This is a genomic window from Anaerolineales bacterium (assembly GCA_037382465.1).
In the GTDB taxonomy this organism is placed as follows: Bacteria; Chloroflexota; Anaerolineae; order Anaerolineales; family E44-bin32; genus WVZH01.
Genome location: JARRPX010000013.1, coordinates 1 through 57,671 on the forward strand (window position 1 = coordinate 1; position 57,671 = coordinate 57,671).

The 57,671-nt window shown below is 55.3% G+C and carries 49 protein-coding genes (1 of these 49 running past the window's edge); 30 read left to right on the plus strand and 19 right to left on the minus strand.

Annotated elements, in window-relative coordinates:
- From P8Z34_05095 to rsmG, 7 genes are all read left to right on the plus strand, one after another.
- On the plus strand, positions 1-358 hold a 358-nt coding region (locus P8Z34_05095), incomplete at its 5' end, for a hypothetical protein (protein ID MEJ2550039.1).
- An 84-nt stretch (positions 359-442) separates the two neighbouring features.
- Positions 443-814: a hypothetical protein gene (locus tag P8Z34_05100; protein MEJ2550040.1), complete on the plus strand. Its 372-nt coding sequence runs from the start codon at positions 443-445 to the stop codon at positions 812-814.
- Between the two features lie 87 nt (positions 815-901).
- Positions 902-1,306 carry a phage holin family protein gene (locus tag P8Z34_05105; protein ID MEJ2550041.1) on the plus strand — a complete coding sequence of 135 codons (405 nt, stop codon included), beginning with the start codon at positions 902-904 and terminating at the stop codon, positions 1,304-1,306.
- Positions 1,307-1,610: 304 nt separating this feature from the next.
- Positions 1,611-4,190 carry a GAF domain-containing protein gene (locus P8Z34_05110; protein MEJ2550042.1) on the plus strand — a complete coding sequence of 860 codons (2,580 nt, stop codon included), beginning with the start codon at positions 1,611-1,613 and terminating at the stop codon, positions 4,188-4,190.
- Between the two features lie 33 nt (positions 4,191-4,223).
- Positions 4,224-5,063, plus strand: a complete 840-nt coding sequence (locus tag P8Z34_05115) for a hypothetical protein (GenBank protein ID MEJ2550043.1) — start codon at positions 4,224-4,226, stop codon at positions 5,061-5,063.
- A 58-nt stretch (positions 5,064-5,121) separates the two neighbouring features.
- On the plus strand, positions 5,122-6,162 hold the full coding sequence (locus tag P8Z34_05120; protein MEJ2550044.1) for an asparaginase: 1,041 nt from the start codon (positions 5,122-5,124) through the stop codon (positions 6,160-6,162).
- A 5-nt stretch (positions 6,163-6,167) separates the two neighbouring features.
- Positions 6,168-6,890 carry a 16S rRNA (guanine(527)-N(7))-methyltransferase RsmG gene (rsmG, locus tag P8Z34_05125; protein ID MEJ2550045.1) on the plus strand — a complete coding sequence of 241 codons (723 nt, stop codon included), beginning with the start codon at positions 6,168-6,170 and terminating at the stop codon, positions 6,888-6,890.
- A 24-nt stretch (positions 6,891-6,914) separates the two neighbouring features.
- On the opposite strand, the gene recF is transcribed toward rsmG, so the two are convergent.
- The 3 genes from recF to P8Z34_05140 all read right to left on the minus strand — a co-directional run bounded on the left by recF (position 6,915) and on the right by P8Z34_05140 (position 10,432).
- Positions 6,915-8,168, minus strand: coding sequence for a DNA replication/repair protein RecF (recF, locus tag P8Z34_05130; protein ID MEJ2550046.1), 1,254 nt, complete (start codon positions 8,166-8,168; stop codon positions 6,915-6,917).
- Positions 8,169-8,253: 85 nt separating this feature from the next.
- On the minus strand, positions 8,254-8,778 hold the full coding sequence (gene def / locus P8Z34_05135; protein MEJ2550047.1) for a peptide deformylase: 525 nt from the start codon (positions 8,776-8,778) through the stop codon (positions 8,254-8,256).
- Positions 8,765-10,432, minus strand: coding sequence for a cyclic nucleotide-binding domain-containing protein (locus tag P8Z34_05140; GenBank protein ID MEJ2550048.1), 1,668 nt, complete (start codon positions 10,430-10,432; stop codon positions 8,765-8,767). Before P8Z34_05140 ends, def begins: the two co-directional genes overlap by 14 nt.
- A 70-nt stretch (positions 10,433-10,502) precedes the next feature.
- On the opposite strand from P8Z34_05140, the gene P8Z34_05145 reads away from it, so the two are divergent.
- The 7 genes from P8Z34_05145 (at position 10,503) to P8Z34_05175 (ending at position 20,343) form a co-directional block, all read left to right on the plus strand.
- Positions 10,503-12,782, plus strand: coding sequence for a DNA translocase FtsK (locus tag P8Z34_05145; GenBank protein ID MEJ2550049.1), 2,280 nt, complete (start codon positions 10,503-10,505; stop codon positions 12,780-12,782).
- A 239-nt stretch (positions 12,783-13,021) separates the two neighbouring features.
- Positions 13,022-14,221 carry a BMP family ABC transporter substrate-binding protein gene (locus tag P8Z34_05150; GenBank protein MEJ2550050.1) on the plus strand — a complete coding sequence of 400 codons (1,200 nt, stop codon included), beginning with the start codon at positions 13,022-13,024 and terminating at the stop codon, positions 14,219-14,221.
- A 148-nt stretch (positions 14,222-14,369) separates the two neighbouring features.
- Positions 14,370-15,917: an ABC transporter ATP-binding protein gene (locus P8Z34_05155; GenBank protein MEJ2550051.1), complete on the plus strand. Its 1,548-nt coding sequence runs from the start codon at positions 14,370-14,372 to the stop codon at positions 15,915-15,917.
- 32 nt (positions 15,918-15,949) lie between these two features.
- A complete protein-coding gene (locus P8Z34_05160; GenBank protein MEJ2550052.1) occupies positions 15,950-17,221 on the plus strand; it encodes an ABC transporter permease in 1,272 nt (423 codons plus the stop codon).
- A gap of 8 nt (positions 17,222-17,229) precedes the next feature.
- A complete protein-coding gene (locus P8Z34_05165) occupies positions 17,230-18,492 on the plus strand; it encodes an ABC transporter permease (protein MEJ2550053.1) in 1,263 nt (420 codons plus the stop codon).
- Between the two features lie 279 nt (positions 18,493-18,771).
- Positions 18,772-19,431, plus strand: a complete 660-nt coding sequence (locus P8Z34_05170; GenBank protein MEJ2550054.1) for a PASTA domain-containing protein — start codon at positions 18,772-18,774, stop codon at positions 19,429-19,431.
- A 60-nt stretch (positions 19,432-19,491) separates the two neighbouring features.
- Positions 19,492-20,343 (plus strand): hypothetical protein, encoded by an 852-nt coding sequence (locus P8Z34_05175; protein MEJ2550055.1) that lies wholly within the window; start codon positions 19,492-19,494, stop codon positions 20,341-20,343.
- 122 nt (positions 20,344-20,465) lie between these two features.
- Here P8Z34_05175 and P8Z34_05180 read toward each other — a convergent pair whose 3' ends face one another.
- Positions 20,466-21,623, minus strand: a complete 1,158-nt coding sequence (locus P8Z34_05180; GenBank protein MEJ2550056.1) for a lipid II flippase MurJ — start codon at positions 21,621-21,623, stop codon at positions 20,466-20,468.
- Positions 21,624-21,745: 122 nt separating this feature from the next.
- Between P8Z34_05180 and P8Z34_05185 the strand changes: the two genes are divergently transcribed.
- A complete protein-coding gene (locus P8Z34_05185; GenBank protein ID MEJ2550057.1) occupies positions 21,746-21,928 on the plus strand; it encodes a hypothetical protein in 183 nt (60 codons plus the stop codon).
- Here P8Z34_05185 and P8Z34_05190 read toward each other — a convergent pair.
- A complete protein-coding gene (locus tag P8Z34_05190) occupies positions 21,895-23,160 on the minus strand; it encodes a C39 family peptidase (protein MEJ2550058.1) in 1,266 nt (421 codons plus the stop codon). The genes P8Z34_05185 and P8Z34_05190 overlap by 34 nt on opposite strands.
- A 23-nt stretch (positions 23,161-23,183) precedes the next feature.
- Positions 23,184-24,488, minus strand: coding sequence for an adenylosuccinate synthase (locus P8Z34_05195; GenBank protein MEJ2550059.1), 1,305 nt, complete (start codon positions 24,486-24,488; stop codon positions 23,184-23,186).
- A 179-nt stretch (positions 24,489-24,667) separates the two neighbouring features.
- Between P8Z34_05195 and P8Z34_05200 the strand changes: the two genes are divergently transcribed.
- The 5 genes from P8Z34_05200 to P8Z34_05220 all read left to right on the plus strand — a co-directional run bounded on the left by P8Z34_05200 (position 24,668) and on the right by P8Z34_05220 (position 28,443).
- Complete coding sequence (locus P8Z34_05200) at positions 24,668-25,504, plus strand: LysM peptidoglycan-binding domain-containing protein (GenBank protein ID MEJ2550060.1); 837 nt, start codon at positions 24,668-24,670, stop codon at positions 25,502-25,504.
- Between the two features lie 438 nt (positions 25,505-25,942).
- Positions 25,943-26,488: a helix-turn-helix domain-containing protein gene (locus tag P8Z34_05205; GenBank protein MEJ2550061.1), complete on the plus strand. Its 546-nt coding sequence runs from the start codon at positions 25,943-25,945 to the stop codon at positions 26,486-26,488.
- A gap of 219 nt (positions 26,489-26,707) precedes the next feature.
- On the plus strand, positions 26,708-26,953 hold the full coding sequence (locus P8Z34_05210) for a hypothetical protein (GenBank protein MEJ2550062.1): 246 nt from the start codon (positions 26,708-26,710) through the stop codon (positions 26,951-26,953).
- 158 nt (positions 26,954-27,111) lie between these two features.
- Positions 27,112-27,915 (plus strand): hypothetical protein, encoded by an 804-nt coding sequence (locus P8Z34_05215; GenBank protein MEJ2550063.1) that lies wholly within the window; start codon positions 27,112-27,114, stop codon positions 27,913-27,915.
- 66 nt (positions 27,916-27,981) lie between these two features.
- Positions 27,982-28,443, plus strand: coding sequence for a hypothetical protein (locus tag P8Z34_05220; GenBank protein ID MEJ2550064.1), 462 nt, complete (start codon positions 27,982-27,984; stop codon positions 28,441-28,443).
- Between the two features lie 136 nt (positions 28,444-28,579).
- Here the strand turns inward: P8Z34_05220 and acnA are convergent, their stop codons facing one another.
- Positions 28,580-31,294: an aconitate hydratase AcnA gene (acnA, locus tag P8Z34_05225; protein MEJ2550065.1), complete on the minus strand. Its 2,715-nt coding sequence runs from the start codon at positions 31,292-31,294 to the stop codon at positions 28,580-28,582.
- 123 nt (positions 31,295-31,417) lie between these two features.
- On the opposite strand from acnA, the gene P8Z34_05230 reads away from it, so the two are divergent.
- Positions 31,418-35,020, plus strand: coding sequence for a GAF domain-containing protein (locus P8Z34_05230; protein MEJ2550066.1), 3,603 nt, complete (start codon positions 31,418-31,420; stop codon positions 35,018-35,020).
- 11 nt (positions 35,021-35,031) lie between these two features.
- Here P8Z34_05230 and P8Z34_05235 read toward each other — a convergent pair whose 3' ends face one another.
- Both P8Z34_05235 and P8Z34_05240 read right to left on the minus strand, forming a co-directional pair.
- Positions 35,032-36,105 carry a phosphotransacetylase family protein gene (locus P8Z34_05235; protein MEJ2550067.1) on the minus strand — a complete coding sequence of 358 codons (1,074 nt, stop codon included), beginning with the start codon at positions 36,103-36,105 and terminating at the stop codon, positions 35,032-35,034.
- A 46-nt stretch (positions 36,106-36,151) separates the two neighbouring features.
- Positions 36,152-38,167, minus strand: coding sequence for an acetate--CoA ligase family protein (locus P8Z34_05240; protein MEJ2550068.1), 2,016 nt, complete (start codon positions 38,165-38,167; stop codon positions 36,152-36,154).
- Positions 38,168-38,427: 260 nt separating this feature from the next.
- Here P8Z34_05240 and P8Z34_05245 point away from each other — a divergent pair, with 260 nt between their 5' ends.
- Positions 38,428-39,717, plus strand: coding sequence for an NAD(P)/FAD-dependent oxidoreductase (locus P8Z34_05245; GenBank protein ID MEJ2550069.1), 1,290 nt, complete (start codon positions 38,428-38,430; stop codon positions 39,715-39,717).
- Between the two features lie 9 nt (positions 39,718-39,726).
- Here the strand turns inward: P8Z34_05245 and P8Z34_05250 are convergent, their stop codons facing one another.
- The 3 genes from P8Z34_05250 to P8Z34_05260 all read right to left on the minus strand — a co-directional run bounded on the left by P8Z34_05250 (position 39,727) and on the right by P8Z34_05260 (position 41,631).
- A complete protein-coding gene (locus tag P8Z34_05250) occupies positions 39,727-40,596 on the minus strand; it encodes a hypothetical protein (protein MEJ2550070.1) in 870 nt (289 codons plus the stop codon).
- A gap of 114 nt (positions 40,597-40,710) precedes the next feature.
- Positions 40,711-41,307, minus strand: a complete 597-nt coding sequence (locus P8Z34_05255; GenBank protein ID MEJ2550071.1) for a VIT1/CCC1 transporter family protein — start codon at positions 41,305-41,307, stop codon at positions 40,711-40,713.
- A gap of 36 nt (positions 41,308-41,343) precedes the next feature.
- On the minus strand, positions 41,344-41,631 hold the full coding sequence (locus P8Z34_05260) for a DUF211 domain-containing protein (protein ID MEJ2550072.1): 288 nt from the start codon (positions 41,629-41,631) through the stop codon (positions 41,344-41,346).
- Positions 41,632-41,850: 219 nt separating this feature from the next.
- Here P8Z34_05260 and P8Z34_05265 point away from each other — a divergent pair, with 219 nt between their 5' ends.
- From P8Z34_05265 to P8Z34_05275, 3 genes are all read left to right on the plus strand, one after another.
- Entirely contained in the window at positions 41,851-43,011 is a 1,161-nt protein-coding gene (locus P8Z34_05265) for a membrane dipeptidase (GenBank protein ID MEJ2550073.1), read from the plus strand.
- 324 nt (positions 43,012-43,335) lie between these two features.
- On the plus strand, positions 43,336-45,525 hold the full coding sequence (locus P8Z34_05270) for a histidine kinase N-terminal 7TM domain-containing protein (protein ID MEJ2550074.1): 2,190 nt from the start codon (positions 43,336-43,338) through the stop codon (positions 45,523-45,525).
- A 57-nt stretch (positions 45,526-45,582) separates the two neighbouring features.
- Positions 45,583-45,753: a hypothetical protein gene (locus P8Z34_05275; GenBank protein MEJ2550075.1), complete on the plus strand. Its 171-nt coding sequence runs from the start codon at positions 45,583-45,585 to the stop codon at positions 45,751-45,753.
- Between the two features lie 155 nt (positions 45,754-45,908).
- On the opposite strand, the gene P8Z34_05280 is transcribed toward P8Z34_05275, so the two are convergent.
- Positions 45,909-46,343 carry a DUF3597 domain-containing protein gene (locus tag P8Z34_05280; protein MEJ2550076.1) on the minus strand — a complete coding sequence of 145 codons (435 nt, stop codon included), beginning with the start codon at positions 46,341-46,343 and terminating at the stop codon, positions 45,909-45,911.
- 183 nt (positions 46,344-46,526) lie between these two features.
- A complete protein-coding gene (locus tag P8Z34_05285) occupies positions 46,527-47,123 on the minus strand; it encodes a DUF937 domain-containing protein (GenBank protein MEJ2550077.1) in 597 nt (198 codons plus the stop codon).
- Positions 47,124-47,586: 463 nt separating this feature from the next.
- On the opposite strand from P8Z34_05285, the gene P8Z34_05290 reads away from it, so the two are divergent.
- Positions 47,587-47,757, plus strand: a complete 171-nt coding sequence (locus P8Z34_05290; GenBank protein MEJ2550078.1) for a hypothetical protein — start codon at positions 47,587-47,589, stop codon at positions 47,755-47,757.
- A gap of 114 nt (positions 47,758-47,871) precedes the next feature.
- On the opposite strand, the gene P8Z34_05295 is transcribed toward P8Z34_05290, so the two are convergent.
- Genes P8Z34_05295 through P8Z34_05305 form a run of 3 tightly spaced genes read right to left on the minus strand, consistent with a single transcriptional unit; the run spans position 47,872 to position 50,183 of the window.
- Positions 47,872-48,525, minus strand: a complete 654-nt coding sequence (locus tag P8Z34_05295; GenBank protein MEJ2550079.1) for a ribonuclease HII — start codon at positions 48,523-48,525, stop codon at positions 47,872-47,874.
- Positions 48,512-49,237, minus strand: coding sequence for a glycosyltransferase family 2 protein (locus tag P8Z34_05300; GenBank protein MEJ2550080.1), 726 nt, complete (start codon positions 49,235-49,237; stop codon positions 48,512-48,514). Before P8Z34_05300 ends, P8Z34_05295 begins: the two co-directional genes overlap by 14 nt.
- Positions 49,238-49,268: 31 nt before the next feature.
- Complete coding sequence (locus tag P8Z34_05305) at positions 49,269-50,183, minus strand: hypothetical protein (protein MEJ2550081.1); 915 nt, start codon at positions 50,181-50,183, stop codon at positions 49,269-49,271.
- Between the two features lie 208 nt (positions 50,184-50,391).
- Here P8Z34_05305 and P8Z34_05310 point away from each other — a divergent pair, with 208 nt between their 5' ends.
- The 4 genes from P8Z34_05310 to P8Z34_05325 all read left to right on the plus strand — a co-directional run bounded on the left by P8Z34_05310 (position 50,392) and on the right by P8Z34_05325 (position 53,795).
- Complete coding sequence (locus tag P8Z34_05310) at positions 50,392-51,711, plus strand: nodulation protein NfeD (protein MEJ2550082.1); 1,320 nt, start codon at positions 50,392-50,394, stop codon at positions 51,709-51,711.
- Between the two features lie 58 nt (positions 51,712-51,769).
- A complete protein-coding gene (locus P8Z34_05315) occupies positions 51,770-52,393 on the plus strand; it encodes an FHA domain-containing protein (GenBank protein ID MEJ2550083.1) in 624 nt (207 codons plus the stop codon).
- Between the two features lie 148 nt (positions 52,394-52,541).
- Positions 52,542-52,952, plus strand: coding sequence for an OsmC family protein (locus P8Z34_05320; protein ID MEJ2550084.1), 411 nt, complete (start codon positions 52,542-52,544; stop codon positions 52,950-52,952).
- 36 nt (positions 52,953-52,988) lie between these two features.
- Positions 52,989-53,795 carry a protein-L-isoaspartate(D-aspartate) O-methyltransferase gene (locus tag P8Z34_05325; GenBank protein MEJ2550085.1) on the plus strand — a complete coding sequence of 269 codons (807 nt, stop codon included), beginning with the start codon at positions 52,989-52,991 and terminating at the stop codon, positions 53,793-53,795.
- Positions 53,796-53,878: 83 nt separating this feature from the next.
- On the opposite strand, the gene P8Z34_05330 is transcribed toward P8Z34_05325, so the two are convergent.
- Positions 53,879-56,269: a hypothetical protein gene (locus tag P8Z34_05330; protein MEJ2550086.1), complete on the minus strand. Its 2,391-nt coding sequence runs from the start codon at positions 56,267-56,269 to the stop codon at positions 53,879-53,881.
- A 99-nt stretch (positions 56,270-56,368) separates the two neighbouring features.
- Positions 56,369-57,671: the 3' end of an ATP-dependent chaperone ClpB gene (gene clpB / locus P8Z34_05335; protein MEJ2550087.1), read on the minus strand. 1,304 nt of this gene lie beyond the right edge of the window; the window shows 1,303 of its 2,607 coding nt (coding positions 1,305-2,607); the start codon falls outside the window, past its right edge; the stop codon is at positions 56,369-56,371.

Below are 57,671 nucleotides of genomic sequence, written 5' to 3' on the forward strand. Positions count from 1 at the left end.
CGTGGCCACGTTGGGGGGCTGGTGGAGGCTGAGTGCTGGACCGCTGTTGCTGTTGGGTGCCGAACTTGCAATACTGGGTGTGTGCACGATGCATTCCCATTGGGTGCATCTACGGATATTCGAAAGCAAGGGAAGACGTTCGCACAAATTCAGCGTTCGCCTGCCTATTCCAACCCGATTCGCGGCATGGGGACTGAGAAATTTCGGTCATTACGCGACGGGACTCGATCGAACCGGAGTAGATGAAATCCTGCTTGCCTTGGATGAGTTGGAAAACAACCTGGCGCAGGGACCGCCAATCCTCATCGACATCACGGATGGCGATAAGGGAGAGCGAGTCGAAGTCACGTTGGGTTGATCTTTTGAGGCGGGAGGTAATCGCGGTGCAGTATTGTAGACAAGTGAAATTGATCCCAATGAATTACTGGGCAAGGAGTCAGTTATGGCTACGACAGATGAACGGATGAAAATCCTGAAGATGGTCGAGGAGGGGAAGATCTCCGCGGATGAAGGCGCTCGCCTTCTTTCTGCGCTGGCGAAACAAAAATTGCAGCAGACGATCCAGAGCGGCGACGCGCGCTGGCTGCGTGTCCGGGTGACCGATTTGCGAACGGGGAAGGAATCCGTCAAGGTAAACCTGCCGATCGATTTGGTGAACGTCGGCCTGCGTATGGGGGCGCGTTTCGTGCCCTCCATCGAGCAAGAAGTCGCCATGGAGGAAATGATCGATGCCTTGAATCAAGGCCTGACGGGGAAGGTTGTGGACATCGTGGACGAGGAAGAGGGTCACCACGTCGAATTGTTCATCGAGTGAAGCATTCCGAACGGGTGCAATTCCAATACAGTACAATGTATCTGTGATGGGAGCTCAAGCTCGAGTTTTGCAGCAGAGGAGAAAGGGATGAATCGTTTCGCACTGCGGTGGATCATAAACATGATCGCACTTTATGTTACGGTCGGCACCGGATGGATTTCGGGAATTCATGCCGAAAACACCACAGGTCTGGCGATTTTGGCAATGGCGTTGGTCTTTACATTGGTACACAACGTATTGAGTCCATTGTTGAAGCTGCTCAGTTGTTCACTAATCGTGCTGACGATGGGGTTGTTCGTCCTCATCATCAATACTTTTCTGTTCTGGCTTACGGGTTGGATCGGAAATTCTTTCACGCCGGGTTTCGGATACACCGTCGACTCGGTGTGGGCTGCGTTTCTGGGCTCCCTTGTCGTTGGGGTCGTCAACATCGTATTGTCCTTCGTTTTTCGGGAGGAATTGAAAAGCAAGCGCGAGCGCAGCAGGGATTGAGCCGTTTTCTTTCAATTTTCTTGATGCCATCTACGATCTTCACAGCGCATGAATCAAGGCCATGAGCCGCTGATTTTAGACGCTTGAAGGGCGAAAATCGGGGGAAAAGTCTGCAGGAAGGCCTTTCGAACGGCTTGTTTTTATGCCTTTTTTACTATATGAATCGGGCATGAATATTGTTTGCCCGCACATGCCCCTATGCTATACTCGCACCAGTACACAAATCCTTCTCGACGGTGTATGCTCGATCGAGTAAGCGTCGATGGCGATATCCGAAACCGCCGCCGAAGGGTAAGTGGCCTCAATGACATCTGATTTGCCTGCAACGGAGCGTGCACGCGCCTCTCTTGAGCTTCTGTATTCGATTAGTCGCGAGTTGACCTCGGAGCTGGATCTCAACGAACTCCTGCAGCGTATTTTAAAGTTGACGAGCGAGAAAGTCGCCGCGATCAGCGGCAGCATCATCGTTCTCGATGAAAATGGCCACTTGACGGAAGGGGCGGTTTTCTATGATGGTAAGGTCATCGATCATACCACCGAGAAATTGGAGGATCCCTTCGATCGGGGCCTGGCCGGCTGGGTATTTGAGAACCGAAAGCCGGCTTTCGTTTCCAGTACGCTCGATGACGAACGTTGGCTGCAGCAAAGCGCAGATGAAGCAGATGAAGGCAGCCGCTCGGCGATCAGCGTCCCCCTGCTCCTCCGCGAGCGTGTTGTGGGCGTGCTTACCATGGTCCACTCCCAGACGAGTTATTTCAGTGAAGATGACCTGACGTTACTGCAAGCCATCGCGGATCAGGCGAGCGTGGCGGTCGAGAACGCACGCCTTTTCACCGCCGAGCAGGAGCGGCGCCGTTTCGCGTCGACTCTACAGGAAATTGCACGCACGATCAACGCGACGCTCGATCCAACGCAGGTTTTCTCACAGATTCTCGATCAACTCGCGCGCTTGATCACTTACGACAGTGCCAGCATCTTCGTAGTAGAAGGTGAAAATCTCACGCTTGTCGCAGCGCGGGGATTAAAAGACGAAGCTGCTATTCTTGGTATGAAAGTACCCATTGGATTAAACACGTTGACCGGAGCGGTAATAAAAAATGCCGAACCGCTGTGTGTGGAAAACGTGCAATTGGATGATCGTTGGATCAAATGGGAAAAACATCCCGAATCGGAAACCATCCGCAGTTGGATCGGAGCTCCGCTGATCGTACGTGATCGGGCAGTGGGGGTTTTAAACGTCGATAACAACAGCGCGGGTGTATTCGGCCCCGCTGAGGTGGAATTGGTCACGGCTTTTGCGGAGCAGGCGGCAACGGCGGTGGCGAACACGCAGTTGTTCGCCGAAAGCCAACGCAGAGTACAGGCGCTTTCCGCCTTGGCACACACTGCCCAGGTGGTCACCGAAAGCATCAACATCGACGAAGTAATCAAGCGCATTCTGAAACGAACCTTGTCCAGCCTGGATGCGGAAGCCGCCTCTGTGGCCTTGCTCGACGAGACGACAGACACGCTCGAATTCAAATTCGTGAGTGGCAAATCGGCCGATCATCTGGTCGGTTTGCGATTGAAGCGGGGTCAGGGAATCGCCGGTTGGGTCGTCGAAAACAGCGAACCAGTCGTGATCCCCGACGTACAAAAGGACTCGCGTTTCTTTCCAAAAATCGACGAACAGACCGGCTTCATCACCAATTCCATCGTGGCAGCTCCGATCATGGCCGAATCCAGGACGATCGGCGTGCTGGAAGCGATCAACCATCGGGGAGACACCTTTCGCGAAGAACAGATCGAACTTTTGATGGGCATTGCCTACCTGGCGGGGTCGGCGATCATTCGCGCCAGACTCTTCTCGGAAACCCGGTCCGCCCAGATGCGCTACGCCAGCTTGTTCGAGGACAGCATCGATCCATTACTCATAACGGATTTAAATGGGTCGATCAAAGACGCAAACCGTCATGCGGAACGCTTCCTGGGTCAATCTCGAGAGAGCCTGCGCGAGCGTTCGGTCTTCGAGTTGGGCATTCCGTATGCGGACAAGGTGGAGCAGGAATTGGCGCAACTCGATCCCGGTGAGACTTTCTCGTCGGAACCTCCGATGCCGCAGAGTGAAGATCAAAGCTTGCCGATCGAGATTCATGTCAAACGGATCGACATCGATCAACAACCGGTGTTTCAATGGATTTTGCGGGATGTATCCGAACGCATCGAATTGGAACAACTGCGTTCGGATCTGACGTCGATGATTTTCCATGATTTGCGTGCGCCCATCGGTAACATCATTTCGAGTCTCGAGGTCCTGGAGACGTCGACGGTGAAGGAGGATGAGGCTTTTCAATCCGTGCTATCCATCGCACAGCGTTCCAGCCGACGCGCATCGCGATTGATCGAGTCGCTGCTCGATCTCGATCGCCTCGAGGCAGGAAATGCGGTCATCGATAAACAAAAAACATCGATCACCGCGCTCATTAAAGAAGCGGTCGAAGAAGTTCGACCCATGGCCGAGGCGAAAGAGCATACGCTGGAAATCGAGCCCATGCCGGAACTACCCGAGGTGGATATCGATTTCGATTTAATCCTGCGCGTTATGACGAATCTGCTGGAGAACGCGATCAAATACACGCGGACGGGTGGGGAAATCCGTGTGTCTGCACAAAAAGCAAAAGGGGTTCTCGATGTCAGCGTCAGAGACAGCGGCAGCGGAATTCCTCCTGCAGATCGAAAACGCATCTTCGAGAAATATGCACGCATTCACCGCAAGGGGAAGCCAAAAGGTAGGGGGCTCGGGCTTGCATTCTGCCGTCTCGCTGTGGAAGCGCATGGCGGAAGAATCTGGGTCGAGAGTGCAGAAGGCGAAGGTTCCACTTTTCATTTTACCCTTCCATTATAATTAGATCGTTGAATCCAAATCTTGGAGAACGGTATGCGCAAGATCGCTTCCGGCGTTTTCATCGAGGACGAATTCCCTGCCGTCTTGCTCGGCGCGGTCGTCACACAGGAAAGTGTAATTGCAGTGGACTGCCCGCTGCGGGTGGAAGATACACGTACCTGGATCGGCACGTTGTCCGATCTCGGCAATGTACGCTACATGGTGCTGCTTGATTCCCACGTGGATCGCGTACTGGGTGCCCGTGTGGTCAACTTCCCAACCCTCGGGCACGATCGCACGCGAATCACCATGAGTACCTGGTCGGACAGTTACAAGGGGAGGGCGAATCCGATCGGAGCAGAAGCAGATCGATTGAAGCGCATTACCGGTGTGCGTCGAGCGGTTCCCCAATTGACGTTTTCAGACGAAATGCAGGTCCATATCGGAGATCGTACGGTGCATTTCCTCCATCGTCCAGGGCCGACTCCGGGTGCGATTTGGATGGTGCTGCCGGAAGCGAAAGTCATATTTATTGGGGATGCGGTCACGGTCAAAGAGCCCCCTTATCTTGGAAACGCAAACATCGATCAATGGCTGGAGAGTCTCGACGATTTGAGGGGCGCGCATTTTCGTACGTACAAGTTCGTATCGGGGAGGGACGGATTGGTCAAGCGCAGCGATATCAACGACATGGCGCGCTTCTTACGGCGTGTTCCGAATCGAATCCAGGATTTTGCGAAACGAGGCGGCTCTCCCGAACTTGCCGATGACTATGCAAAGGAATTGATCACGAGTTTTCCAAAGGTTCAGTCTGCCAGGGCTGATACATGTATGCTCAGGCTAAGAGCGAGTGTGATACACCTTCATTCCAGAATGTACCCTTCCGATAATTAAGACATTAGAAGTGGTTTCGTTCATCTAACTCTTTCGCATAAAACGAGGTCATTTTTCGATGGAATATGCAGTGGTTTTGGAGGTCACGCGGGGTGAAATCGTAGAATCCCTGCATCACGGCGCCGTGGCGATCTCAGATTCAAGTGGGGCGTTGGAAGCATGGTGTGGAGATCCGGGAATCGTGACCTACATGCGCTCTTCGGCGAAGCCGCTTCAAGCGTTGTGCCTGCTCGAATCGGGTGCGGCAGAGCACTTCGATTTCACTTCGGAGCAACTCGCCATCGTCTGTGCCTCCCACGATGGAACGGATGACCACGTAGCAGCGGTTGTATCGATTCTGGATCGGATCGGCCTGGAGGAGAGCGCCCTTCACTGTGGCGTCCATCGTCCTTTCGACAGAGAAACGGCCCAGCGCTTACGGAAAGAAGGTCGAGCGTTTTCCCCACTGCGTAATAATTGCTCCGGCAAGCATGCCGGGATGCTGGCTTCGGCGACTTTCCTGCAGGAGTCCACCGGCGACTACGAGCAGCCCGATCACCCGGTGCAGCGGCGAATCCGGAAGATCGTCGCCGAGATGTGTGGACTCGAAGAGGCTGATATTGCCATCGGTGTTGACGGCTGTACCGTGCCCACGTTTGGCGTTTCGCTGTGTGCGGCCTCCACGGCCTTTGCCCGACTGGTGGATCCGAATGGATTGCCCTCGATACGAGTTCAAGCCTGTGATGCCGTGGTGGCCGCGATGACGGAACACCCTTTTTTGGTGGCTGGATCCGGCCGCTTCGACACGCGTTTGATACGGGCAACGAACGGGCGTATCGTGAGTAAGGCAGGAGCGGAGGGTTTTCAGGCACTGGGGATACGCCCTGGAAGCCTGGGGCCCAATTCGCCCGGTTTGGGTGTGGCGATCAAGATCGCCGATGGTGACTATGCACGGCGAGCCCGCTCGTTGATCAGCCTGGAAGTCCTGCGTTTGCTGGAAGTATTATCTCCGGAAGAGTACGCCGAACTCGTACAGGATGCTACGAGTATCAGCAACAATCGGGGGCACGTCGTCGGTGAACTTCGTCCAACGATCCGTCTCATGCGAGGAGTGCTGTAGAATTCGTGAGCACGTATGTAGGGCTGCAAGACGCAGCCCGGGGGCTTCTACGCATCGATTTGTCACCGGAGCAGATGGCGGCATTCGAACGCTACGCCGCCGAGTTAATCTCCTGGAATCAACGTATCAATCTGACCGCAATCACCGATCCGGTGAACATCGAGATCAAGCATTTCCTGGATTCGATGACCTGCATTCTGGTGATGGGTGCACCCAGATATGAACGCGTGGTGGATGTGGGGAGCGGTGCGGGGTTCCCCGGATTGCCGTTGAAGATACTGCGTCCCAAGATGAAATTAACCCTGGTCGAATCGATCGGCAAGAAAGTCGAATTTTGCCGGCACGTGATCGAAAGGCTCGGTTTGAACGGTGTCGAACTGCTCCACGATCGCGCGGAAAACATTGGCCATGCAGATGAGCATCGTCAGAAATATGATTGGGCGGTGGCTCGTGCTGTCGCTTCCATGCCCGTGCTGGTGGAATATCTGTTGCCGCTGCTGCGCGTTGGTGGAAAAGCGGTGATCCAAAAGGGTGAGACCGGTCCTGTTGAAGCGCATGCTGCAGAGGAAGCGCTGCGGATCTTAGGCGGAAGGCTGAAGCAGATCATTCCCCTCGAGTTGCCGCGCGTCGTCGAAACGCGTTATTTGATCGTGGTCGAAAAAAGCGCAGCGACGCCGCCGAGATACCCTCGAAGGGTTGGCATTCCTGCGAAACGTCCCCTTGCATGAATCATTATTTCGATGCAGGCAGGATCATTCATCCGGGAAAGAGGAAATGACCCCATCTGCAATCCGGCGCAGCACGGCACGGCTGCGAAATTCCTCGGTAAACATATCCAGATCGGCGGACGTGAGAATCGCTTGATGCGCCGTACTCAGCCGTTCGAGTAAATCTGCTCTACGCATGGGGTCCAGTTCCGCCATGACTTCGTCTAAGAGCAAAACCGGGTATTCCCCGGTTTTCTGCCGTAGCCAATCCACCTCGGCCAGTTGAGTCGCCAGCATGGCCGTGCGGTTCTGGCCGCGCGACCCGTAATATCGAAGATCGATGTCGTTGGCCAGAAACCGGAAATCGTCTCGATGGGGGCCGATCGTGGTGGTACCGCGGGCGATCTCCTCGGTCCGTTTGCGTTGGAGAGCGGTCATCATCGTGGACTGGATTGCTTCTGCGCCGGTCTGCTCCTCATCGTCAATCGGTGCGTTTTCTTCTCCCTTACCTGATTCGGATCGAGGCGATGGCAAGAACGATGGAAGATATTCCAGTCGTAAGCTTTCCTTTCCCCGGGAGATGTCATGATGGATCGGGCGCGCGCGTTCATTGATCTCCTGCAGCGTGGCCAGGCGCGTCGTAATCAATGTGGCAGCGTACTCGCAAAGTTTTTCATCCCAGTATGTGATCTCGCCTTTGCCGGGTTGGCGTTCCTGCAGCCGCTTGAGCAATGCGTTGCGCTGGGAAAGCACGGCGGTATATTCTGACAGGGCTTGGGCATAACCGGGATCCGCCTGGCAAAGTGCGTTGTCGAGGAAGTCGCGTCGTTCGGACGGCGAGCCTTCCACGACGCGCATGTCTTTGGGCAGGAACATCACCGCATTGAAGACGCCGGCCAACTGGCTTACTCTGCGTTTAACGCCGTTGACCAGCACCTCCCTGCGCAGGCGCTGGCTGTTCGTCGGGCCGACGCTGTTGAGGATGATGCGGATTTCGATGCGCAGCGGTTTGGGTTTATGAGCCGCGCTTTCGGCTTCGTGTGATGCAAGTGTGTTGCGCTGGATTTCAGCCACGATACGGGCGAAAGGCGGCGAATCCTGCAGTGCATCGAAATGAATCAGGTGGCGGTCGTTGCTCGTGTGTGGGGATTGCGCAGTAGTCAGGTAATGGATGGCATCGAGCAGGCTCGTCTTTCCCTGTGCGTTTGCACCTACCAGAATGGTCACGCCTGCGGTGAAGGCCAGATCGAGACGAGTGAAGTTTCGAAAATGGGTAAGCGACAGGTGGTTTAATTGCATCGGCGCATGGATTGTAGCATAGGATCACGCCGCGGATCGGCCGGCGCGAAGCGTAATCTGAATATCAATTTACGCCTATGATGTCCTACGCGCCCGGAGGAACTTCGACTTGGGTTTCTTCGATTTTCCAGACCTCGTTGGCGCGATCGATGAAGAGCACGCCATCGAGATGATCGATTTCGTGCTGGAAAATACGCGCAAGCCAGCCATTGGGTTTCAGACGGAAGGGTTTTCCGTGCCGGTCGAGTCCTTTGACCGTGATCTTCTCGTAGCGTACGACTTCACCATAAAATCCTGGGATGGATAAGCAGGCTTCGTTTCCTAAAACCGTGTCCTTCGAACGGCGCACGATTTCGGGGTTTACGACGGCATACAGCTTGGCAGGCTTGTTTTCCTTTTCAGGATCTTCAGAACCCTCGCCGTATTCGACGACGATCACGCGCTGCCCGATGTCCACTTGCGGAGCGGCCAGCCCCACGCCGTTGGCGGCGCGCATGGTTTCGATCATGTCCTCGATTAAAGTCTCGATGGCCGGTGTAATGCTGTGAACGTTCTTGGCGCGCTGGCGCAGTGTTGGATTTGGTGGGGTAACAATTTCACGGATAGCCATGGTTTTGATCTTCTTCGGATTCCGGGAACTTCTTTACGTTGGAATACTCATCGTGATAGATATCTAGTAATTCTACCATCTCGCTTTGACGCTGCTTGCGCTCCATCTCGTGTTGCCTTTGGATCAACGCCTCCTGGGCGTGAACGATGTCCTGCTGTACACCCACGGGATCGAACACGCCTTCGAAGACGAACATGGCAGTGCCGATGTTGGTGACCACATCGCCGTAGTTCATGAAATAACCGAGAACGCCTTTGCGATCGACCTCGGTGCTGAGCACGTTTTCCAGCGGCGCCACTTTACGCACTTCACGGGACAGCGGTTTCTTATAGACGTCGACGATCTGCTCCGGGGTAATCTGGTAGATGTCGTTGGACCAATCCACGTATCGATACCACCACCATAAAACCAGCACGATCTGCAGCAGAACGACGAGGGTGATGAACGTCGCTGTCGGGAGAAAAGTGACCCGGCTGGCAAATCCGGCGGCGAGCAGAATGACCGTAATCAGGATGAGGATGGAGGGAGCTGCAATCTCGCGCAGCAGAACGGCCCAGTGTTTGCGGTATGTAATGACGTCCTGTTCCTCATAGCGGACTTTGAAGAAGGAATGGAAGAGACCGGGTCTGCTCTCGGTTTGTTCCCGCATGGGCGCTTTTTCGATTTCGACTGTCGACTGCTCTTCCGGCTCGGGTTCCGGAGCGAGTCGCTGGCGAACGGCATCCCGTAAACTCTCGCGATCGGTCTGTTCCTGCTGGGTGCGCAAACGCTGCCAGTGCTCTTCAATGATGGCGGCCATGGCGGCGGGATTCTCCACGTTGCGGAAAACGACTTTGCCCGTATACGTGCGAATCACCACGTCGCCGTAGTCCATCATGCGGCCGACCATTTCCGTACTGACACTGACGGAAAGCAGCATGTGCAGCGGCGCTTCGACGCGGCTGTCGTAGATGCCGACGATTTTTTCCAGCCAGACCGCCCTGCGATTGGTGACGATATAGTAATCGTTGCTCCAGTCGATCCAACGCCAGACGGCGAGGGCGAACGCAGATACGAGCATGACTGCACCGACCCATGAAATTACCGTTTGTTCGCGAACGAGACCATAGATGATGAGCAGCGCGGCTGTGGCCAGAAGGAACATCGGCAGGGTGAGGGATTGAAACAGCAGCACGTTGTGCTTGCGCGCCAGGCCGTAGATCACTTCATCGTCGGCCAGCCAATCGAAGCGTACTTTCCGAGCCAACCGGCGGCTTTGGACGGCGAATCGCAGACTTGCCAGCGCTGCGGGGTGCTGCTTCATGAAATCCGTCATCGCCAGCCGGTCCCAGCGGTAGACGATCGTGGGCAGAGCAGCTCGGACAGTGGCGAATCGAGACTGGGTGTAGATCATCTCGATTTCCCCGAACGTGTCACCCGCTTTCAACTTGGCGAGTATGTCTTCCCCTCGTTCGGGATGCTTGTGAACAACCTCGACCTCGCCCTCGGCAATGAAATACATTGCCTTCGGCCGTGAGCCTTGATGGATGACGACCGTCCCCGCTTCGTACGTTTCGCGCTTCAGCGTAGCGGCCAGGGCGCGCATGTCGTCTTCCGGCTCCTGGCGTAAAAAGTGCGTACTGCACAGCAGATCGAACGCGGATGAAAACTTCATGGCTGCAATTGTAGCATGGGCGAGCGAAGGTCGCCGCTGCCGTGCTATAATCCGACCTGCGGAGTCCCGAGTGACCAAAAAGAGAAAGACATCCTCCCGGCGAAAAAGTAAATCCAGGAGCAAGAGCGCTTCTTCCCAGCGCAGCTCTGCCCGCGGCTCGTTACTGAGCGGTTGGAGCCTGTCCCGGGATCGCAAGCTCGATTTGATCGGATTGCTGCTGCTCGTTTTGAGCGTGATCACGAGCATCGCCCTCTTTACCGGCAGCCAGGGAGTCGTCATCGCGGCCTGGCTCGACGTGCTGCGTTGGACGTTCGGTTGGGGGATGTACCTGGCTCTGCTTGCCGGTTTTGGATGCGGATTATGGCTCATGGCGCGTACCTTCGGGCGACAGCTTCCTGTGTTGGAATTGGAACGCGTGATTGGAGTCGTACTGCTTTTCCTTGGGATGCTGACCTTCTTGCACGCCGTGTTGGGTGTCACCGATTTTGACACGGGCATGGCGGAGGCTCGTCTGGGTCGGGGTGGCGGTGCGATTGGCGCCGTGTTCCTGGCCATTTTGTTCGGTGCGCTGGGCGGGGCCGGCACCGCCGTAGTCCTACTGGCGTGGTTCCTGATCGGGATGATCCTCGCTGCCGGGCTTTCGATCCCGGAACTCTGGTCGCTGCTCGTCCAGGCGGTGCGGTGGGCAATCGACTTCCTCCGGGAAAAGGTTGCCGAGCCGCCGCAGCCGGCCTACATTTCGCCCGTCGTCGACAAAGCGCCTCCGGTCATCGCAGAGAAAGTCAGCGCGCCGCGTGAAGTGACCCGACCGCAGCCCTCTGCGCAGGAAGAATTCCAGCACGAGGAAACCGCGTCCGAAAAAGCATGGTCGTTACCCGCATTGACCGAAATCCTCGATCTTGGTACGGCGGGGAAGGCAGATGAAGCTTTCGATCGCGAACGAGGCAAATTGATCGAAGAGACGCTCCAGGCGTTCGGTGCGCCGGCTCGTGTGGTGGAGATCAATCGAGGTCCCACGATCACACAGTTCGGGGTGGAACCGGATTTCATCGAAGGGCGCGGTGGCCGGCGAACCAAGGTGAAAGTGAGCAAGATTTCGGCGCTTGCGGACGATCTGGCCCTGGCGTTGGCAGCGCCGTCCATTCGTGTCGAGGCGCCCGTTCCGGGCAAAGGCTACATCGGCATCGAGGTGCCCAACACGGAAGTCACACTCGTGGCGCTGCGGGATCTGATGGAATCTAGTCAATATCGAAAGATCAAATCACCCTTGCGGCTCGGGTTGGGCAAGGATGTTTCCGGGCATCCCGTTGTAGCCAATTTAACCAGAATGCCGCATCTGCTCATCGCCGGGACGACGGGTTCCGGCAAGTCGGTGTGTGTCAACGCCATCATCACTTCGCTGCTTTTGCAAAACACACCGGATCAACTGCGATACTTGATGGTCGATCCGAAACGCGTCGAGCTGACCTACTACAATGGAATTCCTCATCTACTTGCCCCGGTGATCGTCGATCTGGAGCGCGTGGTCCCTGCGCTGCAGTGGATTTCACGCGAAATGGATTCACGCTATCAACGGTTTTCCAAGGAAGGCATGCGAAATATCGAGGATTACAATCGACGAATGCGAGACGTTCAAGGGAGAGAATTGCCGTATTTGGTCGTCGTGATCGACGAATTGGCAGACTTGATGATCATGGCACCTGATGAAACCGAGCGCGTCATCACGCGTCTGGCGCAGCTGGCGCGCGCTACGGGGATTCATCTGGTGATCGCGACGCAGCGTCCCTCGGTCGATGTGGTGACCGGATTGATCAAGGCGAATTTTCCCTCGCGAATTGCGTTCGCCGTGGCATCTTCGGTCGACAGCCGCGTGATCCTGGATCAACCTGGAGCTGAAAGATTGCTCGGTCGAGGGGACATGCTTTTTCAGGCACCGGATGCCGCCGCACCGATTCGCATGCAGGGGGCCTTTGTATCCGAGGTCGAGCTCTCGAGGCTGATACGCTTTTGGAAAAACGCTGCGTTGGGCGGGGATGTGACCCAACCATCGCACATCGGTCCGGTCGAGACCATCCCTTCCGGCGTACCGCTCAAACAAGTGCCCATGTGGGACGAGGAAGATGCGGCGGACGAGGATTTAGATCCCTTGTACGATGAAGCGGTCGCAATCGTGCGCGAGATGCGTCGCGCCTCGATTTCTTTGCTGCAGCGGCGTTTGCGTATCGGCTACACTCGAGCGGCCCGGATCGTCGATCACCTCGAAGAGCAAGGCGTCATCGGACCAGCCAAAAGCGGCTCGAAGGCGCGCGAGGTGTTGGACTACGGCGGCATGGCGACTGCCGAAGAGTAAAGCTCCGTATCGACCCTCTCAAGTACCATATTTGACTCACTGCATTAAACTTAAAATTTCTCGGAATAATTGTCATACAATTCATCCCGTGATATTATGGTATTGTGATTGCAATTAGGAAACTCCCGACGAGTGAATTGGATTTCCAAACCACGGAGAAAGGAGTGAACCTGGAACACGAATCAGGCCCCGTATTCGCCCCAACTACAGTCAAACCAAAATAATTTTGGAGGAGAGAGATGCGAAATAAGCTATACGCAGTGTTGTCCTTTCTGATTTTTGCGTCGATGATTCTGAGTGCATGCGCCACGAAAACCGCTACTCCTACCGAGGAAATGGTTCCTCCAACTCCAACCGAGAAGCCGGTTGTGGCTGAAGAGCCGGCGGCGGCAACGGAAGCCGAGGAGCCCATGAAGCCCTTCCGCGTTGGGTTTGTCACCGACACGGGCGGCATTGATGACAAGAGCTTCAACACCACACAGTGGAATGGCGTTCAGCGCGCGGTGAATGAGTTGGGCGTCGAGGCGCAGTTCATTCAATCTGACGAAGCAACGCAGTACGAGCCCAACCTGACGGAATTCGCCAGCCAGGGTTACGATTTGATCATTGCCTCCGGATTTTTCCTGGGTGGCGATCTCGCCAAAGTTGCGGCCCTCTACCCGGATATTTCATTCACCATCGTCGACTATTCTTACCCTGATCCGTTCGGTGTCCCCGAAGGCGTTGTCGGAAACAGCGAGTGTATTCCGAATGTTGAGGGTCAGGTCTTCAAGACCGACCAGGCGGCGTTTTTGGCGGGTTACCTTGCGGCAGGCATGACCGAAACCGGCAAATTGGGCTACTTCGGCGGCGCCAAGATCCCGACGGTGACGATATTTGGTGTCGGCTTCCAGGCCGGCATGGAATATTACAATGAGGTTCACGGTACGAGCGTCGAACTCATTGGCTGGGACAACGCAACGGGCGAAGGTTTGTTCACCGGTGATTTCGTTGACCTCACCAAGGGAAAGGAATCCACAGAGTCCCTTTTCGATGAAGGCGCTGATATTTTCATGGGGGTCGGCGGCTTGATTGGATCGCCCGGTTTCGACGTGGCGCGTGAGCGCGGCGGCTACGGCATCTGGGTCGACGTGGATGGCTACAACCTGCTGCCCGAGGCGCGGGACGTTCTCCTCACCAGCGTGATGAAGAACATGGACACCTCCGTCTTCACCGTTATCAAGGATACGATGGAGGGCAACTTCAACGGCTGCGGTGTCTACGTCGGCGATCTGGCAAACGACGGCGTTGGTATTGGCCCATACCACGATCTCGACAGTGTGGTCCCCGCTGATCTTAAGGCGGAGATCGAAGACCTCAAGGCGAAGATCATATCGGGCGAGATCAGCGACACGGGTTGTGTTTCATACCCGGACTACTGCCCCGGTGGCTTGTACTAGTAGTCTCTCTGTGAGTAAAATCTAAGCAGAGAATCACTTCAGGCGGTGCCGTTGTACAATCGGCACCGCCTGTTGTACACTTCTTCTGTATTATTCGTATTTCAATTTGCCGGTTATGTTCAGAAATCCAGCTCAAAGGAACATACCTATGACCCCGGTTTTGGAATTACGGAACATCACCAAGACGTTCCCAGGCGTAATCGCAAACGATAAGATCAATTTGACTCTCCACGAAGGAGAAATCATGGCGCTATTGGGGGAAAATGGCGCCGGTAAAACCACGTTGATGAACATCCTTTACGGCCTGTATACTCCCGACGAGGGTGAAATCTATATACGTGGAAAGAGGGTGGAGATCACTGGTCCGGAAGATGCAATTAAATTCAGGATCGGAATGGTGCACCAACACTTCATGTTGGTGCCTGTCTTTACTGTGACCGAGAACGTCATGTTGGGCATCGAGTCGACGCGCTATGGGGTCTTTCTTGATCGCGAACAAGCTGCCGAGCGAATTCGTGACATCTCGTCGCAATACGGCCTGCAGATAGATCCCGACTCCTTGGTAGAAGATCTGTCGGTGGGCGTTCAACAACGTGTCGAAATTATCAAAGTCCTTTATCGAGAAGCAGACATTCTCATTCTCGACGAACCAACCGCGGTTCTTACACCGCAGGAGGTCGATGAACTTTTCAAGGTCATTCGCTCACTCGTCGATCGGGGTAAGTCGGTCATCTTTATCACGCATAAGTTGAAGGAGGTCATGGCGATCGCCGACCGGATTACGGTACTGCGGAATGGCCACGTTGTCGGCGAGGCAACCCCCGACACTGCTTCGGAAGCATCGTTGGCGAAAATGATGGTCGGGCGAGAGGTCATCATGGCGGCGGATCGCAAACCGCAAGCGGCGGGGGATGTGGTGCTTGATGTCCAGAATCTTATCGTGAGAGACGATCGCGATCTGGTGGCCGTTGATGGTGTATCTTTTCAATTGCGCCAGGGTGAGATCCTCGGCGTTGCCGGAGTGCAGGGGAACGGTCAAACTGAATTGGTGGAATCCCTGACCGGATTGCGAAGCGTTGAAGGTGGAAAGATAACGATCCTGGGGCAGGATACCACGAACAGCACGCCTCGCAAGATACGGGAAGTTGGAACAGCGCACGTTCCGGAGGACCGCCAACAAGATGGCCTGGTGCTCTCCTTTCCGGTCGCGGATAACCTTGTTTTGAATACGTATTACGAGCCGCCTTTCGCAAAGGGTATAAATTTACAGCAGGATGCGATTGAGGAGGCGGCGGAATCTAGGGTAGAGTTGTTCGATATTCGCACACCCAGTATTTTTGTGCCGGTCGCTAATCTTTCCGGAGGAAACCAACAGAAGGTAATCGTCGCGCGCGAATTTTCGCGGCCCGTATCCGTGCTCATTGCCTCGCAGCCCACGCGTGGTTTAGACGTGGGCTCGATCGAATACATTCATAGCCGGATTCTTGAGAAGAGGGATGAAGGTTGTGGGGTCTTGCTGGTGTCTCCCGAATTGGATGAGATCATGAATCTATCGGATCGTATTGCGGTGATGTTTGAGGGGAAAGTTGTCGCCATCCTTGATGCCGCGGATGCGACCAAGGAGAAATTGGGCCTGCTGATGGCCGGCTTACGCGAGGAAGCAGCGGTGGAAGCCGGAAATCCTCAGAAAGGTTAGGGGTTCGAAAAAGGAAATAAGGAGTGTGTTCCTTGAGTGAAGAACAGAAAAGCTCCCAAACGGAAGATGTGAAGGTCGACGAACAATTAGAAGATGTATCCGGCAAAGGTTTATTTGTTTCCTTGCGAGTCCCTTTTCTTTCTGTCTTTACCGGGCTGCTGATCGGCGCAATCATCATCGCTGTCTCGAATGCGGAAGTCGTTGCCGCCTGGAAGAATCTCTTCCAAGATCCAATCGGTGCTTTATCGTTGACCTGGATAACCATCCGGAATGCATATGTTGCTCTGTTCGAGGGTTCGTTCGGTAATCCCAAGACGATTGTGCAGGCAATCGGTGTATGGCGGGATACCGGTGAAACCCGAGCTGTCCTCGATGCGCTTCGGCCGATCAGTGAAAGCCTGGTCATCTCAACCCCCTACATATTCGCCGGGTTGGCGGTGGCGCTTGGATTTCGCGGGGGATTGTTCAATATCGGCGCGGAGGGCCAACTTTTTGTCGGTGGTCTGGCTTCGGCTTTCATTGGTTACGCAATTAAGGGATTACCGGCGTACATCCATCTGCCTCTTGCCTTGCTGGCCGGTATTTCGGCGGGAGCAATCTGGGGCGCGATACCTGGTTATCTCAAGGCGCGCACGGGAGCGCATGAAGTCATCAACACGATCATGATGAACTACATCGCATTTCGCTTGACGGATTTCCTGTTATCCGGCCCAATGGCAAGGCCGGACGGTCTGCCGATCACCCCCGAAATCGCGCCGAGTGCATACATCCCTGCTCTACTGCCCAAACCGGTTCGAATCCATTACGGTTTTTTCATCGCCCTGGGAGCGGCTTTCCTGGTTTATTGGTTTCTATGGAAGACGACGAGCGGGCTGGAGATTCGGATGGTGGGCGCGAATCCGCGGGCCGCAAAATATGCCGGGGTGAAAATTTCGAAGAACATCGTCCTGGCGATGGGGCTGAGCGGCGCACTGGCGGGCCTGGCTGGCGCCAATCAAGTGTTGGGCGTCGATCACCGCATGGTACGTGCTTTCTCCACGGGATACGGTTTCGATGCCATCGCACTGGCCTTGCTGGGCAACAGCCATCCCGTTGGTGTGGTCCTGGCTTCGTTACTTTTCGGCTTTCTTCGAGGAGGTGCCGCACGGATGCAATCCATGGCCGGGGTTCCGGTGGAGATCATTCGCATCATCCAGGGCATGGTGATCATCTTCGTGGCTGCCCCGGCGATCATCCGCGGCCTTTATCGTCTGAAGGAATTCCGGTCTGAGGAAGCCGTTTTATCCAGGGGCTGGGGTTCATAGGAGGAGCGATGCGGGCTGCAGCTAATCTCGATAAATATCATCTCAATCGCCGAAAGATCATCGTCAGTGCGCTGATCCTGCTCGTGGGCATTGTGGATTTACTTTTCTTCATGCGCGGGACACAGGGGATGCAGTCTACGTTCGTACTGACGAGTCAACGTGCGGGCGTGGAGATCAGTGCTCCAGACCTTGTACTTCCGACGGGAACGACGCTGCTGGTATTGGGCATCGTCGTGATCGCTGTGGCGATTTGGAATCTTCTGCGAAGAGATGAGCGTGACACGCTCGCCATCGCAATGGTGAGCGCACTGGTCATCGTTGCTTTCCTGATTTGGGCCACGCGCGGCAAATCCCTGAATCTCACGGGAATGCTGGTCAGCAGCCTGGTGAGAGCGACGCCGATCGCGCTGGCGGCTCTGAGCGGTTTGTACAGTGAGCGGTCGGGCGTCGTAAATATCGGCATCGAGGGAATGATGCTCATCGGGTCATTTACCTCCGTCGTCATGGCAAGCGTAAGCGGCAATTTGTTCCTCGGTGTCATAGCGGGTATCTTGGCGGGAATGCTGTTTGGCTGGCTGCACGGCGTGCTGTCCATCAAGTATCGGGTGGACCAGATTGTGAGCGGGACGGGCATTATCATCCTTGCGTTGGGAATGACGAGCTACCTGCAGCGGTCCGTGCTCAATCTATACCCTGAATTAAACCAACCCGGCTCGGTTATCGCTGCATTTCCCATTCCCGGCCTGTATAAAATCCCCGTGATCGGACCGCTGCTCTTCAATCAAAGCCCGATTATATATACGCTGTTTATACTTCTGATCGTCACGAGGATTCTCATGTATCAAACACGCTGGGGTTTACGCACACGTTCCGTCGGTGAGCACCCCAAAGCGGCTGACACGCTGGGAATCAACGTCTTTCGGACACGGTACGTGAGCGTGCTCATAAGCGGCGCGATCGCCGGTTTGGCCGGCGCATACATGAGCATCGGCGCAGCTGGACGGTTCAATGAGGGCATGTCGGCGGGCAAAGGGTTTCTGGGCCTGGCGGCGATGATCTTCGGCAATTGGAATCCCGGGGGTGCATTCCTGGGGGCATTGATCTTCGGCTTTTTCGACTCCTGGCAGGAAAAATTGTCCATCCTTCAAGTCGGCATCCCGGTCGATCTATTGGGTATGGCGCCTTATATCGCAACGATGGTTGTGCTGGCGGGGTTAATCGGACGCTCCCGGATGCCGGCTGCTGATGGGCAGCCGTATAGGAAGGAATAGCGTGCCGCAACCTGGAGGGCGGTAACCCCAAATTCTGTGCCGATTCGGCTGCTGCTCGAAAAATGCGTGCATCGACGCGAGATAATGCCAGTCGACCGCCGATGCATTCTTGCTAATCGATTTTTATAGTGTAATATTTTCATATGCCGCTCGGGTGAAGAATTTATCAATCCCTCAATTACATTAAAGAATAGTATTCTGGGCTTGAGTGGAACACCTTGGGGAAGTGTTTTCGTGTAGATTACTTACTTTCCGCTGTTTTGGGAGGAGTAATAGATTATGCATAAGCAAGTGCTTCTAGCGGGGATGATGCTTTGCTTCTTGAGTGCATGCGGGAAGTCTGAGGCGGCAATCGCCACTTCGATCGCGGCGACGCAAAAGGCAGAGGAATTCGAGGCGCTTGCCATGACGGCAACGAAACTTGCCGGACCATCGGACACACCCACAAATACATTCACGCCTACAATTACACCGACCGCAACACAGACACCCACTCCATCCGATACCCCTCTCCCATCCTCGACAAGCACACCGCCGGAAGGCAGCGCCTACGTTCCGGATTTGGTCGGTTTGACATACGATGAAGCGACCGCAAAATTAACCGAACTCGGCCTGCCCTGGTACTACGTCGCTGTTGTCAGCAGCGACACGCCGATGTGGGAAGTCATGGACCAATCCCCTCGCGCTGGCGCATTGTTGGATCTTGAGGAAATGCAAGTAAAACTGGTGATTAGTTTCAGTGCAGACTCTCCACCTCGGCCCCAACCTCGCTCGGGTTATTTCATTAGCGACTCTTGTCGGGGTGTCACAAAAGAGGGCGTTTGTTACGGTGGTTCTGTATTCTGGTGTGAGAATACCAACTTGCTTATGCAAGACTGTTCGTTTTGTGATGGGTATTGTGGAACGAATGATGGGATCAAAGTATGCTTTTGTCCGTAAGGTTGTGGGGTTCAAAGGGAAACATCTAATTCGTGAGGATTTATCAAGGAGGAGAACATAATGAAGTCAATGCAGTGGATTACCGTCATCGTGCTTTTCGGAACCGTCATAGTTGGCTGTGGGCCGTCCGAATCGGATATTGCGACCAGCGAGGCGGAAACGCAGGCCGTTATCGATGCCTTGGCGACCGAGGTCGCGGGTACGGAGCAAAGTGTCCAGGCTACGGAAGATTCCGCACAAAAGACGACAACCGCAGAATTCAATCAAAACGCTACGAAAACCGCCAATGTCGCTTTGGCGGCAACCAACCAGGTGGGAACTGCGCAGGCTAAAGTGGCCGCCCAAACACAAGCCGCCTCGTCGATGTTCGACGAGATCGTGGAACTCGCGGCCTACGATTACATCAGTACCGATGAAGGCATGTTCTTTACGCTGGAAGATTTTTCCGAATCGTGGGCTCAAATCAATTGGTACCAGTGGAGGCCAACGTATCTCTTTCCGACCGATTTCGTTGTTCGTGCCGACGCCAGTTGGGATTCGGCCAGTGACAACGCCAACTGGTTCAGTTCCGGATGCGGGTTCGTTTTTCGGGAGACGGATGTCGACAACCATTACCTGGTCTTTCTTGGCCTGGATGGAAATGTAAACTTTGCCAGAAGCTACCGCGGGGATTGGAAACGCCTGGGAAGCTCCTACTATGGGAGCGTCGATATCCCTGAAGGCAGCGCGAGCATCATGCTGGTTGTGGAAGGGGATTCGTTCACCTTCTTCGTAAATGGTGAAAGGGTTCGCACACAAGTCGACAGCGCGCTGAAAGAAGGGGATCTGGGATTAACCCTGCTGTCCGGAACGAATGCGGGATACGGAACGCGCTGCACCATGGAAAACGTCGAACTCTGGATCATAGATTGAACAATCCCGGGTGATATCAAAGCCACGTTTGGGGATTTACTCCAAACGTGGCTTTTTTTATCGTTCGCGGCCCCATTTTTTCATTCGCGAGGATGCGGGCTGAACAATTCTCCCGTGGTTTTCTACTGCGCGCGTTGTGCGCGGCGGAGGATGCCGACCGGGATCGAGCGGATTTCTTCAATTCCGAGCAGCAGCGAGATCCCCACGAAGGTAATGACACCGATAAACGCGCCTCCGAGGAGCAGCATCATCCGTCCCGGTTCGAGCAAATTGTTGAACAGCAGAATGGTGCCCCCCATGACGATGGACGCCAACGCCGCCTTTCCGGTGTGCAGCAGGATGCGGCGGGCGTCGATACCCCGCCAACGGACATGCAGGATCGTCAGCCCGATCAGGGATTCGACTCCAACAGCGATGCCGTTGGCCAGTGCGAGGCCGCCATGTTCCAGGCCGCCATCGATGCGTGGACGCGACAGCCAGACGGCCAAACCGAGATTGAGCGCGGTGGTGAAAAAAGAGACGATAAGCGGCGTGAGTGTGTCTTGCTGGGCGGCGAAGGCGCGTACAACCACTTCGAGGGTCGACTGACTGATCAGCGCCAGTGCGTAGAATTGTAAGGCATAGTAGACCAGGTCCGTGCTTTGTGCGGTGAACTCGCCGCTCTCGAAGAGTATTCCGATCACAGGCTTTCCCAGTACGAGCAGGGCAACGGCGGCCGGAAGAGAAAGCGTGAGGATGGCGCGCAAGGCGCCGCTGAGGGCGCGGCGTTGTGCTTCGATGTTCTTCTGGGCTGCCAGAGCGGCCATCGTGGGGAATATGGCAATGCCGATCGCCGTGCCAATTAACGTCCATGGGGTGTTCATCAGTTGAAAGGCGTACTGTAAAGCAGACACACGCCCTTCACCCAGGCCGGAACCCAGATTGGCGTTGATCCAATCGATGCTGGCTCGCGCCATGAAGAGATCCACGACGCGAGGCGCCATCAGGATGGCAACCCGGTGCAAGGCCGGGTTCTGCCAGCCGAGCGCCAGGCGCCAACGGACTCGGCGGATTAACAGTGCGGGAAGTTGGATCATGAAGTGCAGCAGCGATCCGAGAATGGCTCCCCAGGCCAGTCCATAGATTCCCATTGACGGCGCGAGAGCCAACGCACCGAAGATGATTCCTCCGCTGTACATCGACGGCGCGATGGCCGGCAGGAGGAAATGTTGATGCGCGTGGAGCGTTCCGGTGAGGATGCTGCTGACGGCGAAAAGGTTTATCCCGGTTGAGTATCTCACGGTAGACCGGGATGTAGGCGAAAGCCAGTGCGCCTCCCGACAACAAGGTAAAGAGCAGCTCCGGTAATTTGTTGGCCGCTGTGTAGGCATCCAACGCCGCACTGGTTCCGAAGGTGATAGCGATGATGCGCTGGCGGATCAATCCGATAACGATCGACGCGGCAAGCCCGCCCATGACGATCAACGTCGAACGCACGATGTTTCCGTGCGGCGCGGCAGACTTCTGCGCTTGCGATTCGTTCCGCATCATTCGGGTTTCCCTTCGAAAGGGCTACGGCGCAGCGCCCAGGCGGTCGAGTTGGTAGAGCGCCGGTTCCCAATCCGGATGAGCCGAGAGCGCCGTGTGTAAGTCGTTGATGGCTCCTGAAGTGTCACCCAGCGCTTCCTTGGCGAGGGCACGCCAATAGAACGTAACGTCAGCCAGATTGAGCACATCGTAATAGCGGCCTGTGTAGTAGTAAGCCCAGTACGCCCCCGTCATGTACCACATGATGCGCCAGGGAAGATTGGTTTCCTCGGGATCTATTTCTGCGTAGACCTGAAAGGCGTTGTCGTAGGCCGCGGCAGCGTCGGCGTAGTCCTGTAAATGGACCAAATTTGCGCCGCGGTTGAACCAGGCGAAAAACTGCTCGCGCTTGTCGGCTGCGTAGATTTCTCCGGCGGCGATTTCGGCCGCATGCTCGACGTTGTAAGTTTCATCGGCGTCCGGGCCGAGAATCTCCATGACCGCATTTTCACCCGACGGGGGATAGATGACGATGTAGGTGTAATTGAAGTGCTGCCAATAGGTTTCCATGTCGTCGTAAGGAACGGGCAGGTCGGGCATGATGTAGGAGTCCTGCACGGTGAAGCGCTCGCGGGAGTCGTCGTAGCCGTTAATGACCTCGTAGTGCCCCATCCATCCAGAAAATCCGGAACCTTCAAAACCTTTCTCGATGATGACGGGAAAACCGGCGGCGATGAACCGCTTGAGCAGCTCCAGATCCCCACCGACGCGGACGATGGCGGTTAAACCGGTATGCTCGTTCACAAATGCCGCCATCTCGCTGGGCATCACGTTTTTATCCCGCTGGTTGGGTTTCAAGATCGCGGCGGTGTCGCGTTGGTCACCGTTCCAGCCCCAATAGGAAAGTGCCATGGAAAGATTGGCGGGGCCGCAATTGTTCCACTTTTGATATTCGTGCGTGATTCCTCCCAATTGCACGCTTTCCGGGATCGGCGTGGGTGAAGCCGTGGCGGTGGGCGTGATGGTGGCGGTTGGATGGTTCTCGATCGTCGCCGTAGGGGTAACCGGAAGGGCTGTCGGCGTATAGGCATCGAGAGTGGCCTGCACCATTGCGGCGACGGTGGGGTTGGGCGTAAAAATGGCATCTTCGGGAGGCGAGAGCGCATATTTGATATTTGCGCGCAACTCGGAAATTCGCCAACCGATGCGATCCTGTACGAAGGGCAGGTTGTAGACCCACACAGCAAGGAAAATACAGGAAATCGTCGAGAGGAGAACGACGACAAGCGTCGTGCGTCGATTCCGGAACATGTCGGGATTATACCCGAATCGAGTCAGGCCGCATTGTTGTTCCGGATTACCTGCTCGCGTTCCGGGCCGATGGAGATCAAGCGGATCGGCGTGTTGGCTAGTTCCTGCACTCGTCGGACGTAAGCCTGTGCTTCCTCGGGCAAGTCGTTCCAGTGTCGGGCTTGGGTGATGTCGGCGTCCCAACCCGGCGATGCCTCGTATTGCGGTGTGAACTCGGCCAGATGGGTCGGGTCGGCCGGCAGGTCGCTGTAGCTGGTTCCGTCGTATTGATATGCCGTGCAAATCTGGACGGGATCGAGGCCCGTGAGGATGTCGAGTTTGGTGAGCGCCAATTCCGTGAAGCTATTGATGCGCACTGCATAGCGTAAAAGGACGGCGTCGAGCCATCCGCAGCGCCGGGGGCGCCCGGTGGTGGTGCCGTACTCGTCCCACGGCTGATCGCCCGTGCCGCGCAAATGTTGGGCGATGTCCCCTTCACATTCCGTGGGGAAGGCCCCGCTGCCGACTCTGGTTTGAAAGCTTTTTGCTACGCCGATGATGCGGCGCAGGTGTTTCGGTCCGACGCCGAGTCCCATGAGCGCGCCGGCCGTCGTGGGGTAGGAACTTGTGACGAAGGGGTAAGTACCGTGATCGAGATCCAACAGCGTACCTTGCGCACCTTCGGCCAGTACGTTTTTACCCTGATCGAGGGCCTCCGCAATCAACGCACCGACATCAGTAAGGTACGGCCGCAGGCGCTTGGCGAAATCGCAGTAGCTGCGCGCAACCTCCGTAGGATTCGGCGCCTGCTGGTAGTGGAAAACTTTTTCCAACACGTTCGCGGCGGCCCGGGCTTGTCCCTCGACGAGATCGGCGAATTCTTCGGGGTTCTCCATGCTGCCGGCGCGGATGCCGCTGCGAGTCGCTTTGTCGGTGTAAGCCGGGCCGATGCCGCGTTGCGTCGTGCCGATTCCGCCCTTTCCACGCTGTGCTTCTCTGGCCTTGTCGAGCGCGATGTGCGACGGTGTAATGATGTGGGCGGCGCTCGAAATTTTCAGGCGCTTGGGCGATATGTCGACGCCGTGGGCATCCAGATAATCCATTTCTTCGAGCAGCCGAACCGGATTGACGACCATGCCGGAACCGAGCATGCATGTTGTGTGGGAGTGGACGATGCCGGAGGGCACGAGATGAAGTTTGTACAGCCGATCACCGACAGTGACGCTGTGACCGGCGTTGTCTCCACCGCTGAAGCGAGCGACGATGTCCGCCTCGGCGGCGAGAAGATCGGTAATGCGTCCTTTGCCCTCATCGCCCCATTGTGAACCCACCACAACATCGAGTGCCATGCAGCACCTCCTGCGGGAGTATAGCACGATGGAGACGGAGTTGGGAGGGAACGATGGAAACGATCCCTCACTCCCGTCTGTCCGTGCATGGGGGAGATTGGACGTAGTGCCGCACGGTCTCGACTTCCCCTACTCCATTGCGCTCGAAGGCGCTATAATCCACCTGTGGGTGTATTGCGATGTCCATTCGTTTGAGGCGTTCCATTTCGTTTGTCGCATTATCGCTGGCCGCCAGTGTTCTGGTGTTCGCCTTCGTTCCCTTCGAAGTCGGACACGGAGAACAAGGATTGCCCCAATCCGGTAACTTCGTGACGCCAACTCCGAGGGCGGACGGGCGAATTATCTACATCGTCCAGGAAGGGGATTCGCCCTGGACCATCGCAGCGCTAGCAGGGATCACCATCGAGGAGCTTTATTCTCGAAACGGCATTCAGCCCGGTGATTTTATTACTCCAGGAATGGAGTTGGAATTGGGTCTTGCAGGCCCCTCCGTATCTACCAGCGAGCCGCTCACGGATGTTACGCCGACGCTGGAACCTCCGACTGCCACGCCCATCGTCGGTTCGGGAGAGATATGCGTGGCTATGTTCCTGGATCAAAATGGTAACGGCAGCCGGGATGAGTCCGAGGGGATGTTGGCGGATGGCCGCGTCAGCGTCGCCGATGTGAACGGTGTCGTGGCCGGCGAATATACGACGGATCTCGATCCGGAGAACGCTGATGGATATTGTTTCACAGATCTCGAGAATGGAGATTACAACGTCAGCGCCGCGGTTCCTCCGGATCACAATCCGACAACGGTGATGAGCCTGCCGGTTCGATTGAATCCGGGTGAAATCAAGTACGTCCAATTCGGTGCACAGCCGAGTTCTGCTATCCAGGATCTTCTTGGTGATGCGGGTGGAGGGCGTTCGACGCTGCTCGGCTTCCTGGGACTTGTCCTGCTCCTGGCCGGAGGCGGTTTGGGATACTATGCGGCCCGGCTGCGACGCGGTACACCTCGCTCCCTGCGCTGAAGGCCAGAAACCCGAAAAAAACCGGCGTGCTGCGACGCCTTCTTCTTGCACCACAGCAGGATTCCTTCAAACCTCGTCTGTATTGCACGTCCGGATTCACTTACAGCTTCCTTACAATGAGACCATGAACGAAGAAAAGGTCCATATAATAGGTACGTAAGACCTGCGGGGTTGGATACCCCGCCGACGAGGCTCAGAACCGATCTGGGTTACTCGTCACCAGGAGGTGGCTACCGGGAACGCAAACCCCTCCGAGGCTGCTCGAAAGAGAAGCCGTAGAAAAGCGAGGCATCCTGCCGCCGCCTCGCTTTTCATTATTTAACCGACCGCGTGGAATTATTGAAGCCGTACGCTGCCGAGGATCGATGTTCCAATTGGTTTCAAAACGAGAACTCGTTACAATATAGCGGTGCCAACCTGATCGTAAAGCGAGTGACGATGGTCGTCAAGAACGATTCCAAATATTTTCCGCTTAATCAATTTCTGAGTCGCAGCTCAAAGAAGCGCGTACGACTGTCGTTTACCGAAATCGAGAAAATTCTGGATGCCCCGTTGCCGGAGTCGGCGAAGAGAGGGCGTTCATTTTGGAGTAACCGAGCTCGCGGAGGAGTTCAGGCCGCAGCATGGCTCGAAGCGGGTTTTCGTGTCGCGGATGTGGACCTGATTGGGCGGGTCGTCGTTTTTCGGCGCCCTATCTTGCGGTACAGCGTGCGAAGAGAGGGGAACGAGATTCGCTGGGATGCGGGTATGGTTCGCGCTTTCCGCGCGTACCTTGGCGTCAATCAGGCGGAGATGGCTGAAATGCTCGGCGTCCGCCAGCAAACGGTAAGTGAATGGGAAACTGCTGCATACACGCCCACGCGATCCCGGTCAAAATACTTGACGCTGGTGGCGGAGCAGCGCGGGTTTTATCTGGGAGGGGGTGAACAGGAAATCTCCGCGCAGTCAATTCTAGACATTGACAAGGATGACGAAACCGTGTAGAATGTCACTGCGTTGGATGCCGGTTCTGGCCCGGAAGTGTATCTACTAAGGTACGTGAAAAGAAACGTGCGGCAGGGGGTGGAAATGCACGCAGGTCATGGTAAATCTCAGGCGCTTTTCCTTTTCTCGAGGGGGCAATTGATATCGCACGAAATGATATGCTCGGGAGAGAAAACAACACAATTCGAGGGCGCTTGTCAATATTCCTCACAGGGGCGCATGCCAGGGTTAAAGAAATTGGAAGTCAATCCATCTGGGCAGGCCTCTCGGTTGGGACAAGTCAGTGATTTGGCCCCGATATGTGCGCTGGAGAAATTGGGAAGTCTCGGGAAATGGCAAGAGAACATCGGTGAGACTTACCCATCACAGTTTCTTCCCTTGCGGGTGTTCAAGTGCCGCCAGATGCTGATGTTAATCGTGCCCGGATTGCGCGACGATGATGCGTCTGCGTTACAGGTGGGCTGAGGACGATCCCGATCCGAGGCCGTCTTAGCGCGATGGAACGATCCTTGCAGTACCAACGTAACGTGTTGCGAAGTTCGGGGTTTTGGCTATATTGAATTCAAAGGGGGATGTTCTCTGCGAACGAGAAAAAACGCAGTTTTTATTTTGGGCGACGAGTGATGTTCAAACGGCGTAATCAAGGTTCGTTAAAACGCGCAGTAGACCGGGCAACCGATCCCGAAATTTTCGACTTAAAATCGAACATCGCAGAACGACAAGACCGGATCGCGGATCTCGAGCTGGAACTCTCAGACACAAAAAACGAGTTGTCGCGTTTCGAGATCGAATATGAGACTCGTGTCGGACATCTCCAGCGACGATTGGAAGATGCCCGGAGCCAGTTGAAGGCCGCACGCCGACGAACAGCGCATCAAAATCAGGTGGATGCAGGCGCAGTTGAAGACGAAATCCCGGATGTGATGGAGCAATTCAAACGAACGTGGACTCGACGTAAGACACCTCCACCACCACCTGCTCCGGAGGAACCGGCGATTGAGATCTCAAAGGAAGAGCTTAAATCTCTTTTCCGCTCCCTGGCCAAGCTCTATCACCCGGACCTGGTGACCGAGCCCTATGACAAAAAACGGCGTGCGGAAGTGATGACGAAAATCAATCAGGCCTATGCAGCAGGTGACGTGGCGACCTTGCAATCGTTCCTCGAACCCGCGACTTCGCCCGAGCCTCCCCCCAGGAAGAGCCGAGCCGAAATGATCGTTGAATTGCGAGAGGAGTTACAGCGCCTCGACCGTGTGGTACGTGATCTGGAAAGCGAACTTAACCGCCTCATCAATTCAGAAACAGTCCGCCTGATGTTGGATGTCAGTATCGCGCAGCGCGAGGGGCGTGACCTGTTGGGCGAGATGGCAGAGGAATTGACGGTCGAGATCGAGCAAGTCGAAGCGGAATATCGCGCGCTGCATTAATTGGGCCTGCCGGCAATCAGCCAGCTTTATTGTTACGAGATGACGATTACGAGCGAGTAGTTTCCCATGGGCGTTTCTTACTACGTGGTCCCAGCCGCTATCGCCGATCAATTTCCTTGGGCAGCCGATACTTTGCGTCGCTTTGACATGCTTCCGCACTTGACTCATGAACCGGGCAGGAATCCGACTCTCCTGGAAGTGCGCGAAGTCCTTGATAAGCTGCCTGACTTTAGTGTGGACTATGTCGTTGGCCATGACAATTGGCAAGCGGAAATTCGTGCTGATGCAGGCGCACCGCTGCTCCGCTCCACGGCGCTTTTGAATGCTATTGACTTCCGGGGGGATGAAACGATACCGCATCTGATCTGCTTCGAGAAGGGAGATCTGAAGCTTGACGTTCTTATCGTCGAGCATCTCTCTAGAATTTGCGGCACTATCTACGTTATTCCTGATACAGGAGCCCGGCCTTTACACGTCCATCCAGGCATCGACCCCAGCGAGGCGGTCAGGTATTGGAAAACAAAATAGCCTGTTTTTATCAGATGATCGGACCACGCAGTTCAGAGCCGAGATCCGCATCGAGGACGAAGTCAAAACCCCCGATTTCAACTCGAAATCGGGGGCTTCGTTATCGTAAAGCAGGGATCCTTTTGTTTCCGTCTGGCTATGTCTCGGAATCGACGATCATCTTCCGCAGGACGCTGTGCAGGATTCCACCGTTGCGATAATAGTCGATCTCGATGGGCGTATCGATTCGGACTCGGACATCGAAGCTGGTTCTGGCGTCGTCATCTCCGGTGGCGTGGACCTGCAGAACTGACCCGGGTCGAACGTCGTCATCGAGGCCTTCGATATCGTAGACTTCGTGACCCGTTAGCCCCAATTTCTGTGCGTTCTCGCCCGGGTTGAACTGCAGCGGCAGCACCCCCATGCCCACGAGATTCGAGCGGTGAATGCGCTCGTAGGACTCGGCGATCACGGCTTTTACGCCCAGGAGCAGCGTGCCTTTTGCGGCCCAATCCCGGGATGACCCGGTTCCGTACTCTTTTCCGGCGATGACGATCAATGGAACCTCTTCGTCTTTGTATTTCATGGCGGCTTCGTAGATGCTCGTTTGTTCGCCGTCGGGGAAATGCAGCGTAAAGCCGCCTTCCACGCCGGGGACGAGCAGGTTTTTGAGGCGAATGTTGCCAAATGTTCCGCGGGTCATTACGCGGTCGTTTCCGCGCCGCGAACCGAAGGAATTGAAATCTGCCGGTTTTACATCATGGTCCTGGAGATACTGACCTGCCGGCTCGGATGCGGGTATCGCGCCGGCTGGTGAAATGTGATCGGTAGTGATGCTGTCGCCCAGCAGGGCAAGCACGCGCGCAGCGTGGATTTCCGTTACGGCGGGGATATCCGGTCCCAGATCGATAAAAAAAGGCGGTTCTTGAATGTAGGTTGAGTCAGGATCCCATTCGTACAGACTTCCGCCCGTTTCGGGTATCGCATTCCATGTGGCGTTGCCGGAAAAGACATCCGCATATCGTTCCCGGAAGATTTTCGAATTGACGGTTTTTTCGATCGTCTCCGCGATTTGGGATTGCAAAGGCCAGATATCTCGCAGGAAAACCGCTTCTCCCGAGTCGTCGTTACCGATCGGTTCCGTGTTGAAGTCGATGTCTATCTTTCCGGCCAGCGCGTACGCGACGACCAGCGGGGGAGACGCCAGGTAATTCGCCTGTACGAACGGATTGATTCGTCCTTCGAAATTACGATTGCCCGACAGGATCGCCGCAGCGATCAAATCGTTTTCTGTGACGGCCTTGGCGACTTCTGCGGGCAGCGGGCCGCTGTTCCCGATACAGGTCGTACAGCCGTAACCAACGACGTTGAACCCTAGTTTTGACAGTGGATCAAGCAGATTGGCCTTGCTCAAGTATTCTGTGACGACCCTCGATCCCGGAGCCAGGCTGGTTTTCACGTAGGGCTTGACCTGTAAACCTCGCTCCACGGCGTTCCGGGCCAACAATCCGGCGCCGATCATCACGCTGGGGTTGGACGTATTCGTACAAGAAGTGATCGCTGCGATCACCAAGGCGCCATGACCAACGGTCTCGCTGCTGCCGTTCGATTGCAAGGAGGCCTTCCGTTGGAGATCGGTTTCCTGCAGCCCGTATCCACCTTTCCGTGTAGGCGTGCTCAAGATCTCGTGGAAGCGCGATTTCATCTCGGAAAGTGGAATTCGGTCCTGTGGACGCTTGGGACCGGCGAGGCTGGTCTCGACGGTGCCGAGATCCAATTCGAGTTCAGCACTGAACGACGGCACGGGTGAATCTTGGGTGTGGAACAGCGCTTGCTCCTTGCAATAGCGTTCTACGAGATCGATGCGCTTTTCGCTTCGTCCCGTCAAACGCAGATAGCGCAAGGTTTCGTCGTCGACTGGGAAGAACCCGGCCGTAGCGCCATACTCGGGCGACATGTTGGAAATTGTGGCACGATCCGGAATGGAAAGGTTGGACAATCCGGGTCCATGAAATTCTACGAATTTGCCCACAACGCCGAACTGGCGCAGCATTTGCGTAACCGTGAGGACGACATCCGTGGCCGTTGTTCCTTCCCGGATTTGCCCGACGAGCCGGAAACCGACGACGTCGGGTGTGGGAATCACGAGTGGCTGTCCGAGAATGGCGGCCTCTGCTTCGATCCCGCCCACGCCCCAACCGAGCACACCCAGCGCGTTGATCATCGTGGTGTGCGAATCGGTGCCCACGAGAGTATCCGGAAAGGCGAGGGTGTGCCCATCTTGCTTTGCAGTCATGACCACTTTTGCGAGATACTCCAAATTGACCTGGTGGACGATGCCCGTAGCAGGCGGAACGACGCGCAGATTGTCGAACGCTTCCTGGCTCCAACGCAGGAATTCGTAGCGCTCTCGATTGCGCTGGAATTCAAGCTCCGCATTGCGTTCCAAGGCCGCTGCAGAGGCGAAGTAATCCACCTGGACCGAATGGTCGATCACCAAATCTACCGGGATATGCGGGTTGATACGTTCGGGATTCCCTCCCGCTTTCGCGAGTGCGGAGCGCATGGCTGCCAGATCGACGATGGCCGGCACGCCGGTGAAATCCTGCATGACCACCCTCATGGGTTTGAAGGGTACGTTGGTTTGGTTGGTTTCATCCGGGCGCCATCCAGCGAGATTGATAACGTCTTCCGATTTGATCACGTATCCGTCTACCTGCCGCAGTACCGATTCCAGTAAAACACGAATGGAGTATGGGAGACGATCGATATTTGCGATTCCGGCGTCCTCAAGTGCCGCCAGTCGATAGATTCGAACCTTTCCCATTCCGGTGTCAAGTTGGGCTGCTGCGTTGAATTTGTCCGCTTTCATTCGTTTCTCCATTTCATCGCTTTCGTTCACTACCAATTTCTCAATTCTTGAAACTGTACTTAAAGAGTATAATCGAAAGGCGTTCGTCTCTGTTCGTCTGTTTATCATCTAATAATTCATGGTATGAACGTTAGTATATCTTTACTCATTTGCCTGTGGTTGCTCGGGCTATTGTTCATCACCCTTCACCGCATTGGAATCCGGTACACACCGATGCTGCTGCGAGTGGCGTTATTCGCCCTCGTTGTGGTGCGTATTTGGCGACCGGTCTTGATTGCCATCTTCCAGGCTAATCCTTCCCTGATCCTTAAGGATACGGCGCTATCCTTTACCTTCATCTCACCGATTTTGGGTCCAGTGATTTTCATTACATTATTGATGGTCGCCACGTATGACGGGCCATTGCGGGCGAATCTATTGACCTTTAACCTCGGTGCGGTTGCTTTACTTTCAGGAGTGTTAACTGCAATCGCCACACATTGGTTCGCAGCATTGGTAATTGGTCTTGCGCCAGGTCTCGACGAGATTCTATCTTTACTCGAGTATCGACAATACGCTGCCAGCATCATTGCATTCGTCATTGGTATATATACGAATGCCTTGATTTATCAGCTCATTCTAAAATATTGGCAGCGCAAGGCTTTCTGGCTGGCGTGCCTCGGTTCCATCGTCGCCGGCTGGATGACAAGTATATTATTTACCTTCGGGGGATATGCAGGCACGATGGATATTTCCTGGATTCTAAAGGCTGAGTTAACCGGGTGGACTTTATCTGGTCTTTTCTTATATCCCATGGCAAGTGTCTATCTCCGCTACCTTCAACGCCAATTGGAACGAGGTCGATGGGGCCAGACGCAAGGGAGCAGATCGTCGCTGGGAATCGTCCGGGGCTCTCTGAATCTACGCATGGCGTTCGAAGATCTGGAGCGGCAGTTGCTGCAGGAAAGCGGAGCCTTTCGTCTTCTCTATGAAGTGCGTGAACGTGTGCTCCGTGCGCGGACGCCTAAAAAGCTTATTGAGGAAATCTGTCATTTGTTGCTGGCGTATGGGGGTTATCGTTTTGTGTGGGTAAGACTCGCTGATGACAGGATTTCAAATCTCAATATCGCTGCGTCGTGCGGTGAAGAAGCTGGCGGGTTGGATGCTTTCGAAGAAATGATCGACAGTATCTATTCAGCGGAAGATTTTACGGATGTGGATTCCCGGTATGTCGATCCCATCGTGCTCCGCAATATGCAGCGGGACCATCGCCTGGCGGAGTGGCGCGAGGAGATCGAACGGCGAGGCTTTCATTCGACGGCAGTTCTTCCACTGCAAATGGAAGGCCGTCTCATGGGTTCGATCAACATTGTGGCCACAGAGGCCGAAGCGTTCAACGGCGAAATGATCGAAGTGTTGCGAGTCGTCGCGGATGATCTGTCTCACGGAATCGCACGTCTGCAAATGGAAAAACGCCGCGGAGAGGAATTCGAGGCGCTGCGTAAAGCCAGCTTGAGCATGATTTCAAGTCTGGAATCGAAGTCGGTGTTGGAAAATGTCCTCAGGCACACGCTGGAATTCATAGATGCGGATGATGCCCACATCTTTTTATTCGATGGGAACGAAGTCTTTTTTGGTGCTGCACGCTGGGCAGGTAAGGATCACGATGAGCCATACTCGGAACCGCGCCCGAATGGATTGACCTACAAGGTGGCAAGAAGCGGGAAAGCGATCGTGATCAACAATACCGCTGAGCATGAGGTTTACCAGGATGATCTCTGGGAAGGCGCCATCGTCGGCATGCCGCTGAAGAGCGGTGAGCGCACCGTTGGGGTGATGAATGTCGCCTACCTCCAACCCCACGAGTTCGAACATGTTGAACTGCGCATGTTGCAGATTCTGGCCGATCAGGCTGCAATCGCGATCGAGAATGTCCGTCTATACGAGGCCAGTGAATCCGAGCGCCAGCGAGTTTATCTGTTGCACGACATCGCCCAGGTAGTTTCACAGACGTTGGATCCTCTGGAGCTCCTTCAACGCGCAGTGACCCTGATCAACGATAATCTGAAGGGTGAATCGACCGAAGCCTTCATGCTCGACCCGTATGGGGACAGGATGCACCTTCTCGCTTCAGTCCATCCCGAGCGCATCTCAATCTCCGACTTGGACAGCCGCATCGATATGCGTGTCGGAAAAGGATTGATCGGATGGGTGGCGGAGCACGGCAAACCCATCCTGCGGGCCGATGTACGTGGGGATGAACTTTGGCTGCGGATTCCCGGCGTGGGTGAAAACGTGCGTTCGGCGTTGTGCGTTCCCGTATATGCCAACGCAGATCTACGGGCCGTGATCGCTGTCTTTCACAAGAAAGTGGGTGCATTCCGCAGCGAGCATCTCGATTTGCTCGTATCGATCGCGCATCAAGTCGGACTGGCGCTGACGAACGCCGAGCGATATCAGCAGATCAATCGGCGGCTTTCGGAGCTGACCACTTTGCGGCACGTGGCGCAAGTCGTTAACCGCAGGTTGAATATGCAGTCGCTTCTATTCGAGGTCGTCAAACAGGTGGGTGAAGAGTTGGGTTATCCAGTCGTTGAAATCTATCTTGTCGAAGACGACGAACTCGTGCTGCGAGCGGCTCGCGGCAGTGAGGATGCGATTCCCTTCCGATTGCCCATGTCGCAGGGGGTGACAGGCCGGGCAGCCCGCATGGCGGAAGCGATATTCGTTCCCGATGTGAGTTTAGATTCCGAGTATGTATCGGGTGGCACCCTTTCACAATGCGAGATTGCGGTTCCGCTGCAGAAGGATGATGTCGTCATCGGGGTGTTGAATGTGGAATCCCCGATTCGGAACGATCTAAACGAAGACGACATGCGTCTGCTCATGCTGCTTGCCGATAATATATCCATCGCCATTGAAAATGCCGCTCTATACGAACGATTAAGCCGGCACGCAGAGGAACTTGAAGCAACCATTGCCGATCGGACGGAAGAGCTGGCTGAAGCATTGAAGAAAGCCCAGGAAGCGGATCGCTTGAAAACGCAGTTCGTATCAGATGTCTCCCATGAACTGCGTACTCCGCTGAGCAACATCTTGCTCTATTTGGAATTGCTGGGAATGGGAAAACCGGATCGTTTTGAATCTTATCTGGAGACCTTGAATCGCGAGACCGAGCGTCTGGTTGTCTTGATCGACGATTTGCTGACCGTTTCCAGGTTGGATGCGGATACGATGGAAATGAGGTCCAATCTCGTCGATTTGAACAGCATCGCACGTGGTTTGGTGGAAGATCGGAAGAAATTATTTGCAGAAAAGAATTTACAGGTGGGATTCGAATTATCCAAGGAACTGCCCGATGTCGTCGCAGATGATCGTCTTCTTTCTCAGGTCGTTTCCAACCTGATGACGAATGCGATGAACTATACCCCGCCAGGAGGTTGTGTGACGATTTCCACCGCGATTAAGAAGGAAAATGGGAAGCGCTGGGCCACGTTGTCTGTCAAAGATACGGGACTCGGAATCACGGAAGAGGAAAAGGCGCGTGTTTTTCAAAGATTCTTTCGGGGTAAGGCCAGCCGGAAAGTCGGCACGCCTGGTACGGGCCTAGGGTTGGCAATTTGCGAGGAGATCATCCAACGGCATGCAGGGCAGATTTCACTGGAGAGCGAAGAAGGAGCCGGCAGCGCTTTCACCATCTGGCTGCCTCTCGGGCAGGATCTCACCGCCAAAGAACCCGCTTCCTGAGCGCGGTCGGATCAAGCGTTAAAACACACTTTGAAGATCGCTTGGATATCGACGTTTTCCGTCATGAGCTGCAGGAAGGTGTTGATCTTTTCGGGTTGACCAAGCCGCGTCTTCCCGTGCGTCCGCTCGATCGAATCGACGGTCTCCATTGTATTGTCTTTAACCAGAAGAATCGGCACTTTCAGTGATTCAGCCTGCTGAATGATCAACGGACTGGGCTGTAGATTTCCGGTCAGGATCAGGACGGAGGTCGAGGTTTCCAACGCCGCAAGCTGGATGTCCGTCCGGTCTCCGCCCGTAATCACCGCTTTGTGCTGGTAGCGGCGGAAGCGAGAAAGAGCGGCGTCCGCCGTCATGGCGCCGACGGTAAATCGCTCCACCAGCGCGTCGGGATCGACTTGTCTGGTGAGAATCTCGGCGTCCAACAAATCAACCAGTTCGCCGATACTGAGCGCGGAGAGATGGGGGACGCTGGGTAGAGAGCCGAGCACGCGAATGCCGTGTTCCTCGAGATATGGACGGGCGTAGTCCTGGATGAATTCGTGCCCTTCTTCGGGGACGCGGTTGATGATGACGCCGCATAATTGCTCTCCAAGTCGAAACTGGGCCGTGAGCACATCGTCGACGAGGCGCATCTCGCCTGAATAGGCGACCAGCACAAGAGCGGGTGCGCCGAGCATTTCGGCAACGCGCAGGTTGGACAGTCCCATGGCATACCCTTCCCTCAGGCTGGCGAGCCCTTCCAGGAGAAGCATGTCTTTGTCTTTAATGGCAGCATCGGCGGCTTCCTTGATTTTGCCCATCAGATCATCGTCGTCCACACCCTTGAGACGTTTGCGAAGAGTCGAAGCGGTGACGATGACGGGGGCCGCTTTCGTCGGGTCGCCTTCCAGTCCCAATGCCTTATGGACGAAAACGGCATCCTCATCGGCAAGCGTCCCCTCCGGCGTTCGCCAGGGTTGTGTGCTGACGGGTTTGATGTAGGCGATTTTGTAACCATCGGATTGCAGTTGTTTGCCGAGCGCAAGGCAAACCGCTGTTTTGCCGGAATACGGTTCCAGCGAGGTGATATACAGTGCGTTCATGACGAACTCCCTAATTCCATTGCGTGAACTTTTAATGGTTCCGCTTTCATTTCCAGTCCTGTACCAGCTGTCCGATTCGAAGCAGGGCGTCGATGATGGCTTGCTTATCGACGGGAGGCTGGCCGCGGACACCGTCCAGGAGGGCGTGGGTGCGGATTTCGTTCAACATTGCCTCGGCCTCGGCGCGCGAGAAAGGCGCAACACGGAAGGCAACGTCCTTGATGATTTCAACATAGATGCCTCCCAGGCCGAAAGTCACCAATGGACCGAATTGAGGATCACGGTTCATACCGATGAGAACCTCCAGACCTTCCGGCACCATTTTCTGCACCAGACATCCCCAGAGACGCGCTTCGGGCAGGTAGCGCTGGGCGCGATAGGTGATCAGGTCGAACGCATCCCGCACATCGGTCGCCTCCCGCAGCCCGACTTTTACCCCTCCGACGTCTGTCTTGTGCAGGATATCCGGGGAGGCAACTTTCAATACGACCGGATAACCCATTTCGGAGGCAATTTCGACGGCTTCATCGGCTGTGTGTGCAAGTTGGGACGGGGGGATGCGCAAGTCATACGCCTCGAGGATAGAGCGTGCTTCCGCGTCCCCGATGGCAACCCTGCCTTCTTCGAACGCCTTGTCGATCGTTGCGCGGACGCTATCGCGATCGACATCAAAGGTCTCGAAGGTTGGTAATGGCTCGGCTTTATACCTGCGGTAGGTGCTCATAGAGTTGAACACTTGCGCTGCCCGCTCGGGGAAGATGAAATTGGGCAATTTGTGTTCCTCGAGAATCTCCGCACCTTCTTCGATGCGTGCTTCACCCATGAAGCAGCCCATGATGGGAACTTCCACCTCGTTGGCGATGTCGACGACTACTTTTGCCGTTTCGGCGATTTCGGTCATCGCTTGTGGGGTGAGTATGACTAAAACGCCGTCGACGTTGGGATCCTTCGTCACCTGCTCCAAAGCGAAACGGTACCGGTCGGCGCGGGCATCACCGAGCACGTCGACCGGATTTGCCGCACTGGCCGCATCCGGAAGGAATTTCTCCAACTGCCGCAGGCATTCGGGTTTGAAGCGGGCGAGTTTCAAACCCGCGCGCTCGAGTGCATCGGTGGCAAGTATGCCCGGACCGCCGGCGTTGGTGACGATGGCAATGCGGTCGCCTTTCAGAGGCGGCAGGTACCCGAACGCCAGGGCGTTGTCGAAAAGATCCTGCAGCGACGTGGCGCGCAGGACGCCGGCCTGCCGGAACGCGGCGGTATAGGCTTGCTCCGAGCCCGCCAACGAGCCGGTGTGTGAACTTACCGCACGCGATCCGGCTTGAGTCGTCCCGGATTTGAGTACGATGATGGGTTTGAGTTTGGAAACACGGCGTGCAACGTCGATAAACTCTTGCCCGTCCGGAAGACCTTCGATGTAGGCCAGGATGACGTTTGAATTTGGGTCGTCAGCCCAGGCGCGCAGCAGATCGGTTTCGCTCACGTCCGCTTTGTTGCCCAGGGAGACGAATTTATTCAGCCCCAACTTGCCGGCTTGTGCCCAATCCAGGATCGCAGTGCCCAGGGCGCCGGACTGCGACATAAAATCCATCGGTCCGCCGGGAGGTAATCCGGCGGAGAATGAGGCGTTGAGCGGCGTGACCGTATCGATGACCCCGAGGCAGTTGGGTCCGATCAGACGAATGTCGTATTTCTTTGCCAGGTCGATAAGTTCGTTTTCTCGCTCCAAACCTTCCATCCCTGCCTCTCGGAAACCGGCGCTGATGACGATGACCGCAGGGATTTCCTTTTCGCCACAGTCATGCATGACATCCGGCACGATTGGGTAGGGGATGACGATGACGGCCAAATCGATCGGGCCCGGCACGTCCGTCACAGAGGGATAGGCGGGCAGATCGAGGATGCTGTCCGCCTTGGGGTTGATCGGATACACTTTCCGATCGTCGTTCAGGAATCCGCCGTTGACCAGGTTGTCAAGCACGGCATAACCGAGCTTTTCGGGATTCGTAGATGCGCCGATGACGGCGACTGATTTTGGTGTGAAGAAAGCATCCAGGCTCAAATTCGAATCCTCCCACGCATAGTTTAACCTCGGATGATGAGAAGCTCAAATGGAGGATGGTCACTTTGCGGCGGAAGCTGTGATGACATTTATCCCCTCTAGGATAAAGTGTTCTACAATGTTTCAGGAAGTAATATTGTGCTCCAGATCGGGCGGCGGAGCAACTCGATCTACGCGCGAGATGCGTTCACGGGCACCGCGTGTTTGTCGAATCCGGTCCATTGGTATGAAATATCATAACCGAAGTAGGATACGTTCGAATGACTGACTTCGATGTCATCGTGATTGGCGGCGGCCCCGCCGGAATGATGGCTGCCGGTACGGCGGCTGTGTCCGGCGCAAAGACGACCCTGCTGGAGAAGATGGACCAGCCCGGTCGAAAGCTCCGCATCACGGGTAAAGGACGCTGTAATCTGACCAACTCGACCCCGTTGGAAGATTTTATCGCTCATTTCGGTGAAAACGGCCGTGTTCTGTACTCTGCATTTTCACGCTTTTTCAACACTGAGTTGACGGGTTTCATGCGGCAGTTGGGGATTCAAACCGTAGAGGAACGAGGCGGGAGAATCTTTCCGATTCATGACGATGCACAGGAGATCGTTTCGGCATTGGAAGCCTGGATGGTGGAGAACGGCGTGGTTCTGCAAACGCGGGCGAAGGTCGAGAATTTGATCGTGGAGAACGATCGCCTCGAGGGTGCGGCCTACGTCGAGAAGCAATCTCCCGCACTCCGGTCCAAATCGGGGGGCGACAGCATAATTCGGCGCAGTCGAGCGCATGCCGTAATCCTGGCAACCGGCGGCGCTTCCTACCCCGGCACGGGATCGACGGGGGACGGTTACCGGCTGGCGGCATCCGTGGGACACACGATCGTGCCGATCCGCCCGGCGCTCGTCCCGCTCGAGATCGAAGGCGACTTGCCGGCGCGGCTGCAGGGGCTGAGTCTGCGGAATGTCAACCTGCGTTTCCTTCACCAGGATGACGCCTTCGCCGAAGCGTTCGGTGAGATGTTGTTCACGCACTTCGGTGTGTCCGGACCCATCGTCTTGAGCCAAAGCCTGAAGGTAGTCGATGCGTTGCGGGCGGGTCGGCGCGTGGAACTATCGATCGACCTGAAGCCCGCATTGGACGACGCGAAACTGGATGCTCGACTGCTGCGGGATCTGGACACGCACGGGAAACGTCAATTCCAGACCATCCTGAAGGATTTGCTTCCGCATAAACTGATCCCGGTGTGTATCGACCTGGTGGGGATTCCCGCCAGAAAACCGGCGCATCAGATTACCGCAGATGAGCGCCAGCGGCTGCGTACCTGGCTGAAGGATTTCCGGCTTTCGGTTTCAGGTCATCGTTCGTTCAGGGAAGCCATCGTCACCGCTGGAGGCATAGATCTGCGGGAAGTAGATCCGCGCACGATGGGTTCAAAACTCGTGGATGGGCTGTATTTCGCCGGCGAAGTGCTGGATCTGGATGCCGATACGGGAGGCTATAACCTGCAGGCCGCCTTCTCGACGGGCTGGCTCGCCGGTAAATCGGCGGCTGACAGCTGACATAAAAGTCTACGGTTTTTCAGATGGTTCCGGCGTCGGCGTGGGCGTGAGATAGGGCGGGATGTTGATCAGCACCCACGTGGTGTAGCCGTGTTTCTCAGCGGTGTAGATGCGTGCACTTGATGGTTCGAGACAGCCTGGTTCGTCGTGCAGAAAAGCCGGTGGATTCCAGAAGTGTAGCGGTGTAAATCGCAGCTGCCCGTCCTGGCACAGCCAGGCTTCGATCAGGTAGCCACGGTCGTCGTCGAGGCTCATTGGAACCAGGTCCCAGTTGACCATGATGTCTCCACTTTCAACACGGCTCGAGCTTACGTTGCGCGGCGCCCAATAGAATTCGGTATAAGGAAGCAGCGTACGGATTTGCACCAGACTCTCTACATCGCCGCTGAGTATCTCCAGGAATTCGGTTTTCACCCAACAGTAATCGATGTAGGTCCAGGGGTCGACGTAAACCCAGGTGCCGTCTTGATTGCGTCCGAGGACCGTCACCCGATTTTTCGGGAAGAGTCCCCATTCGTAAAGATAGGCCGAGCCGGGGCCGTAGCGGCAGTTGGACTGCACCAGGACGCGTGCTTGTACCACTTGCGTGGGCGTGATGGTGGGGGTGTTGCTGGGGGTCGGCGTCTGGCTGGGCGTCAGGGTGATGGTCGGTGAGGGAGTGATGCTTGGTGTGAGGGTCTTCGTTGGCGTCAAGCTCGGCGTGAATGACGCCGTGGGCGAGTTGGTTGCGGAGGGCGTGATCGTTTCGGTCGGAGTCGCTGTCGAAGTCCTTGTGGGCGTCGGGGTAGAGAAAATTTGGTCATCGAGTACGACTCCCGAGCCAAATCCTGCGGCAAACAACACGATACCGACGAGAAGAAATAGATACCAGCGTTTCATAGGTATGATTTTCAACGTAGAACGGATTTCGTGCAAGTGTACGATGGTCCAAATCGGATGAGCCCGCATTCACGATAAGTTACCCGAATTTGTTGGGTATTCCGATAAATGCCCTCAGTGTGAACCGCCGAGAAGCAAACTGATGATGATGGAGATACCACCGGCGATAACGGTGCGCAGTCCGTAGAGGAAAACGTTCTGGCGGGATACGCGGCCCAGGAAGACGCCTAAGCCAAACAATGCCAGCAGCGACAAGCCGAGTGCGCTGAAGTAGACCCAGTGAACCGTGGGGAAGAGGTGCGCGAAGAAGAAGGGGAGCAACACGATCAAGGCGGCCAGGAAGGGCGAAAATCCGTCCACCGCTGCGACGATCACCACGGCGGCGCGCGAAGCTTCCCCCAGGCTCGTTTCGCTCAAGCTGGTGAGTGTGATCCCTTCGAGTTCGTGGAGCTCCCGCTGGCGTTCGGCGGCCTCGGTGAGGTAGGCGCCCCACAGTCCTGAAATACCCATGGCGATGCACGTCGTCATACCGGTCGTCACGACGATTCTGGGTTCTTCGACGCCGGCGGTAAAGTTTCCCATGAGCACGCCGATGATGGTCAACACACCATCGAAGGCGTTCATCGCAAAGTAGCGCCGAGCGATCTCGCCGATATTGGAGAGTCGATTGTAGCGCCGAAATCTTTGTGCAAAGCGTTCCAGAGGGTTCACGTGTTCATCCGGAGCGATTCGAATCTACCACTGGATTTAGTCCTGCAGGGTGGAGGCGTCATCGATGATGGCCTTCCCCGCGACTGCTTCGTCGATCGAGTGAATCGAACCGCCCAATTCCCGGATGAGATCCCGCACGGTCTCAAAATTGATATCGGATCCTTCGATGGTCACCTTGGCGTTCTCCACTTTCCGGTCGATTTCATAGATGCTGATGTTTACGGAATCCACACCCGGCAATTCGCTGATCTGTTGGGCGAGCTCAATGATCGTCGGCTCGAGGGGTTTTAGCGTATCGAGCACCAGTCGTCGTACGGCTCCCATACTACACACTCCAATTTACTGCAGGAATCGGTCTTTATTGTAACAGGTTGTCATCATCAGGGCCTCGCGATCGTTTATGAACAACCGGGTTGATCCTGGGTTGATGTTGCCGAGATAATGCGTCGGGTTCAGTTTTCATTGAAGACTCTCTGATATTCTGGTACTTGCTGGAAGCGTATTACGATACATTTTTTTACACCGCGAGTTTGGGGTGTGATCATGAACGACGCACGAACGATGTGTCAGCTAATTCAAGATTCTGCGATCATTTTCGATTTGCATGCGCACCCCTCGCTGAAATGGTCGATCATGCGACGGATTTTTACGTTGAATCACAAGGCTGCGCCTCGCTTCGATCCCTTTAGTCTGCGAACGGATTTTTCGAAACTGCGTGCCGGTGGAATCTCGGCTTTGAATTCGGTGATCTATGCGCCTGAGAAGGGACTGCTGGATGATTGTGGATTGCTGCGTTTGCTGCGTTTTTCCCTACCCGTCTATAAGGATATTGCATCGCAGCAGTATTTCAAGCTCACGCTCAAGATGCTGGACGAGATCGAGAATATGGTAAACGAGGCGGTAGCCCCGGAGACGGGTGAACCATTGGCGAAGATGGCACTTTCCTTACGGGAGTTGAATGATTTACTTTCGCTTGGAGGAAAAGGTCCCATCGCTTACGTTCATTGCGTGGAAGGTGCGCACAGCATAGAACTCGACATTAATAAACTGGAAACCCTCTTCGAGCGCGGTGTAGCATATCTCACCCTGGCTCATTTCTACGACAACGGTGTCGCGCCGCCGGTCTTTCCGTTTCCCGAAACGATGCAGAAGCTGGGTTGTTTCGGAGGGAAACGCGATCTAACCAGGGGTTTGAGTGAATTGGGGGTGAAGGTAGTGGAGCGGATGATTGAGTTGGGCATGTTGATCGACGTCACACATTGCACGCCTCCTGCGCGGAGACAAATCTACGACATCGTTGGAGATCGAGCGCCGCTCCTGGCCACGCACGTTGGCACCGCCGAGATCAACCCAAGCCCCTACAATCTACAGGATTGGGAAGTTCGAACCATCGCTGAAAAGGGCGGCGTTGTCGGCGTGATCTTCATGAACTACTGGCTTGCGCCCTATCATCGTCTGCGCGGGATCGATTTCGTCTCTCAAACACTACGGCATTTCCATCAGATTGCCGGTGAGGATCACGTGGGTTTTGGAAGCGATTTCGACGGTTTCACCGACCCTCCGGATGATTTGAAGGATGCGGGTGAAATGAAGTTCTTGATTCAACGTTTAGTCGTCGATGGATATTCTCAGACACAGATCGAGAAGTTATTAGGTTTGAACGCGTGGCGTGTGTTGCGTGATGGCTGGGGCAAAACAGGGTGAGTTTTGCCGTTTGTTGCTCGTTTTTACGTGTATTTACAATGCCCGAGGTGCTCCGTAAAAAATCAGTTCGTTGAGGCAGTCCGGCCGGGCTGCTTTCGATGCGGATACATTTTCCACTGAGAAGGTGTATCATCTTGGATAGGGTAAATATATGCTATAAAATGCTCCTTTACGACAATCCATGAATTCGACTTCGATGGTAAAACGAGCATTTCAGGCAGGGCGGCTTTACCGCGATCTGAAGCATCATCCAACAAGGCCTCACATCTGCTTCATGGACTGAATATGTCGTGTAAATGAGTATGTGAAGGAATCTCTACGCGAATGTTTTTGAGCACAGCGGTTTATCTGCTTCCTTATTTTCTGTCGATCGCGGTTTCTACAGGTGTTGCCCTTCTGGCGTGGAAAAGAAGATCAATCGCAGGAGCCGGTGCATATTCGATATTTGCACTGCTTCAGGCATCATGGACTCTTGGATACGCATGCGAACTATTGGCATCAAGCCTTTCCGCGAAAGTCTTCTGGGATAACACGCAATTCTTTGGGATGCTTTTCTCGCCTCTGGCGTTCTTATGGTTTGCCTTTGAATATTCCGACGCCGACATGACGACGATTCGAAGGGTGATGAAATGGCTGGCGAGTTTTTCGATCGCAGGCTTGATTTTGGTATTCACAGACAATCTGCACGGGTTGATTCATTCACGAGCCTGGATCGTTCCCGGGGAACCTTTTTCGGCACTCGAGTATGATTTCTCCCCTATCTTTCTGGTGCTGACGGTTTATGTCTACATACTGGTCCTCTTCGGAATCTATAAACTCTTTCGTCGCTTCCTGCGCCCGGGGAAACTCTACCGTTACCAAATCCTGACAGTTCTGATTGGCGTGATCATTCCATTGTTTGGCGCGGCACTGACCCTCGTTGGCGTCGATTTCTCGATTCACCGGGATACCACACCGATTACCTTCGCCATTGGAAATCTCTTCGTTGCGGTGGGGTTGTTTCGCTATCATCTATTTAAACTCGAGCCGATCGCCCGCGATCTGGTTTTCACGAGTATGCGTGATGCGGTGGTTGTTCTGGATGCGGAAAATCGAATCGTCGACATCAATCCGGCTGCTCTCGAAGAACTGGGCAGAGAATTTTCGGACGTTATCGGAACACCGGTTACGGATGTATATGCGCTCTTCCCTGAGCTACTCGTGCGTTATATGGATAGGGATGAGTTTCACGAGGCAGTCACCATTGAAGAAAACGGCGTACCTGGTTATCACGATATACGTATCACGCCCATCAGAAATCGCCAGGGGCAATTAACGGGTCGATTGATCGTCGTCCGCGATATCAGTAAAGAAGTGCAAGCCCAGAAAGCACTCTTCGAGAGCGAGGCGAAATACCGTAATCTGGTCGAATCGACGAAAGATTGGGTTTGGGTGATCGATGTAAAAGGACGGCATACGTATTCAAACCAGGCGATACGCGATTTGCTGGGGTATGAAGTCGATGAACTCATAAACATATCGGCCTTCTCAATAATGCATCCTGACGATCGCGAACGCGTGCGTGAGATGGTACAGCGGTCGATAAAGGAAAAGCGGGGATGGTCGGATGTGTCCATTCGCTGGCTGCATAAGGATGGCTCGATCCGTTTCATGGAAAGTACGGCAGAGCCGATGCTGGATGGAAATGGGAAATTGATCGGCTTCAACGGCATCGATCGCGACGTTACGGAACGAAAACGAGCGGAGGAGGAGATGCAGCGGCACGCTTCTCGATTGGAAATGGCAAATCGTAAACTTGAAGAAGCGAATGCGCGTTTGCAGATCCTTGATCGTGTGAAGGATGAGTTTGTCGCCAACGTCTCCCACGAACTACGAACACCGATCACCAGTTTACGGCTTTATTTGAATTTGTTGTCCTCGCGTCCTGCGAAATGGGATCAGTATATGGACACGCTCGACCGCGAGACAGAACGCCTGGAGAGTATGATCGAGAGTCTGCTGCAGCTTTCACGCCTGGATCAAAATCGCATGCCGATAAAATTCAAGCGAGTGGATCTCAATACGATTGTGGAGGAATACGTCGGCGATCGTCTACCGTTGGCCGAAAAGGCCGGTATTCAGCTTAAACTGGAAAGGCAGAATGGTTTGCCAAAAGTGAAGGCCGACCCGCAGCTCGTCGGGCAAGTGCTGGGTATAATCCTGACGAATGCAATAAACTACACGCCTTCTGGCGGTGAAGTGGTTGTAAGCACAGAAGCGCACAACCAGGCCGAGGACTCCTACGTGGGTTTCTGTGTGTCAGATAGTGGGCCCGGGTTGAGTCGGGAGGAGCAAGCGCAGATATTCAGGCGTTTTTTCAGGGGGAAGGCGGGACTCGAATCGGACGTCTCGGGGACAGGCCTGGGCTTGGCGATTGCGAAGGAGATCGTAGATGAGCATGAAGGTTTGATCGAAGTCGAGAGCCGGGGTGTATCCGGCGAGGGAGCGACCTTTCGGGTTTGGCTGCGGGTCTAAGTTGCTGCATCATCCATTGTGCCGTCGTTCATCAAATCAAGAAGAAGGAGACTCAAAATGAAGCTCAGTGCTCCAAAGCAACCGACGTGGTGGATCGCGCTTACGGTTGGCGTTTTAGGCATTATCGCCAATTACGTATCTCTCGGTGTGATTACAACGAACAAGTTCTGGTTCGTCGTCGCCGGATTCGTGCTCCTGGTTCTGGGTACTTTTCTGCCGGGTCTGTAATTCCGCAGCTTTTTCTGATGGATCGAAAAGTGAATTTCAAATAATGAGATAACAAGCGCCCGAATGGGCGCTTGTTGGATCGCGGTTTCGAGTCGTAGAAGTGGGATACAGGACATCGCATTTTAATCCCACTGTGGACGAGGCTCTTCGCTTTTCTAGTCTAAAAGCTCCAACGGGACATTGCCGCCATTCTCGGCGATCTTCTCGAGCACGGTCTTGTGGAGCCAGGTGTTCATCTCCGCCGACTCGTCCATTTTATCAGCCGGGCATCCCAGTTCCACGGCAAGTTCCTTGCGAGCCTTGTAGCTGCTGTCGAGATTGAGCAGTTTCAAGAGATCGACGATCGAGGTTTTCCAGTTGAGTTTCTGTGGATTCTCTTCCGCCATCGTTTCCAGTCTGGCCATCACGTCGACCATGGGCATCTCTTTTGATTTTGCGGCGCGCATGGCTTTTATGCGCTCGATTCGCGCATGTCGCTCGGCAGCAGCATCGGCCGAAGTCTTCGTCGGCACGGGCTTAACCTTGGCGGCGGCTTCTGTTTTCTCTTTATCAAATCCCAACTTTTCCATTATATTGCTGAAAATACTCATTCCACATCCTCCTGTTCCGTTTTCTGCGGTTCGCTAGATGGATACGTATTCGACGTCGACTCATGTTTCGACTTGTAATTTTCCCCGAGGTTTCCATAGCGCAAAACTTCGGGCAACACGAAATGTGCTGGATTGTCATTCTTATTGCTGAACGGAGGCCTGAAAGGCTCGATTTCTTCGGGATTATTTCTTGCCCCCGAAAAGCCCGCCCAGGAGATTGGCTCCGAGCGAGATGATCTCATCCGAGACATCGCCATCCCCGTCCATGTCCAACAGCTGGGTCAAACCCGAGGAAGTTTTCTCCACCGTTTTTCGCTCTTCCTGAAGAAGCGAGGATACACCGTCGGCGTCGAGGTTCTTATTGCGTTGAATTTTCCCCAATGCGCCCAACACGAGCGGCGCCAGCATGGCGAATATCTGTGAGACTTGCGCGCTGTCGATGTTCGTTGCTCGACTCACGCTGTCCATGATGCCGCTGCTGTTGTCCCCGAAAACGTGGCCCAGGATCGCCGAACCGTCTTCGACAGTCTCCCGCTTCGTGATGGCCTGCGTAATATTGTCGAGGATGCTCCCATCGTGATCGCGCTGGATCGCATTGGTCAGTGCCTCGGCACCGCTTTTCGAGGAAGATGTGTTGCGGTTGAGTGCGCCGATGAGCATCGGCAACGCCATGCCGATCACCTGTTGCGCTTTTCCTTCGTCTATGCCCAATTTCTCGCTGATTTGGTTTGCTCCGCCCGTTCCTAACTGTGACAAGAGTAGTTCAATGATCGAATCCACGACAGCCTCCTTGTGGTTTTCACCCCGTCGCATCCGGGTATTTTAGGTACAAGAATTCTAACATGCTGGAAAAAGTAAGTACTGGCCCAATGGTCCTCATTCCTATTATATAGTAGGTTGGCGCTTCGTTCTACGACGGAATTGATCGATTGCATTTTGTTTTCGGCTTGAACGTTCGTTCTCGTCGGTTGAGGCGTTCGTACTTCATGATCCGATAATCCCGGTTCTCCAGGGGTTCCATCAGTCGTCATCAGAAGACCAGGGATCTGAAATACCCGGACTATGAAACTCGGCCAAGGAACTATTATTTACGTCCGGTGTTTCTTCATATAGATACGGCTGCAATCGAGTTATTCGATAAGATCGTGCGAAAACACGCCACATGAATCTGGTTGTTCATGTTGGGGCCGACAATACAATCGTCCTGAATCCATTTCAATGACCCGAACAAGGGAGGCAGAAAATGAAGCTGAGTGCTCCGAAGCAAATTACCTGGCTCATTTCCGTCGTGCTCATCGTCGTGGGAATCGTTGCGGAATTCGTCGATCTCTCCATCGTCACACAGTACAACTTTTGGATCATGACGGTCGCCGCCGTTCTTCTGGCGCTGGCCACATTTCTGAAAGGTCTATAAGTCGCTGACCGGGTGCGGGCCAGTCGCTGCACTGTCGGCCCCGATGATTCTTGGTCCGCACCCACATATCTCTTTGAACAGGCGCTTGCCACGAATGACCGCGGGCAGCGCTTTTTATTTTTCGTGATTCAACGAAGCGATGGGGTCATACGATTTGCGATGAATTTCACTAGGCCCCATTTTTTGTAAGGCAGCGCGGTGTGCGGCCGTGCCGTATCCTTTGTGCCGATGAAATCCGTAACCCGGATAGCGGCGGTCGAGCGCGATCATCGCTCGATCGCGCGCCACCTTGGCGATCACGGAGGCTGCGGCGATCGAAAGGATGCGGGCATCCCCGTGAGTGACGGCAGTCTGGGGGAGATGGACCTCGGGCAGACGGATGTGGTCGATCAACAAGTGTTGGGGTTCGCAGCCGAGCTGTGCGATGGCTCGCTGCATCGCTTTGCGGGTGGCGGAACTCAAACCCATCTCGTCGATTTCTTTCGCCGTGGAGAAACCGACAGCGCTGGCGAGCGCGATTTCCTGAATGTGTGAATACCAGATCGTGCGTTGTTCGGGCGTCATCTGCTTCGAATCTTGAACCCCGTCGAGCCGGAAGGCAAGATCGAAACGTTGAATTGGGAGTATGACGGCCGCCGCGACGACGGGACCCGCCCATGCGCCGCACCCGGCTTCGTCCAAACCTGCGATCAACTTACAACCGGATCGCAGCAGTTTGAGTTCGTAAAACAGATCGGGATGCGAAACGACAGCTTCAATCTGGTGCATAAACGCCTCGGATCGCGTTCAGCCGTATGCGAATCAGATCGCAGAACATGGTAAAGGTATCCTGCACGATGCGCACACGACTGCCCGGGTGGAAGTACCAGGGAACGGGCACTTCGACGATTGTATACCCTCTCCTTTGTGCCAGGAAGAGGACTTCTACGTCGAACGTCCAGCCGTCGATGACTTGTTGGTGGAAAAGCTCGTCGACGACTTCTGCTCGAAAGCACTTAAAGCCGCATTGTGTATCTTGTAGATTCAAGCCGGTAAACAGGCGAACAAGCAAGTTGAAACCGCGGCCGACGAAATGGCGGTAAACGGGTTCGTCGTAGCGAACTGCGCCCGGTGCTTCACGGGATGCGATGGCGATATCAAAAGTTTCCAGTTGAGGCGGAATAAAATGCCTGACCTCCTCGATGGGCATGGAGAGATCTGCGTCGCAGATGAAGCGATAGCTCCCTTTCGCCTCTAACATTCCCCGGCGGACTGCGAGTCCTTTGCCGGCTCGAGTTTCGTGAAGCAAGTGCAGGCAGGGATGTTCGCGCTGATACTCCCTGACAATTTCCGCGGTACGATCCTGGCTTCCATTTTCGACGACGATGATTTCAGAGTCGTATTCTTGCTTTTCGAGGAAGGATAAAACCGTTTCCAGAGTCGAAGAAATGCGGCGTTCTTCATTGTATGCAGGGATGATGATGGAAAGAAAAGGTTGCAAGCTCGTACCTCGGAATTGGGATCGGCGAAGTTCAGAAGGCAATGTCGGCAAGCACCATCACGGCCATAACTGTTATGATCAACAGCTCGATAAACGCCATAACCGCAAGCAGTACAAATTGATTTCTTGAAAAACCCCATCGGGCGTAAAACGGTGCGCCCAAAGGTGGTGCGTCCGGAGCATTGGGGTCGAACATCGGATAGTCCATGGGGTCCGTATCGGGGAACTTGAAAGGCGGGAGTTCTTCAGCGGCAAGTGGTTGCTCTTCTTCAGTGGTGAAAGGTGGAAGTTCGTTGATCAACCCCGGCGCCAATTCGTTTTCCGGCTCCGCCACTTCATCGGTTTCAGATTCTTTGGGATGGAGAATCGCGTCCGAAATGGCGCGGATATCGTCCTGATCCATGATCGGTTCGATCTTGAGTAAATTCACTGCGAAGTGATCGATTGCGTCTGCCTGAACGATACGCACACCGGGATTCAACTGATCGATGTGGGCATTCACGTCCGTGAATAGCAGAACCGACTCAATACCGGGCAGCCCGTACCCGCGATCTTGAATGGAACGGAGCAGCACGTCCGCCATGAGACGAACGTCATCCATCGGATTTGGACGGGCGCGTCTGAACTTTCGACCGCGTGGATCGAACTTCTGCCACTCATCTCCCTTGGCTCGATAACTGCCGCGTACTCGATTCGGCACGATGACCCGAACCCCTTGGGGACTTAACAGCATCATGGGCACCGGCAGCTTCGTGCCGGGGATGATCGCATTACGAATCATGATATGATCGCGCTTGAGGGTCTTCGACAGGCGTGCGCATATTTCTTCCTGGGCTTGCATTTCGTCATACCAGTTCAAACCGAAGTTGAGCGTGCCTTTAATCCGATTTGCCAAACTGATGGTTCCGTCTTCTTCACGGAGGTCAGAACACTCGATGACCTTCATGTGAGCACCTCTATCGCATACGTTTCGTGATCGTCGTAATTTCGTCCGTTCTTCGTTTAAACTGATTATAAGGTACTCACATCCTGGCACAAGTCAGCGGCAAAGAAAGCGAAACGAAACGGGATATGAATTAACTGCAAAACGTTCAAGGTGAATTATATCTCTGTGCCTTGCCCGTTTACGTTTATAATCGGGGAACGGGTAATTCATGCGACGTCTATTGCTGCGCACGATAAGTTTGCTCCTGTTTTTATCCACATGGTCCACGTTTGCCGGGGAAGCGCAAACGGGGAGGCGTGTTCTTGTTCTTGAGGCAGATGGACCGCTGACGCCTGCGATGGCTGAATATCTGGATCGCGGTATTTCGCGGGCAGAACAGGAATCGTACACCGCGTTGGTGCTTCAATTGGATACGCCTGGCGGCTCGATCGACTTGATGGACCGCATGGTGCAATCCATCCGTGCAAGCCGGGTACCGGTGATCGTCTACGTCGCACCCCGCGGGGCAATAGCCGGAAGTGCAGGGACCGTAATTACGCTCGCCGGCCATGCGGCCGTAATGGCGCCTGAAACGGCGATCGGCGCGGCCAGTCCGGTTGGAGGGCAAGGGGAGGATCTGGGCGAGACGATCGAAGCCAAAGCGAAAAATATTCTCAAGGCTCAAGTGCGCAGCCTGGCTTCGCGGCGCGGGGATGATGCGGTTGCGCTGGCGGAAGCGACGATCGAATCGGCGGAAGCCGCATCTGCAGCAGAGGCGTACGAGGTCGGTTTGATCGATTTCATCGCCTCGGATGTGAATGACTTGTTAACGCAGCTAAACGGTTTCGAGGTATCGATCAACGACGAGACGGTCGTTCTCGAGACCACGGGCTCTGAAATCGTGCCGTTCGGGCAGAGCTTGATCGAACAATTGCTGCACGTGTTGACCGACCCCAACGTTACGTTCTTGCTGATCACCGTCGGCATTCAGGCGATCTTGATCGAGATCTCAAGCCCCGGTGGGTGGGTAGCGGGATTTATCGGTGTGATATCGCTAGCCCTGGGAACGCTTGGATTGGGCGTTCTTCCGGTCAACTGGTTTGGCTTGATTTTCCTGATCACCGCATTCGTGCTGTTCATTCTGGATGTAAAAGCGCCGACACACGGCGCCCTCACGATTGCCGGGATCGTATCCATGATCGTAGGGGGATTGGTCCTATTTAATTCTTCCGACACGCCCTCTTTCCAGCGAGTGTCGGTGCCGTTCGTCGTCGGCGTCTCGTTGATGTCGGCGGCGTTCTTCATGACCGTACTGGCTTTTGCTTTGAAGGCGCAGCAGAGACCAGTCGGGGTGGGTGCGGTGACGCTTCTCGGGAAAACGGCAGAAGTGCGATCCAAATTCACGCCTTCGGGCATGGTGCAGGTCGCTGGGGAGTTGTGGTCGGCGGAAATTGAAGGGGATGTGTCCGAGGTGGCACCTGGCGACCGCGTGGAGGTCGTCCAAGTCGACGGACTGCGATTGAAGGTACGTCCGATTCGGAAGAAGTGAGTTGACTTGTCGAACAACAGATTGTACACTAGCGCCGAAGCTTGAATAGGAGGTTGACATGTCATCGTCCTCATTTCGATTTATCGTTCGAACTGGTCCAAACCCCGGCATGGTTTTCGAGCTTACGGAAGAAGTCATCATGGTGGGGCGGGATGTTACCAACGACATCGTCATCGGTGATGCGGAGATGTCACGTCAACATGCGCGATTGACACGTACTCCCGGTGGTTATGTCATCGAGGACCTGGGATCGACGAACGGTACTTTCGTCAACGGCGAGCGGCTCATGGCGCCGCGCGTGTTGAATCCCGGCGATTTGGTTGGCATGGGGGAAACCGTCACGATGACGTTCGACGCTGTCTCGCCAGAATCTGCGGAGACGGTGGCGCGTCCTCCTGCAGGCCCTGCGAAGGTAGTCCCTCCTGTGCAGCAAGCTGCACCTCCTGTCCAGCAGGCAGCGCCTCCCGTACAGCAGGCCGTCCCCCATGCAGTTGCGGCCGCACCCGCAGCCGGTGCTCCGGCTGCTGCTCCAAAGAGTCGAACCACCCTGGCTTTGGCAATGGGGGGATGTGTGGTCTTGCTGCTGATTTGTGGCGGCATCTTGTGGTTCATGCCGCTGGATTGGTGGTGTGTTTTACTCACACCGCTGCAGTTCCTTGGGTTTAGCTTCCCCGGTTGTTGAATCCACGCACCCACACACTCTGAGGGCGGTTCGCAGGACCGCCCTTTTTGTGTTAATTCCTCCATGTCAATCTCTCCGTGATGTAACGTTCAGTCGTCTTCCGCATCCATAGATATATAAAATCAAACCAACGGTAGGAGTATTGATCATGGAGATGGAAATCACTTTCCCGGGTGGATCGCGAGTGGATGCGCAGTTCGGCCCCTTTCGAGTCGAGACCGATCAACCCGTTCGAGCGGGCGGAGCGGGCTCGGCTCCGACGCCGTTTGCCACTTTCCTGGCGTCGATTGGGACCTGTGCAGGAATCTATGTTCTGGGCTTTCTGCGTCAGCGCGGAATTTCCAGCGAAGGCGTTCGCCTGATTCAGCGCATGCACTCGAATCCGTACTCGGGTATGGTGGAGGAAATCGATCTGGACATCATCGTGCCGCCTGATTTTCCGCAAAAGTATTACGAGGCGCTGGCCCGCACGGCTGAATTATGTGCGGTGAAAAAACATTTCGAACACCCACCGAGTTTTAAAGTGGCGACGACGGCGGCCCAGCCGGTTGTTTCCTGAAGAAAAATGCGGCTACAATCTAGAGTGGAGGTCGCCATGGGGAGAAGACTGTCCACTTTGATCCGTGTATGGGCCGGATTGCAGCTTCTGCTGGTGGGATGCGCCCCGGAAACCCGGACGCCATCAGCGCTAATCGAGAGCGACCAGACGCCGGGTGTTGAAGACGAAGGTGTCGACGCGCTTGCGACGGACGAGTCGGCTGGCTATGCGGCAGCGCGTGAAAGGATGGTCCGAGAGGGCATCATTGCACTGGGAGTCGAAGATGAAGCCGCAATCGAGGCGATGGGGATCGTACCGCGGCACGAATTCGTTCCCGACGAGTACCTCGAATTGGCGTACGCCAATCATCCGCTGCCCATCGGATACGGCCAGACGATCTCGCAGCCTTACATCGTCGCCTTGATGACCCAGGAATTGAAGGTAAGCGAGGGGGATCGCGTGCTGGAAATCGGGACCGGATCGGGGTATCAGGCGGCTGTGCTGGCACAAATGGGGATAACCGTGTATTCGATTGAAATCATCGGTCCCCTCACCGAAGCAGCAGCACAGCGGCTGGACGAGCTTGGATATACCGACGTACACGTGCGCCACGACGACGGTTATTTTGGCTGGGAAGAAGAAGCACCGTTCGATGCCGTCATCGTCACCGCAGCCCCGGATCACGTACCACAACCGTTGCTCGACCAACTCAAGATCGGCGGTGTCCTGGTAATCCCTGTCGGCCCGGTCGGCGGGTATCAAGAATTGTGGCGCATCGTCCGGGTTGGTGAGACGGAGTATCAATCTGTGAGTCTCGGCGGGGTGCGTTTCGTGCCGCTAACGCGCGATGTGCGGGAAGAGTAGCGTAAATCGGGCGTCGAAACGAATGCCACGCAGATTCTTCTTGCTACGTTTTTACGCCGTTTTGTTTTTCAATTGGGTTGATCTCAACCTGCGTGTTTCCTCAAACCCGGTATGGACAGCCACGCTCCGAAATATGCCAGCGCTCCGATGTAGAACGTGACGCTGAAACCGGCGTCCAGCGCGATCATTGCCGCGGCGACACCGCTCAGCCCGGAAACTGCACCGTTGACGGCCCAGGCCCAGGGCGTCGCCCCTGGGGAGCTTTCGTGCAAGATTCGCAATCCACTGGCGAACGGGATTCCCATGAGCAGTCCACAGGGAATTAATGTGGCTGCGAGCAGGATCATGCGTGCGCCAAGCGGCCAGGCGAGGCTGACGGGGATGATACCGGGGAGGACGACGTTCGTGGCGATCAAGACGCCGACGAGGGAAAGCAGACTGTATCGAAGTGGGACTCGTGGTGAAATGAAGCTCCCCAATCCGGAAGCAAGCAGCAGCGTAAAGAGCGTTATCGCCAATGCGAAAACTGGGCGTTCCAACGGAAGCGCAAGCCGCTGGATGAGAGGAATTTCCACCAGCATGTATCCGGCACCCAGGCAGGCAAAATAGAGCATGGCTCGATTGGCGGGGAGCGTGTTTCGCTGTCTCTTTCTGCTGGCGATCCACGCGGGCATGACGATCATCGGAACCGCCAAAACCAACATCAAAGCCAATAATGCCAACAACACGAGATAACCGCTTCCGCCGAAGGGCTGCCACGTCAGCCCCAGTGACGCCAGCACTTCCGGAGTCTGGCGCCAGCGGAAGAAGTGATAGAAAAACGGACGGTCGTCGGTCGGTGGACGAAGGTCGAAGTCATAGCTTCCGATTGCGGCTTCCGGTGTTTCGAGAATGGCGAGATAGATTTCGTGGTATACGTCTTCCGGCAGGCGATTGTGGCGGTTTAATTCCTCGGATTGAAGATCCGGCAGATAGATGGGATCGAAACCATTCCGCTCGAGAAACGACCGCGCGGCTTCCAGCTCCGCTCGTGTGTATGGCCGGCGCGCACCGATGATCGTCGCCGTCCGCATGCCCCGATAGGCGATCAGTCTTCCGGAAAGGTCGGCCGCATTTTCATCCCGAAACGCCTCCAGCAGAGTTGACCAGGCCCGTGCGGATTCGCTTGGCGGGGTGCCCAGCCAACGCGTGATCACGAGCAGGCCATTTTCACTGAGCCGGCGATACGCATCGCGGAAGGATTCCGTGGTGAGGTCGAAATTTTCGGAAAGGCTGAACGCGCCCGAAGTAACGGGGCGGAACCCCTGGCTGAGGGCGAAGCAGATCACGTCGAATGCCTCGTCCGTCTTGCGCAGAATCGTACGGCTCGTTCCGGAATATACGCTCAGTTTTGGATGGAACAGGAGCCGTTCGCTAAAATCCGCGTACTCGTTCGTCAGTATCTCTCGGATCGCAGGTTCGCCGAACGCGGTGGTTACCGATCGGGCCTTTGCAGAAAGCGCGATCACGAGATCGAGACCGGCTCCGGGGGTCAGCACAAGCACGTTGGCGTCCTGGCGAAGTTCGTACGCCAGGGAAGGCGGCATGTAGGCGGCGATATCTTCGGCTTGCGTTGACTCTGGAGAGAGTGCGTTGATCGGAGTGGGGCCGTCTCCGTCGACGAAAAGACCCGCTTGTCGCGGAGGTATGATGGGCGCGTTCAAGCTGAGTCCCGGAAGAACGTGGATGCTGCTGCTCTCCACGACGTTCACGCGTGCGGAAGCGCTGGAATTTGAAAGGGTGATCCGCGCCGCGGGCGCAAGGCGGGCGATGGAAAGTGGTTTGTAGGGCGAAAGCCGCAACGCAAGGATTTGCGGTGTAATCAAGCCGAAGAGAACCAGCAGCGAGACCGCCGTGAGAAACAGCCACGTTACCCTGTGCGCCGAAAAGGATATTGCGGCGAGCAGGCCGAGAAAGATCGCCAACGTGATCGTGCTCTCTTCGCCGAAGGATGAAATGACGATTAATGCCAGCGGGACGCCCAGCGCCGATCCGACCAGATTTGCGGCATACGGGCGGTGTGCGTCGGCGCCGGCAGACGCCATACATGCGCCCACGCTCCAGCCGGAAAAGAAGAACGGTGCACCGGCGACGGAGAAGTACAGCAGCAGAATCCACACCTGCCGAAAATCCCAGGCAATGCTGTAGGAGTCGAACGGCAGGAAGTTGATCGTCAGATACGAAAACGCACTTGCCAGGGTGAATGCGATCGCCAGCAGTGGAAGGGAAGCAGGCCGTCGACGGAGTGAAAGCACCAATCCGCTGGCGGCGAAGCCCATCACCGCCAGACTGACGACGACGAAGGCGAAGTGATGGAATTGTTGGATGGCGAAGAGGCGCGTCAAACCCACTTCGAAGGTCAGCGACCCTGCAGAGATCAGCATGATGCCCGTTGAGCTGCGGTCGAGGCACAGTACGCTTATCATCGCTTTCATGGTCTTCACAGGCATTGTATATCAAGTGAGTCTTGCGACAAACGCGCAGCGGAGCGCCCTTTTGGGGCGCTCCGCGCGGTCATGGGAAGTGGATCTGATTTACTCGTTCTGGGCCAGGACCGGTTCGGCATTTTTTACGGCCGAGAATTCCAGTCCGTCCTTACCCTTTTCCACCAGCAGTGTTTCTCCGGGAATAAAATCACCGGCCAGCAATTTAAGCGCCAGTGGATCCTGCAGTTCGCGCTGGATGGCACGTTTCAGCGGGCGCGCGCCGAAGACCGGATCGTATCCGATTTCGGCAAGATAGGCTTTCGCTTCCTCGCTCAGTCGCAGGCCGAAGCCCTGCTCTGCCAATCTGGCGCTAACGCGGCGCAGTTGGATGTCGACGATCTGACGCAGGTCCTCCTTCTTCAACTTGTGGAAGATCACGATCTCGTCGATGCGGTTGAGGAACTCCGGACGGAAGTACTGCGCCAGCAGCTCGCGTACCTCGCTTTGCGTGGCCTGTTCGGCCTTGCTTTCGTCGCTCCAGAGTTGGGTGCCCAGGTTGCTGGTCATGATCACGACGGTGTTGCGGAAATCGACCGTGCGGCCTTGCCCGTCGGTCAGTCGGCCTTCATCGAGCAACTGCAGCAGCACGTTGAACACATCCGTGTGAGCTTTTTCAATTTCGTCGAAGAGGACCACGCTGTAGGGCCGTCGTCGAACGGCTTCGGTGAGTTGGCCGCCCTCTTCGTAACCGACGTATCCGGGCGGCGCGCCGATCATGCGTGCAACGCTGTGCTTTTCCTGGTATTCGCTCATGTCGATGCGTGTCATGGCCTTGGGATCGTCGAAGAGAAACCTGGCCAAAGCGCGGGCCAGCTCCGTTTTACCCACTCCCGTCGGGCCGAGGAAGATGAACGAACCGATGGGACGCTCGGGATCCTGCAAGCCGGATCGCGAACGCCGCACGGCGTTGGACACGGCGCTGATGGCCTCGTCTTGCCCGATCACGTATTGATGCAGGCGCTCTTCCATGTGCAGCAGTTTTTCCATCTCACCTTCGAGCAGTCTGGAAACGGGAATTCCCGTCCAGCGCGAGACGACGGCAGCGATATCTTCGGCGTCGACTTCCTCCTTGAGCAGCGCACCCTCCGTTTGCAGCTCTTTGATGCGCTTTTCTTGCGCTTCGAGTTTATCTTCCAACTCGCGCAGCGTACCGTAGCGCAGGCGGGCCGCCTGCTCGAGGTCGGCGTGCCGTTCGGCTTGCTCTACCTGCATACGCGTTTGCTCGATCTGTTCTTTTAGATCTCTAAGTTTTGCGATGGCCTCTTTTTCGGTCTGCCAGCGTGCATGGAGCTGGGAAGATTGCTCGCGAAGATCGGCCAGTTCCGCTTCGATTCGCTCCTCGCGTTTTCTC

Bases quoted from the DNA above. Each gene is read 5' to 3' on its own strand.
- P8Z34_05100 (MEJ2550040.1), top strand. From the start codon at position 443: ATGGCTACGACAGATGAACGGATGAAAATCCTGAAGATGGTCGAGGAG.
- P8Z34_05105 (MEJ2550041.1), top strand. From the start codon at position 902: ATGAATCGTTTCGCACTGCGGTGGATCATAAACATGATCGCACTTTAT.
- P8Z34_05110 (MEJ2550042.1), top strand. From the start codon at position 1,611: ATGACATCTGATTTGCCTGCAACGGAGCGTGCACGCGCCTCTCTTGAG.
- P8Z34_05115 (MEJ2550043.1), top strand. From the start codon at position 4,224: ATGCGCAAGATCGCTTCCGGCGTTTTCATCGAGGACGAATTCCCTGCC.
- P8Z34_05120 (MEJ2550044.1), top strand. From the start codon at position 5,122: ATGGAATATGCAGTGGTTTTGGAGGTCACGCGGGGTGAAATCGTAGAA.
- recF (MEJ2550046.1), bottom strand. From the start codon at position 8,168: ATGCAATTAAACCACCTGTCGCTTACCCATTTTCGAAACTTCACTCGT.
- def (MEJ2550047.1), bottom strand. From the start codon at position 8,778: ATGGCTATCCGTGAAATTGTTACCCCACCAAATCCAACACTGCGCCAG.
- P8Z34_05140 (MEJ2550048.1), bottom strand. From the start codon at position 10,432: ATGAAGTTTTCATCCGCGTTCGATCTGCTGTGCAGTACGCACTTTTTA.
- P8Z34_05150 (MEJ2550050.1), top strand. From the start codon at position 13,022: ATGCGAAATAAGCTATACGCAGTGTTGTCCTTTCTGATTTTTGCGTCG.
- P8Z34_05155 (MEJ2550051.1), top strand. From the start codon at position 14,370: ATGACCCCGGTTTTGGAATTACGGAACATCACCAAGACGTTCCCAGGC.
- P8Z34_05165 (MEJ2550053.1), top strand. From the start codon at position 17,230: ATGCGGGCTGCAGCTAATCTCGATAAATATCATCTCAATCGCCGAAAG.
- P8Z34_05170 (MEJ2550054.1), top strand. From the start codon at position 18,772: ATGCATAAGCAAGTGCTTCTAGCGGGGATGATGCTTTGCTTCTTGAGT.
- P8Z34_05175 (MEJ2550055.1), top strand. From the start codon at position 19,492: ATGAAGTCAATGCAGTGGATTACCGTCATCGTGCTTTTCGGAACCGTC.
- P8Z34_05185 (MEJ2550057.1), top strand. From the start codon at position 21,746: ATGATGCGCTGGCGGATCAATCCGATAACGATCGACGCGGCAAGCCCG.
- P8Z34_05190 (MEJ2550058.1), bottom strand. From the start codon at position 23,160: ATGTTCCGGAATCGACGCACGACGCTTGTCGTCGTTCTCCTCTCGACG.
- P8Z34_05195 (MEJ2550059.1), bottom strand. From the start codon at position 24,488: ATGGCACTCGATGTTGTGGTGGGTTCACAATGGGGCGATGAGGGCAAA.
- P8Z34_05200 (MEJ2550060.1), top strand. From the start codon at position 24,668: ATGTCCATTCGTTTGAGGCGTTCCATTTCGTTTGTCGCATTATCGCTG.
- P8Z34_05205 (MEJ2550061.1), top strand. From the start codon at position 25,943: ATGGTCGTCAAGAACGATTCCAAATATTTTCCGCTTAATCAATTTCTG.
- P8Z34_05210 (MEJ2550062.1), top strand. From the start codon at position 26,708: ATGCCAGGGTTAAAGAAATTGGAAGTCAATCCATCTGGGCAGGCCTCT.
- P8Z34_05215 (MEJ2550063.1), top strand. From the start codon at position 27,112: ATGTTCAAACGGCGTAATCAAGGTTCGTTAAAACGCGCAGTAGACCGG.
- P8Z34_05220 (MEJ2550064.1), top strand. From the start codon at position 27,982: ATGGGCGTTTCTTACTACGTGGTCCCAGCCGCTATCGCCGATCAATTT.
- acnA (MEJ2550065.1), bottom strand. From the start codon at position 31,294: ATGAAAGCGGACAAATTCAACGCAGCAGCCCAACTTGACACCGGAATG.
- P8Z34_05230 (MEJ2550066.1), top strand. From the start codon at position 31,418: ATGAACGTTAGTATATCTTTACTCATTTGCCTGTGGTTGCTCGGGCTA.
- P8Z34_05235 (MEJ2550067.1), bottom strand. From the start codon at position 36,105: ATGAACGCACTGTATATCACCTCGCTGGAACCGTATTCCGGCAAAACA.
- P8Z34_05245 (MEJ2550069.1), top strand. From the start codon at position 38,428: ATGACTGACTTCGATGTCATCGTGATTGGCGGCGGCCCCGCCGGAATG.
- P8Z34_05250 (MEJ2550070.1), bottom strand. From the start codon at position 40,596: ATGAAACGCTGGTATCTATTTCTTCTCGTCGGTATCGTGTTGTTTGCC.
- P8Z34_05260 (MEJ2550072.1), bottom strand. From the start codon at position 41,631: ATGGGAGCCGTACGACGACTGGTGCTCGATACGCTAAAACCCCTCGAG.
- P8Z34_05265 (MEJ2550073.1), top strand. From the start codon at position 41,851: ATGAACGACGCACGAACGATGTGTCAGCTAATTCAAGATTCTGCGATC.
- P8Z34_05270 (MEJ2550074.1), top strand. From the start codon at position 43,336: ATGTTTTTGAGCACAGCGGTTTATCTGCTTCCTTATTTTCTGTCGATC.
- P8Z34_05275 (MEJ2550075.1), top strand. From the start codon at position 45,583: ATGAAGCTCAGTGCTCCAAAGCAACCGACGTGGTGGATCGCGCTTACG.
- P8Z34_05280 (MEJ2550076.1), bottom strand. From the start codon at position 46,343: ATGAGTATTTTCAGCAATATAATGGAAAAGTTGGGATTTGATAAAGAG.
- P8Z34_05290 (MEJ2550078.1), top strand. From the start codon at position 47,587: ATGAAGCTGAGTGCTCCGAAGCAAATTACCTGGCTCATTTCCGTCGTG.
- P8Z34_05295 (MEJ2550079.1), bottom strand. From the start codon at position 48,525: ATGCACCAGATTGAAGCTGTCGTTTCGCATCCCGATCTGTTTTACGAA.
- P8Z34_05305 (MEJ2550081.1), bottom strand. From the start codon at position 50,183: ATGAAGGTCATCGAGTGTTCTGACCTCCGTGAAGAAGACGGAACCATC.
- P8Z34_05310 (MEJ2550082.1), top strand. From the start codon at position 50,392: ATGCGACGTCTATTGCTGCGCACGATAAGTTTGCTCCTGTTTTTATCC.
- P8Z34_05315 (MEJ2550083.1), top strand. From the start codon at position 51,770: ATGTCATCGTCCTCATTTCGATTTATCGTTCGAACTGGTCCAAACCCC.
- P8Z34_05320 (MEJ2550084.1), top strand. From the start codon at position 52,542: ATGGAGATGGAAATCACTTTCCCGGGTGGATCGCGAGTGGATGCGCAG.
- P8Z34_05325 (MEJ2550085.1), top strand. From the start codon at position 52,989: ATGGGGAGAAGACTGTCCACTTTGATCCGTGTATGGGCCGGATTGCAG.
- P8Z34_05330 (MEJ2550086.1), bottom strand. From the start codon at position 56,269: ATGAAAGCGATGATAAGCGTACTGTGCCTCGACCGCAGCTCAACGGGC.